This is a genomic window from Ruegeria sp. BJ3 (assembly GCF_056535665.1).
Genome location: NZ_JBQFIT010000001.1, coordinates 3364539 through 3420694 on the forward strand (window position 1 = coordinate 3364539; position 56156 = coordinate 3420694).

Annotated in this window: 54 protein-coding genes and 1 tRNA gene (2 of these 55 cut by a window edge); 20 read left to right on the top strand and 35 right to left on the bottom strand. The window is 62.8% G+C overall.

Translation table 11 applies throughout. The annotated features are described in order from the left end of the window. Positions 1-64, bottom strand: the beginning of a protein-coding gene (locus tag ACR3EL_RS17000; protein ID WP_170340565.1) for an acetate--CoA ligase family protein. 2000 nt of this gene lie to the left of the window's left edge; 64 of the gene's 2064 nt are visible here — the first part of the coding sequence; its start codon is at positions 62-64; its stop codon lies off the left edge, out of view. Between the two features lie 2 nt (positions 65-66). Then, a complete protein-coding gene (locus ACR3EL_RS17005; RefSeq protein ID WP_480722434.1) occupies positions 67-1227 on the bottom strand; it encodes an acyl-CoA dehydrogenase family protein in 1161 nt (386 codons plus the stop codon). Positions 1228-1305: 78 nt separating this feature from the next. On the opposite strand from ACR3EL_RS17005, the gene ACR3EL_RS17010 reads away from it, so the two are divergent. Continuing rightward, a complete protein-coding gene (locus tag ACR3EL_RS17010; RefSeq protein WP_170340569.1) occupies positions 1306-2253 on the top strand; it encodes a GlxA family transcriptional regulator in 948 nt (315 codons plus the stop codon). Here the strand turns inward: ACR3EL_RS17010 and ACR3EL_RS17015 are convergent. Further along, on the bottom strand, positions 2250-3239 hold the full coding sequence (locus ACR3EL_RS17015; RefSeq protein WP_170340570.1) for a sterol desaturase family protein: 990 nt from the start codon (positions 3237-3239) through the stop codon (positions 2250-2252). The genes ACR3EL_RS17010 and ACR3EL_RS17015 overlap by 4 nt on opposite strands. A gap of 11 nt (positions 3240-3250) precedes the next feature. Continuing rightward, the gene (locus ACR3EL_RS17020) at positions 3251-4006 is read right to left on the bottom strand and encodes a class II aldolase and adducin N-terminal domain-containing protein (protein ID WP_170340571.1); all 756 of its coding nucleotides are present in this window, start codon (positions 4004-4006) and stop codon (positions 3251-3253) included. 120 nt (positions 4007-4126) lie between these two features. Here ACR3EL_RS17020 and ACR3EL_RS17025 point away from each other — a divergent pair, with 120 nt between their 5' ends. Beyond that, the gene (locus ACR3EL_RS17025) at positions 4127-5005 is read left to right on the top strand and encodes a LysR family transcriptional regulator (RefSeq protein WP_170340572.1); all 879 of its coding nucleotides are present in this window, start codon (positions 4127-4129) and stop codon (positions 5003-5005) included. A 3-nt stretch (positions 5006-5008) separates the two neighbouring features. Here the strand turns inward: ACR3EL_RS17025 and ACR3EL_RS17030 are convergent, their stop codons facing one another. After that, positions 5009-5434, bottom strand: a complete 426-nt coding sequence (locus tag ACR3EL_RS17030; RefSeq protein WP_170341441.1) for a VOC family protein — start codon at positions 5432-5434, stop codon at positions 5009-5011. A 127-nt stretch (positions 5435-5561) separates the two neighbouring features. On the opposite strand from ACR3EL_RS17030, the gene ade reads away from it, so the two are divergent. The 3 genes from ade (at position 5562) to ACR3EL_RS17045 (ending at position 9242) form a co-directional block, all read left to right on the top strand. Then, positions 5562-7364, top strand: a complete 1803-nt coding sequence (gene ade, locus ACR3EL_RS17035) for an adenine deaminase (protein WP_170340574.1) — start codon at positions 5562-5564, stop codon at positions 7362-7364. Beyond that, positions 7361-8824 carry an AMP nucleosidase gene (locus ACR3EL_RS17040; protein WP_170340576.1) on the top strand — a complete coding sequence of 488 codons (1464 nt, stop codon included), beginning with the start codon at positions 7361-7363 and terminating at the stop codon, positions 8822-8824. Before ade ends, ACR3EL_RS17040 begins: the two co-directional genes overlap by 4 nt. Before the next feature lie 130 nt (positions 8825-8954). Then, complete coding sequence (locus ACR3EL_RS17045; protein ID WP_480722435.1) at positions 8955-9242, top strand: HU family DNA-binding protein; 288 nt, start codon at positions 8955-8957, stop codon at positions 9240-9242. A 108-nt stretch (positions 9243-9350) separates the two neighbouring features. Here the strand turns inward: ACR3EL_RS17045 and ACR3EL_RS17050 are convergent, their stop codons facing one another. Next, positions 9351-10547 carry a BCCT family transporter gene (locus ACR3EL_RS17050; protein ID WP_170369239.1) on the bottom strand — a complete coding sequence of 399 codons (1197 nt, stop codon included), beginning with the start codon at positions 10545-10547 and terminating at the stop codon, positions 9351-9353. A 184-nt stretch (positions 10548-10731) separates the two neighbouring features. On the opposite strand from ACR3EL_RS17050, the gene ACR3EL_RS17055 reads away from it, so the two are divergent. Beyond that, positions 10732-11619 carry a DMT family transporter gene (locus tag ACR3EL_RS17055; protein ID WP_170368948.1) on the top strand — a complete coding sequence of 296 codons (888 nt, stop codon included), beginning with the start codon at positions 10732-10734 and terminating at the stop codon, positions 11617-11619. On the opposite strand, the gene ACR3EL_RS17060 is transcribed toward ACR3EL_RS17055, so the two are convergent. Beyond that, positions 11595-12116 (bottom strand): glutathione peroxidase, encoded by a 522-nt coding sequence (locus ACR3EL_RS17060; RefSeq protein ID WP_170363901.1) that lies wholly within the window; start codon positions 12114-12116, stop codon positions 11595-11597. The genes ACR3EL_RS17055 and ACR3EL_RS17060 overlap by 25 nt on opposite strands. Before the next feature lie 145 nt (positions 12117-12261). On the opposite strand from ACR3EL_RS17060, the gene msrB reads away from it, so the two are divergent. Beyond that, on the top strand, positions 12262-12711 hold the full coding sequence (gene msrB / locus ACR3EL_RS17065; RefSeq protein ID WP_005979690.1) for a peptide-methionine (R)-S-oxide reductase MsrB: 450 nt from the start codon (positions 12262-12264) through the stop codon (positions 12709-12711). Continuing rightward, positions 12708-13220 (top strand): peptide-methionine (S)-S-oxide reductase MsrA, encoded by a 513-nt coding sequence (gene msrA, locus ACR3EL_RS17070; RefSeq protein ID WP_480722436.1) that lies wholly within the window; start codon positions 12708-12710, stop codon positions 13218-13220. Before msrB ends, msrA begins: the two co-directional genes overlap by 4 nt. 3 nt (positions 13221-13223) lie before the next feature. Here msrA and ACR3EL_RS17075 read toward each other — a convergent pair whose 3' ends face one another. From ACR3EL_RS17075 to ACR3EL_RS17110, 8 genes are all read right to left on the bottom strand, one after another. Continuing rightward, positions 13224-15227, bottom strand: a complete 2004-nt coding sequence (locus ACR3EL_RS17075; protein ID WP_480722437.1) for a hydantoinase/oxoprolinase N-terminal domain-containing protein — start codon at positions 15225-15227, stop codon at positions 13224-13226. A 71-nt stretch (positions 15228-15298) separates the two neighbouring features. Then, positions 15299-16336: a tRNA epoxyqueuosine(34) reductase QueG gene (queG, locus tag ACR3EL_RS17080; protein WP_170340586.1), complete on the bottom strand. Its 1038-nt coding sequence runs from the start codon at positions 16334-16336 to the stop codon at positions 15299-15301. 75 nt (positions 16337-16411) lie between these two features. After that, positions 16412-17077 (bottom strand): FtsZ-binding protein FzlA, encoded by a 666-nt coding sequence (fzlA, locus tag ACR3EL_RS17085; protein ID WP_170340588.1) that lies wholly within the window; start codon positions 17075-17077, stop codon positions 16412-16414. Between the two features lie 59 nt (positions 17078-17136). After that, entirely contained in the window at positions 17137-17877 is a 741-nt protein-coding gene (mtgA, locus tag ACR3EL_RS17090) for a monofunctional biosynthetic peptidoglycan transglycosylase (protein ID WP_170340590.1), read from the bottom strand. A 40-nt stretch (positions 17878-17917) separates the two neighbouring features. Further along, on the bottom strand, positions 17918-18835 hold the full coding sequence (locus tag ACR3EL_RS17095) for a Hint domain-containing protein (protein WP_170340591.1): 918 nt from the start codon (positions 18833-18835) through the stop codon (positions 17918-17920). Between the two features lie 176 nt (positions 18836-19011). After that, positions 19012-23544: a glutamate synthase large subunit gene (gene gltB / locus ACR3EL_RS17100; RefSeq protein ID WP_480722438.1), complete on the bottom strand. Its 4533-nt coding sequence runs from the start codon at positions 23542-23544 to the stop codon at positions 19012-19014. Next, positions 23541-23978, bottom strand: a complete 438-nt coding sequence (locus ACR3EL_RS17105; RefSeq protein ID WP_005979708.1) for a GFA family protein — start codon at positions 23976-23978, stop codon at positions 23541-23543. The genes gltB and ACR3EL_RS17105 overlap by 4 nt, the downstream gene beginning before the upstream one ends. A gap of 29 nt (positions 23979-24007) precedes the next feature. Continuing rightward, positions 24008-25441 carry an NAD(P)-dependent oxidoreductase gene (locus ACR3EL_RS17110; RefSeq protein WP_170340594.1) on the bottom strand — a complete coding sequence of 478 codons (1434 nt, stop codon included), beginning with the start codon at positions 25439-25441 and terminating at the stop codon, positions 24008-24010. 228 nt (positions 25442-25669) lie between these two features. On the opposite strand from ACR3EL_RS17110, the gene ACR3EL_RS17115 reads away from it, so the two are divergent. Beyond that, positions 25670-26473 (top strand): undecaprenyl-diphosphate phosphatase, encoded by an 804-nt coding sequence (locus ACR3EL_RS17115; RefSeq protein ID WP_170340596.1) that lies wholly within the window; start codon positions 25670-25672, stop codon positions 26471-26473. Here the strand turns inward: ACR3EL_RS17115 and ACR3EL_RS17120 are convergent, their stop codons facing one another. Further along, positions 26474-27457 carry a complex I NDUFA9 subunit family protein gene (locus ACR3EL_RS17120; RefSeq protein ID WP_170340598.1) on the bottom strand — a complete coding sequence of 328 codons (984 nt, stop codon included), beginning with the start codon at positions 27455-27457 and terminating at the stop codon, positions 26474-26476. A 211-nt stretch (positions 27458-27668) separates the two neighbouring features. On the opposite strand from ACR3EL_RS17120, the gene ACR3EL_RS17125 reads away from it, so the two are divergent. Further along, a tRNA-Leu gene (locus ACR3EL_RS17125) sits at positions 27669-27755 on the top strand. A 56-nt stretch (positions 27756-27811) separates the two neighbouring features. On the opposite strand, the gene ACR3EL_RS17130 is transcribed toward ACR3EL_RS17125, so the two are convergent. From ACR3EL_RS17130 to ACR3EL_RS17185, 12 genes are all read right to left on the bottom strand, one after another. Then, positions 27812-28792 carry a hypothetical protein gene (locus ACR3EL_RS17130; protein ID WP_170340600.1) on the bottom strand — a complete coding sequence of 327 codons (981 nt, stop codon included), beginning with the start codon at positions 28790-28792 and terminating at the stop codon, positions 27812-27814. A 91-nt stretch (positions 28793-28883) separates the two neighbouring features. Then, positions 28884-29336: an SRPBCC family protein gene (locus tag ACR3EL_RS17135; RefSeq protein ID WP_093963846.1), complete on the bottom strand. Its 453-nt coding sequence runs from the start codon at positions 29334-29336 to the stop codon at positions 28884-28886. 106 nt (positions 29337-29442) lie between these two features. Then, the gene (locus tag ACR3EL_RS17140; RefSeq protein ID WP_170340602.1) at positions 29443-30255 is read right to left on the bottom strand and encodes an XdhC family protein; all 813 of its coding nucleotides are present in this window, start codon (positions 30253-30255) and stop codon (positions 29443-29445) included. Between the two features lie 12 nt (positions 30256-30267). Beyond that, positions 30268-31410: a vWA domain-containing protein gene (locus ACR3EL_RS17145; RefSeq protein ID WP_480722439.1), complete on the bottom strand. Its 1143-nt coding sequence runs from the start codon at positions 31408-31410 to the stop codon at positions 30268-30270. Positions 31411-31457: 47 nt separating this feature from the next. Continuing rightward, entirely contained in the window at positions 31458-32258 is an 801-nt protein-coding gene (locus tag ACR3EL_RS17150) for an AAA family ATPase (RefSeq protein WP_254430801.1), read from the bottom strand. Positions 32259-32426: 168 nt separating this feature from the next. Then, positions 32427-34844 (bottom strand): aerobic carbon-monoxide dehydrogenase large subunit, encoded by a 2418-nt coding sequence (locus ACR3EL_RS17155; RefSeq protein WP_170340606.1) that lies wholly within the window; start codon positions 34842-34844, stop codon positions 32427-32429. Beyond that, complete coding sequence (locus ACR3EL_RS17160) at positions 34841-35335, bottom strand: (2Fe-2S)-binding protein (RefSeq protein WP_093963851.1); 495 nt, start codon at positions 35333-35335, stop codon at positions 34841-34843. The genes ACR3EL_RS17155 and ACR3EL_RS17160 overlap by 4 nt, the downstream gene beginning before the upstream one ends. Before the next feature lie 14 nt (positions 35336-35349). After that, positions 35350-36183 carry an FAD binding domain-containing protein gene (locus ACR3EL_RS17165; RefSeq protein ID WP_170340608.1) on the bottom strand — a complete coding sequence of 278 codons (834 nt, stop codon included), beginning with the start codon at positions 36181-36183 and terminating at the stop codon, positions 35350-35352. 133 nt (positions 36184-36316) lie between these two features. Next, positions 36317-37387, bottom strand: a complete 1071-nt coding sequence (locus ACR3EL_RS17170; protein WP_170341444.1) for an MHYT domain-containing protein — start codon at positions 37385-37387, stop codon at positions 36317-36319. 141 nt (positions 37388-37528) lie between these two features. After that, the gene (locus tag ACR3EL_RS17175; RefSeq protein ID WP_170361033.1) at positions 37529-39067 is read right to left on the bottom strand and encodes a tripartite tricarboxylate transporter permease; all 1539 of its coding nucleotides are present in this window, start codon (positions 39065-39067) and stop codon (positions 37529-37531) included. A gap of 9 nt (positions 39068-39076) precedes the next feature. Further along, positions 39077-39508 carry a tripartite tricarboxylate transporter TctB family protein gene (locus ACR3EL_RS17180; protein ID WP_170340610.1) on the bottom strand — a complete coding sequence of 144 codons (432 nt, stop codon included), beginning with the start codon at positions 39506-39508 and terminating at the stop codon, positions 39077-39079. Positions 39509-39586: 78 nt separating this feature from the next. Next, positions 39587-40555 carry a Bug family tripartite tricarboxylate transporter substrate binding protein gene (locus ACR3EL_RS17185; RefSeq protein ID WP_170361035.1) on the bottom strand — a complete coding sequence of 323 codons (969 nt, stop codon included), beginning with the start codon at positions 40553-40555 and terminating at the stop codon, positions 39587-39589. A gap of 157 nt (positions 40556-40712) precedes the next feature. Between ACR3EL_RS17185 and ACR3EL_RS17190 the strand changes: the two genes are divergently transcribed. From ACR3EL_RS17190 to ACR3EL_RS17200, 3 genes are read left to right on the top strand one after another with little or no spacing between them, the layout of a single operon-like run. Beyond that, positions 40713-41384 carry a response regulator transcription factor gene (locus ACR3EL_RS17190; RefSeq protein ID WP_170340612.1) on the top strand — a complete coding sequence of 224 codons (672 nt, stop codon included), beginning with the start codon at positions 40713-40715 and terminating at the stop codon, positions 41382-41384. After that, complete coding sequence (locus ACR3EL_RS17195) at positions 41377-42774, top strand: sensor histidine kinase N-terminal domain-containing protein (protein WP_480722440.1); 1398 nt, start codon at positions 41377-41379, stop codon at positions 42772-42774. Before ACR3EL_RS17190 ends, ACR3EL_RS17195 begins: the two co-directional genes overlap by 8 nt. Beyond that, the gene (locus tag ACR3EL_RS17200) at positions 42771-43811 is read left to right on the top strand and encodes an ABC transporter substrate-binding protein (RefSeq protein ID WP_170340617.1); all 1041 of its coding nucleotides are present in this window, start codon (positions 42771-42773) and stop codon (positions 43809-43811) included. Before ACR3EL_RS17195 ends, ACR3EL_RS17200 begins: the two co-directional genes overlap by 4 nt. On the opposite strand, the gene ACR3EL_RS17205 is transcribed toward ACR3EL_RS17200, so the two are convergent. Genes ACR3EL_RS17205 through ACR3EL_RS17215 form a run of 3 tightly spaced genes read right to left on the bottom strand, consistent with a single transcriptional unit; the run spans position 43808 to position 47437 of the window. After that, positions 43808-45316, bottom strand: a complete 1509-nt coding sequence (locus ACR3EL_RS17205; protein ID WP_480722441.1) for a heme biosynthesis HemY N-terminal domain-containing protein — start codon at positions 45314-45316, stop codon at positions 43808-43810. The genes ACR3EL_RS17200 and ACR3EL_RS17205 overlap by 4 nt on opposite strands. Positions 45317-45326: 10 nt before the next feature. After that, positions 45327-46670, bottom strand: a complete 1344-nt coding sequence (locus tag ACR3EL_RS17210; protein WP_480722442.1) for a COG4223 family protein — start codon at positions 46668-46670, stop codon at positions 45327-45329. Between the two features lie 53 nt (positions 46671-46723). Further along, positions 46724-47437 (bottom strand): uroporphyrinogen-III synthase, encoded by a 714-nt coding sequence (locus ACR3EL_RS17215; protein WP_217358625.1) that lies wholly within the window; start codon positions 47435-47437, stop codon positions 46724-46726. 97 nt (positions 47438-47534) lie between these two features. Between ACR3EL_RS17215 and tsaD the strand changes: the two genes are divergently transcribed. The 4 genes from tsaD to ACR3EL_RS17235 are packed head-to-tail and all read left to right on the top strand — an operon-like array spanning position 47535 to position 50284. Beyond that, positions 47535-48632 (top strand): tRNA (adenosine(37)-N6)-threonylcarbamoyltransferase complex transferase subunit TsaD, encoded by a 1098-nt coding sequence (gene tsaD, locus ACR3EL_RS17220; protein ID WP_480722443.1) that lies wholly within the window; start codon positions 47535-47537, stop codon positions 48630-48632. Further along, on the top strand, positions 48629-49591 hold the full coding sequence (locus tag ACR3EL_RS17225) for an NAD(P)H-dependent glycerol-3-phosphate dehydrogenase (RefSeq protein ID WP_170340626.1): 963 nt from the start codon (positions 48629-48631) through the stop codon (positions 49589-49591). The genes tsaD and ACR3EL_RS17225 overlap by 4 nt, the downstream gene beginning before the upstream one ends. A gap of 1 nt (position 49592) precedes the next feature. After that, positions 49593-49862 carry a YciI family protein gene (locus ACR3EL_RS17230; RefSeq protein ID WP_170340628.1) on the top strand — a complete coding sequence of 90 codons (270 nt, stop codon included), beginning with the start codon at positions 49593-49595 and terminating at the stop codon, positions 49860-49862. Continuing rightward, positions 49862-50284 carry an EVE domain-containing protein gene (locus tag ACR3EL_RS17235; protein WP_170340630.1) on the top strand — a complete coding sequence of 141 codons (423 nt, stop codon included), beginning with the start codon at positions 49862-49864 and terminating at the stop codon, positions 50282-50284. The genes ACR3EL_RS17230 and ACR3EL_RS17235 overlap by 1 nt, the downstream gene beginning before the upstream one ends. A gap of 218 nt (positions 50285-50502) precedes the next feature. Here ACR3EL_RS17235 and ACR3EL_RS17240 read toward each other — a convergent pair whose 3' ends face one another. Continuing rightward, a complete protein-coding gene (locus tag ACR3EL_RS17240) occupies positions 50503-50844 on the bottom strand; it encodes a DUF2853 family protein (protein ID WP_170340632.1) in 342 nt (113 codons plus the stop codon). A gap of 188 nt (positions 50845-51032) precedes the next feature. On the opposite strand from ACR3EL_RS17240, the gene ACR3EL_RS17245 reads away from it, so the two are divergent. Next, complete coding sequence (locus tag ACR3EL_RS17245; protein ID WP_170340633.1) at positions 51033-51680, top strand: DUF899 family protein; 648 nt, start codon at positions 51033-51035, stop codon at positions 51678-51680. 54 nt (positions 51681-51734) lie between these two features. Here the strand turns inward: ACR3EL_RS17245 and ahcY are convergent, their stop codons facing one another. Together ahcY and ACR3EL_RS17255 are read right to left on the bottom strand one after the other, a co-directional pair. Continuing rightward, positions 51735-53123, bottom strand: a complete 1389-nt coding sequence (gene ahcY / locus ACR3EL_RS17250; RefSeq protein ID WP_480722444.1) for an adenosylhomocysteinase — start codon at positions 53121-53123, stop codon at positions 51735-51737. A 99-nt stretch (positions 53124-53222) separates the two neighbouring features. Next, positions 53223-53537, bottom strand: a complete 315-nt coding sequence (locus tag ACR3EL_RS17255) for a hypothetical protein (protein ID WP_170340637.1) — start codon at positions 53535-53537, stop codon at positions 53223-53225. A 204-nt stretch (positions 53538-53741) separates the two neighbouring features. On the opposite strand from ACR3EL_RS17255, the gene ACR3EL_RS17260 reads away from it, so the two are divergent. Next, positions 53742-54335, top strand: coding sequence for an HD domain-containing protein (locus ACR3EL_RS17260; protein ID WP_170340639.1), 594 nt, complete (start codon positions 53742-53744; stop codon positions 54333-54335). Between the two features lie 228 nt (positions 54336-54563). Then, the gene (locus tag ACR3EL_RS17265) at positions 54564-55703 is read left to right on the top strand and encodes an alpha/beta hydrolase (protein ID WP_480722445.1); all 1140 of its coding nucleotides are present in this window, start codon (positions 54564-54566) and stop codon (positions 55701-55703) included. A 50-nt stretch (positions 55704-55753) separates the two neighbouring features. Here the strand turns inward: ACR3EL_RS17265 and ACR3EL_RS17270 are convergent, their stop codons facing one another. Next, positions 55754-56156, bottom strand: the 3' portion of a protein-coding gene (locus tag ACR3EL_RS17270) for an ActR/PrrA/RegA family redox response regulator transcription factor (RefSeq protein ID WP_093963867.1). The gene runs 152 nt beyond the window's last position; 403 of the gene's 555 nt are visible here — the last part of the coding sequence; its start codon lies beyond the right edge, outside the window; the stop codon is at positions 55754-55756.

Consider the following 56156-nt stretch of genomic DNA (forward strand, 5'->3'; position numbering starts at 1 on the left):
GCCTCAGCGCGGCGAGCTTTCCCGGCGCGAGCGCACCCGCCGCGCCGCTGAGGCCCGGCGTCATGTTCACGCCCCCAACGAGCGCAGCAGGTCGCGGCTGATGATGTGGCGCTGGATCTCGCTGGTGCCGTCCCAGATTCGCTCGACCCGGGCATCGCGCCAGAAGCGTTCCAGCGGATAGTCATCCATCAGACCCATTCCGCCATGCACCTGGATCGCCGCATCGGTCACCCGCGCCAGCATTTCCGAGGCATAGAGCTTGGCCGAGGCGATCTCGCGATTGGCGGGCAGGCCCTTGTCCAGCCGGTCGGCGGCGGCCAGGGTCAGCAGGTCGGCGGCGTCGATCTCGGTGATCATGTCGGCGATCTGAAAGCTGACGCCCTGAAACTTGCCGATCTTCTGGCCAAACTGTTCGCGGGTGGCGGCATAGTCCAGCGCATAGTCGAAGGCCCGGCGGGCGCGGCCCACGCACATGGCCGCCACGGTGATGCGAGTGGCATACAGCCAGGTGTTCATCACCTCGAACCCGCCATCGACCTCGCCCAGCACCTGCGCGTCGGGCAGGCGGCAGTCGTCGAAATCTAGCACCATGTTCTTGTAACCGCGATGACTGACCGATTTGTAGCCGTCGCGGATGGTGAAGCCCGGCGTGCCGCGATCGACCAGAAAGGCGGTGATGCGCTTCTTGGGACCTTTCGGCGTCTGATCCTCGCCCGTGGCAATGAAAACGATGATGAAATCGGCATGTTCCGCGCCCGAGATGAAATGCTTGGTGCCGTTCACCACCCAATCGCCGCCATCGCGCGCGGCCGAGCATTTCATGCCCCGCACGTCCGAACCCGCGCCCGGTTCTGTCATCGCCAGCGCGTCCATCTTTTCGCCACGCACGGCGGGCATCAGATAGCGTTCGATCTGATCCCCCTGACAGGCCATCAGGATGTTCTGCGGCCGCCCGAAGAAGTGGTTCAGTGCCATCGACCCGCGCCCCAACTCGCGCTCGACCAGCGCGAATTCCAAGTGGTTCAACCCGGCACAGCCGACGCTTTCGGGGAAGTTGCAGGCATAGAAGCCCAGCTCGATCGTCTTGCGCTTGATCTCGTCAGCGATCTCTTTCGGCACCTCGCCGGTGCGTTCAACCAGCTCTTCGTGGGGATAGATTTCCTTTTCCACAAAGCTGCGGACGGTCGAGACGATCATCTCCTGCTCGTCGGTCAGGCCATATTGCATCGCGGGTCTCCGGTTTCTGGGCGTGCGATAATCCTGACGCGGCTTGAGGTCTCAATAATGCAGAACTAGACTTCGATCATGCAGAAATGGAGCAAATCACCCGCCGCACCGCAGCGATTCGGGGTACTTCTGTTCGACGGGTTCTCGAACCATTGCCTGGCCAACACGGTCGAGCCGCTGCGCGCGGCCAACACGCTGTCGGGGCAGCGACTGTATGACTGGCAATTCCTGTCACTGGATCCGAGGCCGGTCACGTCATCCTCAGGGTTGCAGGTGGCGCCCCACGCGGCGCTTACGGATGCGGATGGGGATATGCTGTTGGTGATGCCCTCCTACGGGTTTCAGGCACATGGAGGTTGGCGCACCCAGGCGGGGTTGCGTGCGGCGACGCGGCGCTTTCGCACCCTCGCCGGGCTGGACACCGGCAGTTGGCTGCTGGCCCAGGCCGGATTGCTGAACGGCCACCGCGCCACGATCCATTGGGAGGAGCTGACCGCGTTCACCGAGCGATTCCCCGAAGTCGAGACCTGCCGCGAGCGATATGTCATCGACGGTGACCGCATCACCTGCTCGGGCGCGATGGCCGCCTTTGATCTGGTGATGCACCTGATCGGGCAGGATCACGGTCAGGCGCTGGCACTGGAAGTCGCGCAGCTGTTCATGACCCGCGACTCCGCCCGGTCACATTCCGGCGGCGCTGGCTCGGCCAGTTCGCATGTCAACAAAGCGCTGGCACTGATGCAGGAAAATCTCGAGACCCCTCTGCCGATCCCCGAGATTGCCCGACGCGTGGGACGGTCGCAAAAAGCGCTGGAATCCCGAATGCGGGCGGACCTGGGGGCCGGGCCGGCCAAGGTCTATCGTCGGATGCGTTTGAACCTTGCGCGCAAGCTGGCCGCGGAAACCGACCTGAGTGTTGCCGAAATCGCTCTGCGCGCGGGTTATGAGGACCCCAGCGCGCTGACCCGCGCCTTTCGGGCCGAGTTCGGTCTCAGTCCACGAGCCCTGCGCAGCCGGGCCCGCTAGGTATACATCTGTTTCTTGTAGGCCCGCGTCCGCGTCGTCGCCTCGGCCGATCCGTCATGGTAGGTGCCGAACCATTTGTCGAACGGAATCTCGGACGTGCCGTAGTTGCACTCGAAATACCGGTGGTGCAGCTGGTGAAAGAAATCGCCGGCCCGCGCGGCGTCCGTATCCCCCGCTTTCAGCTTCTCGAACCCCGAATGGGACAGGACCGGGCTGATCTGCTGGAAATAGACATGGAACAGCAGGTGCAGCGGGTTTGAGGGCACGATCAGGTGGATGAAATAGGTCGTGAAGTACAGCAGGTTCTCGTACCAGTGGTTCGAGATGCCCGACCACGGCCCAACATTGACGTTGCGGTGATGTACCGCGTGCACATGCTTGTACAGTTTCGGATGATGCTCCAGCCGGTGCACCCAATAGAAATGCAGACCCGACCACATCGGGATGAACAGCATCCAGATCACGCACCAGACCGGCGCGCTGGTCCAAGTGACTGTTGGCGCATACCCGTTGGCCATTGCCCAGTAGATCACCCATTGATAGACGGTCGCCACCGTCATGGCGCTGCCCAGCGTCCACCAGATGTTGTCCCAGACCTGATTGCGGAAGGTGAAGGTTCCGTTGTCGCGGGTCAGGTCGCGGCGATCGAACTTTTTGTACATACCCTGCCCCTTGCGCATGTACAGCCACCAGTGCAGCCCGCCCGCGACAAGGATCTGAGGCACCATGTTCAGCAGCCAGACGCGGAACATCCAGCCCGGCGCAAAGCTTTGCATCGCATCGAGCGGCGGCAGGAACAACACATAAGCCGCCAGCGCCAGCACCAGGCACAGGGTCAGCGCGGTGATCTGCAACCATGCACCGCCGTACCATTTCACAACCGCCATCGGTCTGGGCGGCCAGCTGAACAAAGGGTTCAACGCCACAGGGTCAGACGGCCGATAGTGCCAACGGGCGGCTTCGGGATCATGCGATGCATCGGTCATGACAAAACCCTCTAGGTGGCGTAGTCCGAGCCTTCGGAGTCCAGAACGGCCTTGATCTCGCGCAGATGCGCAGCGGCCTGATCGGGATAGTCGTCCAGTTCCTGCGCGGTCTTTTCCGCGATTTCATCCGACAGCACCCGCAATGGCAGGCCCGTCTGAAGGGCGCGGATATAGGTCTCGGCGGCGCGCTCGAAATAATAGAGTCTATTAAAGGCATCGGCCGCATCGCTGCCGATCACCAGCACCCCGTGGTTGCCCATGATCATGACCTTCTTTTTCGGGTCCTGCAGCATTCCAGCGCAACGCTCACCCTCGCTTTCAAAGGCCAAACCGCCGAATTCGTCATCAATGACATAGCGGTTGAAAAAGGTCGCAGTGTTCTGGTCGATCGGCGGCAAGTTGCTGTCGGCCAGCGAGGCCAGGACGGTGGCAAAGATCGAATGCACATGCATCACGCAACGCGCATTGGGGCATTTGCGGTGAATCGAGCCATGCAGACCCCATGCGGTGGGGTCCGGTGCGCCGGGCTTGCTCATTGTGTCGGGATCGTTGGCATCAAGCAGCAGCAGGTCCGAGGCACGGATGCGCGCGAAATGCATCTGGTTCGGGTTCATCAGGAACTGCGTGCCATCCTCGTTCACGGCAAGGCTGAAGTGATTGGCGACCGCTTCGTGCATGTTCAACCGCTCGGTCCAGCGGAAGGCGGCGGCCATGTCCACGCGCTCCTGCCAATGGTCGATATTCCGTTTCAGACTGGTGACGCTCATCCGGGGGGCTCCATTCGGCTTGGACAGGTGGCTGGTGAAAACCGTGCCGGGCCGGGGCGCAATTGACCAACGAAAAAATCGCCGCTTTGGCATAAGCCCAGCTTATGGCAGGGTTATGCGATGAGAAACCCGCTCCCCCCCCTCGGTTGGCTGCGCACGTTCGAGGCCGCGGCCCGCCACCTGTCGTTCACCGGCGCAGCGCGTGATCTGAACATGACGCAAAGCGCCGTCAGCCAGCAGATCAAATCGCTCGAAGGCTATCTGGGCCAACCTCTGTTTCACCGGCGCCCCCGCGCATTGGGGCTGACCGAGGCCGGAATCACCTATCTGCCCGTCGTACGCGAGGCGTTCCGGACGCTGGTGCGTGGCACCCAGGCCGTGACCGGGCAGCAGGAAAATACCGTTCAGGTGCAGTGCAACATCACCTTCTCGGTGAACTGGCTGGCCCCCCGCCTGCCCGCCTTCCGCGTGCTGCACCCCGATGTCCGCCTGAACATCTTCACCGAGTTGTGGGAGCCGCGCGAGATGGCCGAAGGCGCGGCGGTGGAAATCCGTTATTCCCTGCGCCCGGCCGACACGGTCCGAACCGAGCTTTTGCGCAGCGATCACTATTACCCGGTCTGCGCCCCCGGTTTCCCGGTCACGCTGGAGACCCTTCAGCGGCAACCGCTCTACGATTGCTCAAACCTGCTGTCGAACTGGGCCAGTTGGGCCGAAGATCAGGGTCTAAACTGGGAGAATCCGCCGATTACCTATGCCACGACCTATATGGTCGGCCTGTCCGTCGCGATGGCCGGAGGCGGGCTGTGTCTGGCCCATGACACGATCGCCAGACGCCTTCTGGACGATGGCCGCCTAATCGCGCCGTTCGAGCATCGCGCACCGATGCCCGAGGCCTATTACCTGCTGCTGTCGCCCCAGGCCGAGGAGACCCCGGGTGCCGTGGCCTTTGCCGAGTGGATCAGGGCGGAAATCGCGGCCGAGCAACACCGCGCCTGACTTTCAACCGTCCTTGGGGCGGCTGGCGACCCAGGCATAGCCGTTCTCGCACAGGATATAGGTCTCGCGCAGGCCATGGGGCTTGTCGGTCGGCTCCTGCAGGACGACTGCACCAGCGGACCTGGCGCGCTCCGCCGCCTCGTCCGGGTCGGTGTCGTACAGGTGGATCTCGATCCCGCCACCGCGTGGGGGCGTTTCGGGAACCAGCCCCAGCAGCGGGTTGGAATGATAGGTGCCGTCCGAATGCAACTGAAACACCTGAGCGCCATAGGTGACGATGGCGAAATCCGCCGTCACCTGATGGGATTTCAGGCCAAAAACAGTCTCTAAAAATGCGCATTCCGCCGGGACATCGCGCACCAGCAGGTTCAGCCCGATCCCGCGCAGGCTGCGGCCGAAACTGTCGGCATCCATGGTTTCGTAATCCATGTCCCTACCAGACCCCGCATCGCGGCGCGGATCAAGCATTTGCTGCCCCGCAATCGGTCGGATGACGGTTTCATGAAGGTGGCACGGCAGGGGTTGCACCTTCCGATGCATTCGGGAAAGTTGTGCCATGGAATACGCACCCTTCCCATCCTGGCCCGACGTCGCCCCCCGCCTGATCGCCGTTGCCGCCGGCCGCGAAGCCGCCGACATGGTCATTCGCGGCGGGATCTGGATCAACGTGCACAGCCGCGAGGCGCTGCCCGATCACTCCATCGCCATCGCCGAAGGTCGCATCGCCTATGTCGGCCCCGACGCTGGCCATTGCATCGGCCCCGACACGCAGATCATCGAAGCCAAGGGCCGCTACATGATCCCCGGCCTGTGCGACGCGCATATGCACATCGAATCCGGCATGCTGACCCCGGCCGAATTCGCCCGCGCGGTGATCCCGCATGGCACCACGTCGATGTTCACCGACCCGCATGAGATCGCCAACGTACTGGGGCTGGACGGCGTGCGGATGATGCATGACGAGGCGCTTATGCAGCCAGTCAACATCTTCACCCAGATGCCGTCCTGCGCGCCCTCGGCGCCGGGGCTGGAAACCACCGGCTATGAGATCACCGCCGAAGACGTGGCCGAGGCGATGACCTGGCCCGGCATCATCGGGCTGGGCGAGATGATGAACTTTCCCGGTGTGATCAACGCAGACCCCAAGATGCTGGCTGAGATCGCCGCCACCCAGCGCGCGGGCAAGACGGTGGGCGGACACTATGCATCCCCTGATTTAGGGCCTGATTTTGCAGCCTATGTCGCCGGCGGCCCGGCGGATGACCACGAAGGCACCTGCGAGGCCGACGCCATTGCCCGCGTGCGGCAGGGGATGCGGTCGATGATGCGGCTGGGCTCGGCCTGGTATGACGTGGAAAGCCAGATCACCGCCGTCACCGAAAAGGGGCTGGACCCGCGCAACTTCATCCTGTGCACCGATGACTGCCACTCGGGCACGCTGGTGAACGAGGGTCACATGAACCGCGTCGTGCGCCATGCCATCGCCTGTGGCTGCGACCCGCTGATCGCCCTGCAGATGGCCACGATCAACACCGCCACCCATTTCGGGCTTGAGCGCGAGATCGGCTCAATCACGCCGGGCCGCCGGGCGGACGTGATCCTCAGTTCGAACCTGACTGAACTGCCGATCGAGATGGTCGTAGCGCGCGGACAGGTGGTGGCCGAAAATGGCGCGATCACGGTGGATTGCCCGCATTACGACTGGCCCGACCGGGCACGCAACACGGTGCATCTGGGCCATGCCATGACCGCCGCCGATTTCGAGATCCCCGCGCCAAACGGCGCCAACCGCGTTTGCGCCAACGTGATCGGCGTGGTCGAGAACCAGGCCCCTACCCAGGCGCTGAAGGCCGAGCTGCCGATCATCGGCGGGCTGGTCGAGGGCGAAGGTGACGTCTGCCAGATCGCGCTGGTCGAACGGCACCGGGGCACGGGCGGCGTCACCAACGCATTCGTGTCGGGCTTTGGCTATCAGGGCCGAATGGCCATGGCCTCGACCGTGGCGCATGACAGCCACCACATGATCGTGGTCGGCACCGACCGCGAGCAAATGGCGCTGGCCGCCAATCGTCTGGCCGAAGTGGGCGGCGGCATCACCATCTTCCGTGATGGCGAAGAGCTGGCGCTGGTCGAACTGCCCATTGCGGGCCTGATGTCCGACAGCCCTGCCGCGGACGTCGCGGCCAAGGCGCAGAAAATGGTCGAGGCGATGCAGGCCTGCGGCTGTCAGTTGAACAACGCCTATATGCAGCACTCGCTGCTGGCCCTTGTCGTCATCCCCGAACTGCGGATATCCGATCTGGGACTGGTGGATGTCCGAACATTCGAAAAAATTGACCTTCTGGAACCCCTCGCATGACAAAAATAACAACTCCCGACCCACGGGACCCCGAGATTTTCACCGATGCCGCCGCAGCCGTTGCCCGGCTGGAAGAGCTGTATAACGAGGCCACCGCCTTTCTGTGCGAAAGCTTTGCCGAGGCGATGGAAAGCGGCGCGCCCAAGGTCCGGTACAGAGCCTATTACCCGGAAATCCGTATCCGTACGGCGTCTTACGCGCATGTGGACAGCCGCCTGAGCTTTGGTCACGTGTCCGAGCCGGGGGTTCACGCCACTACCGTGACCCGGCCGGATCTGTTCCGGTCCTACCTCACGCAGCAGATCGCGCTGCTGATCAAGAACCACAACCAGCCGGTGACCATCGGCCCTTCGACCACACCGATGCCGGTGCATTTCGCCGTGGCCGGCAACCCCGATCTGGTGGTGCCGCATCAGGGTGCGGCCGGGTTCACCCTGCGCGACGTGTTCGACGTGCCCGACCTGACCACCACCAATGACGACATCGTCAACGGTGTGCACGAACCGCAGGATGGCGTCGGCCCGCTGGCCTTGTTCACCGCGCAGCGCATCGACTATTCGCTGGCCCGGCTAGCCCACTATACCGCCACCGATCCGGACCATTTCCAGAACCACGTTCTGTTCACCAACTACCAGTTCTATGTCTCGGAATTCGAGAACTACGCCCGCGCGCAACTGGCCGACCCGAACAGCGGCTATACCAGTTTCGTCTCGACCGGGAATGTCGAGATCACCGACCCCGACGCGCCGCTGGAACAGCCGCTGAAACTGCCGCAAATGCCGACCTATCACCTGAAACGCGCCGACGGGTCGGGGATCACGCTGGTCAATATCGGCGTCGGCCCATCCAACGCCAAAACCGCCACCGATCACATCGCGGTGCTGCGACCACACGCCTGGCTGATGGTCGGCCACTGTGCGGGGCTGCGCAACACGCAGGCTCTGGGGGATTTCGTGCTGGCCCATGCCTATCTGCGCGAAGACAAGGTGCTGGACGACGATCTGCCCGTCTGGGTCCCGATCCCGCCGCTGGCCGAAGTTCAGGTCGCGCTGGAACGCGCCGTGGCAGAAGTGACCGAGCTGGAAGGCTATGAGCTGAAGCGGATCATGCGCACCGGCACGGTGGCTTCGGTCGACAACCGAAACTGGGAACTGCGCGACCAATCCGGCCCGGTGCAACGGTTGAGCCAGTCGCGCGCGATCGCGCTGGACATGGAAAGCGCCACGATCGCCGCAAACGGCTATCGCTTCCGCGTTCCCTACGGCACTTTGCTGTGCGTATCCGACAAGCCCCTGCATGGAGAATTGAAGTTGCCCGGCATGGCGTCCGAGTTCTATACAACCCAGGTCAGCCGCCATCTGGCGATCGGAATCCGCGCGATGGAACACCTGCGAGGCATGCCGCTGGAACGTTTGCACAGCCGGAAATTGCGCTCGTTCGACGAAACGGCCTTCCTCTGACGCAAAAAAGCAACGAAATCCCCATATTTTTTGGGGTTTCGGTGCTACTATTCGTTGTGTTCGCCCACAATATCCCGTTACAGTTACGCGGTGAGGCCCAATAGATCGGGCACGTTAAGGAGACCAAGAAATGGCAAAGCCTATGACGAAGACTCAGCTGGTTGCTGCTCTCGCTGAGGAAATGGGAACCGACAAGAAATCCGCGAACGCGGCGCTGGAGGCGATCACTGGCCTGATCACCCGCGAAGTTTCGGCCGGAGGCGCTGTGACCCTGCCGGGCGTCGGCAAGATCTACTGCCGCGAGCGCCCCGAGCGTCAGGTGCGCAACCCGGCCACTGGTGAGACCTTCACCAAAGATGCCGACAAGGTTGTGAAGATGACCATCGCCAAGGCCCTGAAGGACAGCGTCAACAGCTGATCCGCGCCTTAGGCAAAACGATCAAGGGCCGCGATTTCGCGGCCCTTTTTCTTTGGTATTTGTTTACCGGGTCCGTTGGACCAGACCCGGTGTTCTCGTGGGTCGAGGTCAGTGAACAGTCTCGACCTTGTGGAAATCCAAGTCCCGATCTTCGGGCATCGAGTCGATGCTCATCACCTCTTTGCGCTTGGCGATCAGGATATAGACCACGCAGGCGAGGTAGAGGCCAACCACCACGGCGCCAATCCACTGAATCTGCAGCCACTGGCTCTGGAACAGAAGCGTCAGCACAAACAGAAGCACCACATTGCCGGCAACATAGGCCGTCTTGCCGAAGCGTTCGACCGTCATGTTCAGGTTGTCGGTATAGAGCCTGATCAGCGAGTCCAGTGAGTTGATCACGAATGTCACGCCGACGATCACCATCGCGATGTTGGTGATGCCTGCGGTGCTGATGCCGTTCAGGTGATAGTAGTAAAGCACGCTGAACCAGATCGCCAAGGGGATCGACGGAAAGATCAGCAGCGCCGCCAGCAATTGCCAGGTGGTCAGCCCTCCGACAAAGCGCGAGGTGAACTGACCGATCATGATCGACCAGGCAAACCACCAGAACAGGTAGAAGGCGTGATAGTCGGTCAGAGGCAGTACGAACTTGTGGATATTGGCGAAATACGCCCCGATATTGCTGCTGGTTTCCACGAAACCCGCAAGGCCCATACCGGCCGCGGCCCACATGCCAAGGATCAGTGCCAGGAACAGAAACGTCGAGCCGACAGAAAGAATCCGCACGTATTTCAGGTCAGTCGAGGAATAGGCCGCGGCCAGAATGACGACAAACACGATGATGTAAAACGTGGTCACTACGGACTCGCCATCACCAACTTCGGGCAGGTATCCGGGCAGGTAGATCAGGAACAGGCTGGCGGTGAAAGCGCAGGTCCCGATGATCACCACATTGTTGATCAGCTTGACCACCGGGATTTCAAAGAACTGCACTCGGGGTTCGATGACGCAGAAATAGAAGGCCGTCAGGAAATAGAAGGCCCAGATCAGAAAACCCCAGAACCCGAACTCAATCGCCAGCGGGTTTGCGAAGGCATAGGCTGGATCTTCGGCATAGCCGCCGAATTCGGTCAGCGGGAACATGATCAGCCCGACATCCAGGCCGGATGTGAACAGGATCGCGATGAAAGTGAACAGATGAACAGGTGTTACGCCCACGCACCGCAGGTTCCACCATTTCACGACGAAGAACGCTACCAGCCCAAGAGCAAGCAGGACCCCGAATGACAGGATGTATTCCAGTAGCACCGACAAACCTCCCTTTAGATGTCAGATCACCGAGCGGATATCTTTAATTGGCTAGTCAATCAATAAAACCGACATCTAGGGAAAACTTGCGTGCACCATGTGTCTTTTTTGACGCTCGGGCGCTTGTGGCCTGCGGGAAAATCGGAAACAGTCGCCGCACGTTCAAACAGGAGCGGTCATGGATCTGCGCGCCATCGCCATGGGGCTGGCCTTTGCCTTCATCTGGTCGTCGGCCTTCACGTCGGCGCGGATCATCGTCGCGGATGCCTCGCCGCTGTTTTCACTGGCGGTTCGCTTCCTGATTTCCGGCATCCTGGGTGTCGCAATCGCCCGGGCCATGGGCCAGAGCTGGCGCCTGACGCGGTCGCAATGGTACGCGACCATCCTGTTCGGAATCTGCCAGAATGCCCTGTATTTGGGTCTGAATTTCTATGCAATGCAAACGGTCGAGGCCTCGGTCGCGGCGATCATCGCCTCGACCATGCCGCTCTTGGTGGCGCTGGCCGGTTGGCTGCTGTTCGGGGAACGGTTACGCCCGCTGGGTGTTCTGGGTCTGCTGGCCGGGTTCGCCGGCGTGGCCTTGATCATGAGCAGCCGGATCAGCGCCGGGATCGACCTGTTTGGAGTTGCTCTCTGCGGGTTGGGCGCGCTGGCGCTGACCTTCGCCACGCTGGCCGTGCGCGGCGCGACCTCGGGCGGGAATTTCATGATGGTCGTCGGTTTGCAGATGTTCGTCGGGTCGGCGGTTCTGTTCATCGCCGCCCCGTTGTTCGAGACGATCTATGTCCGTCCAACCTGGCCGCTGGCGTTGGCCTTCACCTACACGACCCTGTTCCCCGGCCTGCTGGCCACTCTGATCTGGTTCCTGCTGCTCAACCGGATCGGGCCGATCCGCGCGGCGACCTTCCATTTCCTCAACCCGGTGTTTGGGGTCACGATCGCCGCGATTCTGCTGGGTGAGCGGTTGGGCGCAATGGATGCCGTCGGCGTTGCGGTCACCACGCTGGGCATTCTGGCCGTGCAGTTGTCACGCCAGCCGGTTCAGCGCAGCAGCGCCTCGACCTGACTGCGCAGCTTGCGAGAGTCCGGCCGGGTCGTCGACCCAAAGGTCGCCACGACCTCGCCATCGGGACTCAGCAGGATCTTGTTGAAATTCCAGCCCGGCACAAACCCGGTTTCAGCCGCGACCGCCTTGTAGAACGGGTGGGCCTGCGGGCCGGTCACGGGGGTGATGTCGGTCATGGGCAAGGTCAGGTCATAGTTCAGCTCACAGAACTCCTTGACCTCGCTGGCGGTTTCCAATTCCTGGTTGAAGGAGTCCGACGGGACCGCCAGAACCACCAAACCTTCGGGTCCATAGGTGTCCTGCAGCTTTTGCAGCCCGGAATACTGCCCGGTAAACCCACATTGCGAGGCCGTGTTGACCACCAGAACCGGCTGGCCACGCCAGTCCGACAGCGACAGCGTGCCGCCATCGATCGACGGGAACTCTCCGGACACGGGCGCGGCCTGCACCGTTCGACCGATCAACAACAAGGCAGACAACAGCAACATTCTGAACATGGCGTGACCTCCTCTTTGGTAATGATACGCTCGAAGCACGGCGGCAGATCACCCGCACGATCGCGCGAGCCGGGTGAAACAGGGCTTTGCTTTTGTCGCGGCGCACCCCAAATATCTCGGCAACGTATGCAATGCCGGAGGACCCATGCCCAAATATACCAAAGATCCATCGGTTGTCGCGGCTCTGTCGCCCGAGGAATTCCACGTCACCCAGCGCAACGGGACCGAACGCCCCGGCACCGGAAAGCACCTGAACAACAAGGAACCCGGCATTTACGTGGATATCGTATCGGGCGAGCCGCTGTTCGCCTCGACCCACAAATACGAATCGGGCTGCGGCTGGCCCAGTTTCACCAAACCCATCGTGCATGACCACGTCACCGAGCTTGAGGACCGCTCGCTGGGGATGATCCGGACCGAGGTCCGCTCGAAACACGGCGACAGTCACCTGGGCCATGTGTTTCCCGATGGTCCGCTGGATCAGGGTGGGCTACGCTATTGCATCAACTCCGCCGCGCTGCGGTTCATCCATCGTGACGACATGGAGGCCGAGGGCTATGGCGAATACCTCGATCAAGTGGAGGACCCGAAATGACCGAACAACGCGCCGTTCTGGCCGGAGGCTGCTTCTGGGGCATGCAGGACCTGATCCGCAAGCTGCCCGGCGTTCTGCGCACCCGCGTCGGATATACCGGCGGCGACGTGCCCAACGCGACCTATCGCAACCACGGCACCCATGCCGAAGGGATCGAGATCTGGTTCGACCCCGCAAAGATCACCTATCGCGATCTGCTCGAGTTCTTTTTCCAGATCCACGACCCGACCACCGTGAACCGTCAGGGCAATGACATCGGGATGAGCTATCGCTCGGCCATCTATTACTGCGACGAAACGCAGAAACAGATCGCGCTGGACACGATCGCCGATGTGGATGCCAGCGGGCTGTGGCCCGGCAAGGTCGTGACCGAGGTCGAACCCGTCGGCGATTTCTGGGAGGCCGAGTCCGAGCATCAGGACTACCTTCAGCGTATCCCCAACGGCTATACCTGCCACTTTCCGCGCCCGGACTGGGTTCTGCCCAAACGCAGCAGCGCTGCCGAATAAAGTTCAGCCGACGGCCACCCGCGGGCGGCCGCTGGCTTCGACGGTAAGCATCGCCTCGACGAAGACATCCTTGCCTTCGATCCGGGCGGTGCGGATGTCGCGGTTGACGATCACGCGGATATCCTCGGCCCCGGCCTCGCGCACGGCGCTTTCGGTCTCGCGCCGCAGTTCGGCCTCCAGCAGGGCCAGCGCGGGTTCGGGTGTGGGGAAATCCTGCGGACCTTCATTCAGATGCACGCGGTACCGGCCTTCGGACGGAGCGGTCACCGTGCCCGCCCGCCGCATGGTCAACCGCCCCACGACGGCCCCGATCGCGTTGGCCACCCCGGCATGGTCGGGCAGCACCATCGCACAGCGCAGACGCTCACCGACCGCCGGGTAATAGCTCGGCGCCGAGGCACCCAGCCCGACCACATCCACGTTCAGCGTCGTATCCAACGCCAGCAGACCGCGATGCCCGCGCAAGCCCCGCCGGGTCAGCACATGGCGCGCCAGATCCTCGGGCGGCAGGCCGAACGCGTCGGCCTCTTCCGCAAAAGCAGTCTCTAACAAGGTCAAAACGGTCTGTTCGGTCAACTGATCCACGATCATACCGGCCAGTTCGTCGGCCGAGCCCGCCAGCCGGTCGCCCGACCCCACACGTCGGCGCGCAATCAGCTCCAGCGCCTTGCGCGCGGCACCCTTATCCCAATCGGACAGGCGCCCCAGAACGTGGCTGGCATCAGACGGCGTCACCCCCGAGACCTGAACGATCCCGCGATCCACCAACCGGGTCAGAGCGCCGTTTTCCATCCGCGTGCGCAGCAGGGCGCTCAGGGGCAGAACCCTGTCCCCCAGCCGCTCCAGCAGCCCCGCCTCGCGCGGTCCCAGACCCTCGGCGTGGATGCCGGGCACGCGGCGGGCGAAACGGGTGTCGTGCTCGCCCACCGTGGTCGCGCGCAACTGCTCGTCCAGCGCGGCATGGACCACTTCGGGCGCCTCAGACGCGATCAGCGACACCGGCAGCACCCGGCGCGGACCCAGGAAAACGCCGCCGCGCAGGCCTTCGGTCACCACATGCACCTGGCTGTCACCGCCCAGACCATGCGTGCGCATCGCCACCGCCTCGACCATGGTGCGGAACCCGCCGACCCGTGCGCCCGCCGGGTCGATCGCCGGCTTTCCGTCGCGGATCAGAGCCACATCGGTCGTCGTCCCTCCGATATCCGACACCAGTGCGTCCTGAACTCCGGTCAGCCAGCGCGCCCCCACGATCGAGGCCGCCGGACCGCTGAGAATCGTTTCGATCGGCCGCTCCCGCGCCTGCTCGGCGCTCATCAAGGCGCCATCCCCGCGCACCACCATCATCGGCGCGTCGATGCCCAGCTCGAGCAGAACATCCTGCGCCCGGCCGATCAGACGGTCGATCATTCCGATCAGACGTGCATTCAGCACCGCCGTCACCGCACGTTTCGGCCCATTCAGCTTGGCCGACAACTGATGCGAGCAGGTCACCGGCGCGCCGGTCTTTGCGGCGATGATCCGCGCGACCTCAAGCTCATGCACGGGGTTGCGCGTGGCGAACTGGGCCGCAACCGCAAACCCGGAAATCCCGGACTGCTGGTCCAGAAATTCGCGCAACGCCCCTGTATCCAAAGGCGCGGCCTCGGCCCCGGCATGGCTGTGCCCGCCCGCGATCACCAGCGCCGGGTCACCCTTCAGCGCATCGCGCAGCCCATGCCTGTCCAGATCGCCGTCCCGAAATCCGACATAGATCAGCGCGACGCGCCCGCCCTGCCCCTCGACCAGCGCGTTCGTGGCCAGCGTCGTCGACAGCGACGCCATCGAGATCTGAACGGGCGCGACCTGCGCCTGGTCCAGCACCGCCCGGATCGCCCGCCCGACGCCGATCGCCAGATCCTCGCGTGTGGTCAGTGACTTGGCCGAGGCGATCACCTCTTCCTCGTCCCGGATCAGCACCGCATCGGTGTAGGTTCCACCGGTATCCACGCCCAAAGCCAACGCCATCGGGATCTCCATCCTGTTCGCAGTCACGGGTGTAGCGGTTTGAACCGACGCGTCCAGCCTGTTTGCGGCATTCACGACAGTTGTTCGACCGCCCAGCGCGCCGCGTCCGCGACCGTGGGGTCGGGATCCTCGGTCAGCGCCTGCGCGACCGGGATCAACGCCGACGACCCGGAATTGCCGATGGCATACAGAACGTTGCGCACGAACCGGTCCCGCCCGATCCGCTTGATCGGTGAGCCCGAGAATCTGGCCCGGAACGCCGCATCGTCCAACCCGGCCAGTTCCGCCAGCGGCGGCGCCATCAGGTCTTGGCGCGCGGCATAGCGGATGTCGCTGGCCGCCACCGCGAACTTGTTCCACGGGCAGGCGGCAAGGCAATCATCACAACCGTAGATGCGGTTGCCCAGCTTGCCGCGCAACTCCTGATCCACCGGCCCCTTGTGCTCGATGGTCAGATAAGAAATGCAACGCCGTGCATCCAGCTGATAGGGCGCCGGGAAGGCATCCGTGGGGCAGGCATCCAGACAGGCCCGACACGACCCGCAATGATCCACTTCCGGCGGATCCGTCGGCAAGTCCAGGGTGGTGAAAACAGACCCTAAAAAGGCCCAATTGCCCCATTCCCGGCTGACCAGATTGGTGTGTTTGCCCTGCCAGCCCAACCCGGCCGCATGGCCCAAAGCCTTCTCGGGCACCGGCGCGGTATCGACGAACACCTTCACCTCGCCCCCGGCCTCGGCGATCAGCCACCGGGCCAGCCGCTTCAGCCGCTTCTTGACCAGATCGTGGTAATCCCTGTTCTGCGCATAGACCGAGATCGCCCCGCGATCGGGTCGCCCCAGAACCTCGGTCGGATCATGATCCGGCGTGTAACTCTCGGCCAGCATGATGACCGAGCGCGCCTCGGGCCACAGCTGCGCCGGATCGCCCCGCCAATGGGCCCGCTCGGCCATCCAACCCATCTGCCCGTGATAATCCGCCGCCAGAAAGGCGGCCAACCGCGCAGGCACCTCGGGCACGTCCCAGGGTCGGCAGATCCGGCACGACACGAACCCCTCGGCCCGGGCCTGCGCCACCAACCTGTCCTTCAATGCCGTCGCGCTGTTCATCTGGCCCAAAATATCCTCTGGGGTGAATTGGCCCAACGGGCCAAGAGGGGGCAGACAGCCCCCTGCCCCAACCTATCAGAAATCCAGGTCGGCGTAATGGGCGGGCGGGCGGAAGCCCGGCACCTGATCCGCCAGGATCGACCGGAAGGCCGGGCGCGACTTGATCTTGGCGTACCAGTCCTTGACCACCTGGCTGCGATTCCAGTCCACGTCCGAAATATAGTCCAGCGCCGACAGATGCGCGGCAGCCGCGAAATCGGCCAATGTCATCTGATCTCCGGCCAGCCAGCGCCGCTGATCCAGCAGCCAGGCCATGTAATCCAGGTGGAATTTGATCGCCCGCGCGCCTTCCTTGACGTTCTTGCTGTCGGGATAGCCCTGACCGGTCACTTTCTTGTTCACTCGCTCGTACAGCAGCTTGGATGTCACCTCGTGGTGGAATTTGTCATCAAACCAACTGACCAGTCGGCGCACCTCAAACCGGGCTTCCGGAGTTTTCGGCATCAATGCGGGTTCCGGCCGCGTCTCTTCGATGTATTCGCAGATCGCTGCGCTTTCTGACATCACCCGGCCATCCAGCCGCAGAACCGGGACCTTGGCCGCAGGGTTTCTGCGCAAGAAGTCCGGGGATTTTTCCCAGTACTTTTCCTCGACCAATTCGACTTCGATCTTCTTTTCCGCCAGTGACAGGCGGACTTTTCGACAAAAGGGGGACAGGGGAACGTGAAACAAACGCGCCATGTGGATCCATTCGAACCAATTGAGTACCGCTCAGCAATAGCCGCTGACGGGCAGAAGTTTCAATCCTCGAAGCAATCTGCGCGACCATCTGCGCGGATGGTGGCCGCTCCATCGCGGATCGCGGCGGCTCGTCTGCGGGTGTAAACCGACGGGTCCGTGACCGAACGGTTGCGCGGTGACGGAAGGATTGCCGCCAGACGCGCCGCCTGCACCGGGCTGAGTTGGGCGGAACTGACACCAAAATTCTTCCGGGCGGCCGCCTCGATCCCGAACAGGCCCTCACCGGTCTCAGCCACGTTCAGATACACCTCGAGTATGCGCTTCTTGCTCCAGAAGATTTCGACGACCGGGGTCATGGAGGTCTCAAGCGCCTTGCGCACCCAACTGCGCCCCTGCCACAGAAAGACATTCTTGACCACCTGCTGAGAAATGGTCGACGCCCCGCGGTTGCCACCATCTTCAAGCGCATCGCGGATCGCGTTCACGTCAAAACCCCAATGCAGGCAGAAATTCGCATCCTCGGCCGCAACGACCGACCGGGCCATGTGCGGAGACATATCCTCGATCGCGACCCATTCCCGGTCCACCTTGCCCAGGCGGCGCCACTCGGACCAGATCGTATGGGTGATCGGCGGGTTGACCACGGTGTAAAGCAATACAAGCGCCACGAACGCCGCGGCCAGGGCACCGATGACACGCAGTACCCACCGCCGAATCCGAACGATGAGCGTTTCCGTTTTCCGAGACCGGGTTGCCTTTTTGGACTTACCGCGGGATTTGCGCGCTGCTTTCTTCGCCATGTTCCTGCTATACGCCGCAGCACCGGTATTTGGAACGGAATTATGACGCGATCAGCCGCCCTTCGCGCGGGCGCACCACCGGACGAGCGGTTTTCGGACCACCATCTTCCACCACTCCCAATTGCGGGAACAGGCGCAACAGCTCGGCTTGGGTTTCCCGGTCAGACCGCGTAGCGGCGTGACCGGGATAGTAGCTTTCGCTTTTGGCGCCGTTGGCGATGACGATCTCGTGCTGGTCGAACAACAGGTGGAAATACTCGATCTCGCCGCCTTCGACCGGGGTCACCGTCGTGCCATTGACCAGGGAATGTGCGGCAATCAAAACCTCGGGGTGGCCGTAGAAATAAGCCGCGCGCCAATCGTCGATCAGCATCCGGTGCTGCGGCGAGAACAGAGTGTCACGGTCCAGTCCCAGAACCCCTGCGGCAAAGCGGATGGGTGCGGCGTTGCCCTCGGCCGCAACGGTGGTTCTGCCGACCCAGATCAGAGCCTGCGCGCCTTTGTCGACCGTCGTGACCAGGTCACCGGGCTGCAGATCCTCGACGCGGCGCAACCCATCCGGAGTCTTTATCATCGTTCCGGCGGTAAAACACGGCGGCCCAAGCTCACCCGGAACCACAAGGGGACCCTCGGTATTGACGAAAGTCGTCGAGACAAGCGTCCCCTCTTGCAGCACCTGACCGTCCGTCGGGGTGAATACCCTACTGCCATCAGCCAGATAGAATGTGATTCCCGTGTAGGTGACGTTGCCCACACCGGACACGTTGATCGTCACCGTATCGCCCGGCCAGGATCGGGTAACATCGATGCCGTTGACAGAGTCATTGTCGGAACTGTCGATATCGCCATCGTCGTTCTGGTCGACCAGATTGTACTTCTCAACCGTCAGAAGGGTCCCCGTTGCCGGCGGGCTGGCCGGATCCATGGCAAAGAACTGGTCAAGATAGGTCGTGGGCATGCGACGACTCCCAGGCGTAATTGGTGGCAAGCGGAAGCATTGGCGAAATTTCCAAACTTTCCGTGTACAGGCCTAGCGACACACAATGTTTTTTCAAGAAATCCGGAAACGGGGGGACACAAAACGAAAACCCCGCGTGTCTTTTCAAACACGCGGGGCAGGTTTCACAGGCAGTCTTACTCGGCCGGAACCGCCGCTGCCTCGTGGCTCAGCGGGTGGCTGAGCTTGTTCAGCATTTCCTTCGGACAGACCTGCAGGAAGTTCGACAGCTCGACATCCCAGTGCTGCAGGATGTCGGCGGCCTTGCGGCTGCCGGTTTCCGCTGCGTGACGTTCTATCAGCGATTTCAGCTGGGTCTCCCAATGCTCGACCGTTACGGGGCAGGTCACCAGGGTTTCCATGTTCATCAGCAGCTGCGCCTTGCCTTCGGGGTCGTACAGATAGGCCATGCCGCCCGTCATCCCCGCGCCAAAGTTCGCGCCGATGTCACCCAGGATCACCGCAACGCCGCCGGTCATGTACTCACACCCGTTCGAGCCGCAGCCCTCGACCACCACGGTGGCACCCGAGTTGCGCACGGCGAACCGCTCACCCGCACGGCCGGCCGCGAACAGGTACCCGTCGGTCGCGCCGTACAGGACCGTGTTGCCGATGATTGTATTCCGGTCGGCCTGCAGCGGGCTGACCTGCGGCGGGCGTACGACGATGGTGCCGCCCGACAGGCCCTTGCCCACATAGTCGTTGGCGTCACCCGACACTTCCAGTTTGAGCCCCGGCGCGGCGAAGGCGCCCAGCGACTGACCGGCCGAGCCCTGCAGCTTGACATGCAGGTGGTCCGGCTGGAACGTGTTGCGCATTCCGAAATTCTGCACGATGTGGCTGGACACGCGGGTGCCCACTGTCCGGTGCGTGTTCTGCACGGCATAAGACAACTGCATCTTCTCGCCATCTTTCAGGAACCGCGCCGCGTCGCGCACGATTTCAGAGTCCAGCGTATCGGGCACCGCATTGCGCGGCTTGTCACGGTCATAGACGATGTTCTGTGCGCCATCGACGGTGATCAGCAGCGGATTCAGGTCCAGATCGTCCAGATGCGCCGACCCGCGGCTGACCTGCGCCAGCAGATCGGCCCGGCCGATGATCTCGTCCAGCGACCGCGCGCCGATGCTGGCCAGAATCTCGCGCACTTCCTGCGCATAGAAAGTGATCAGGTTCACCACCTTGTCGGCATTGCCGGTGAACTTCGCGCGCAGGCTCTCGTCCTGCGTACACACGCCCACCGGGCAGGTGTTCGATTGGCACTGGCGCACCATGATGCAGCCCATCGCAATCAGGGCGGCGGTGCCGATGCCGTATTCCTCGGCCCCCATCATCGCCGCCATGACGATATCGCGCCCGGTGCGCAAACCGCCATCGGTGCGCAGGGTCACCCGCTCGCGCAGGTTGTTCATCGCCAGAACCTGGTGCGCCTCGGTCAGGCCCATCTCCCACGGCAGGCCGGCATATTTGATGCTGGTCGCGGGCGATGCCCCGGTGCCGCCATTGTGGCCCGAGATCAGGATGATGTCGGCCTTGGCCTTGGCCACCCCGGCGGCGATCGTGCCCACGCCCGAGGACGCCACCAGCTTGACCGTCACCTTGGCGCGCGGGTTGATCTGCTTGAGGTCATAGATCAGCTGCGCCAGATCCTCGATCGAGTAGATGTCGTGGTGCGGCGGCGGCGAGATCAGCGTCACGCCCTTGGTCGAGTGACGCAGGCGCGCGATCAGATCGGTGACCTTCATGCCGGGCAGCTGGCCGCCCTCGCCGGGCTTGGCACCTTGGGCCACCTTGATTTCCAGCTCTTCGCACTGGTTGAGGTATTCGGCGGTCACACCGAACCGGCCCGAGGCCACCTGCTTGATCTTGGCCGAGGGGTTGTCGCCATTCGGCTCGGGCACGAAGTGTGCGGGATCTTCCCCACCTTCACCCGAGTCGGATTTCGCGCCGATCCGGTTCATCGCCACGTTCAGCGTCTTGTGCGCCTCGGGGCTGAGCGCGCCCAGCGACATGCCCGGCGTGACGAACCGCTTGCGGATCGAGGTGATCGACTCGACCTCCTCGATCGGGATCGGCTTGCCAAGCGGTTTGAAATCCATCAGGTCGCGCAGATGGATCGGCGGGTTGGCCTGCATCTTGGCCGAATACTGCTTCCACAGCTCGTAAGAGGCGCGGTTGCAGGCCATCTGCATCATGTGCATCGAGGTCGCTTCCCACGCATGGGTCTCACCCGATTTGCGGGCCTTGTAGAAGCCACCGATGGGCAGAACGTCCAGGCCACTCTCCCAGCCTTTGGCATGGATTCCTTCGGCTTTGGACTGAATGCCGGTGACGCCGATGCCCGAGATCCGGCTGGTCATGCCGGGGAAATATTCGGCCACCATGGCGCGGCTCAGGCCCACGGCCTCGAAATTCAGGCCGCCGCGATAGGACGAGATCACCGAAATGCCCATCTTGGCCATGATCTTCAGCAGGCCCTGGTCGATCGCCTCGCGGTAGCGCGCGACGTTTTCGGTCAGGCTGCCTTCGAGCAAGCCGCGTTCGATCCGGTCGGCCAGCGAATCCTCGGCCAGATAGGCGTTGACCACGGTCGCGCCACAGCCGATCAGCACCGCGAAATAATGCGGGTCGATGCATTCCGCCGAACGCACGTTGAGCGAGCAGAAGGTCCGCAGACCCTGACGGATCAGGTGCGAATGCACCGCGCTGGTGGCCAGGATCATCGGCATCGCCACTTTGCCGGGGCCGGAATACTGGTCGGTCAACACCAGGTGACCCGCGCCAGAACGCACGGCCTCCTCCGCCTCCGAGCGGATGCGCGCCAGCGCGGCGCTCAGCGCGCCGGTGCCGGGTTCGAAGGTACAGTCGATCTCGGCCAGCGGCGCATCGAAATTCGCCACCAGTTCTTCCCACTGGGCGTTGCCGACAAAGGGGCTTTCCAGCACAACGATCTCGGTCTGGCTGCTGTCCTCGTCAAGCACGTTCTTGAGGTTGCCGAACCGCGTCTTCAGCGACATCACGCGGTATTCGCGCAGGCTGTCGATGGGCGGGTTGGTCACCTGGCTGAAGTTCTGGCGGAAGAAATGGCTGAGCGGCCGGTACTGTTTGGACAGAACCGCCGAAGGCGTGTCGTCGCCCATCGAAGCGATCGCCTCTTTGCCGTCCTCGGCCATCGGTGCAAGGATCTGCTCCAGCTCTTCGACCGTGTAGCCCGCCGCGATCTGGCGCTTGCGCAGCTCTTCACCCGAGAACAGCGGCTTTTCAGTCACCTTGGCCAGCTTTTCGTCCAGATCGTTGATCTTGCTGACCCAGTCCCCGAACGGCAGCGTCGCGGCCAGCTTGTCCTTGATCTGCTTGTCGCGATACAGCTTGCCCTTCTTCATGTCGACGGCCAGCATCTGGCCGGGGCCCAGCGCGCCTTTCTCGACAACGCTGGCCTCGTCGATCGGAACCATGCCCGCCTCGGACCCGGCGATCACCAGTCCGTCGCCGGTGACCACATAGCGCATCGGACGCAGGCCGTTGCGGTCCAGCCCGGCGCAGACCCAGCGCCCATCCGTCATGGCCAGCGCGGCAGGGCCGTCCCACGGCTCCATCACCGAGTTGCAGTAGGAATACATGTCGCGCCAGGCTTGCGGCAGTTCCACCGCCTGTTTCGACCAGCTTTCCGGCACCAGCATCGTCTTGGCCATCGGGGCCGAGCGGCCCGCGCGCACCAGAACCTCGAACACCGAATCCAGCGCCGCCGAATCCGACGATCCGCCCGCAATGATCGGCTTGATGTCTTCGGCATAGTCGCCAAAGGTCGCCGAGGCCATGCGGATCTCGTGGCTTTTCATCCAGTTGATGTTGCCCTTCAGCGTGTTGATCTCGCCATTGTGGGCCAGCATGCGGAACGGCTGCGCCAGCCACCATTGCGGGAAGGTGTTGGTGGAATAGCGCTGGTGATAGATCGCAAAGGCGGATTCGAAACGCTCGTCCATCAGGTCGGGGTAGAACACAGCGACCTGCTCGGCCAGCATCATGCCCTTGTAGATGATCGACCGGCAGCTGAGCGAGGCCAGGTACAGGCCCGAAATCCCCGCGGCGGCGGCGGCTTTCTCGATCCGGCGGCGGATGACGTACAGCTCGCGCTCGAACGTGTCCTCGTCGACGCCCTTGGAATTCGAGATCAGGATCTGCTCGATCTCGGGCCGGGTCGCGTTGGCCTTTTCACCCAAGCAGGTGACATCCACCGGCACGTGTCGCCAGCCATAGATGTAGTAACCCATCCGCAGAACTTCGGTTTCCACGATGGTCCGGCAGCGCTCTTGCGCGCCGAAATCGGTGCGCGGCAGGAACACCTGCCCCACGGCGATCAGCTCGTCCATCTTGGGCTCGTGCCCGGTGCGGCGGATCTGGTCATAGAAAAAGGGGGCCGGGATCTGCACATGGATGCCCGCGCCGTCGCCGGTCTTGCCGTCGGCATCCACCGCGCCGCGGTGCCAGATCGCCTTGAGCGCATTGATCCCGGCCTCGACCACCTTGCGGCTTTTCTTGCCGTCAACCGAAACCACCAGGCCGACCCCGCACGAGGAATGCTCTTCCTGCTCGGAATACAGGCCATTTTCGGCCATCCACTTGCGCTTGGCTTCCTCGGCCCGGACCCAATCGGCATCATATTTCGTCATTGGCTGTCTCCTTCTTCCGACGGGGCGTACATGGCCATGACCTCGGCTTCGGTCATCTGACGGCGTTCACCTGCGAACGCGTAACCCTCGGGCTTCTTGTCGATGTAAAGTTCAAGTTTCAGCGTGTTGCCGGCCGCGTTGTCGAACAGGCCGGCCGCGATCTGTGTCTGGCCGTGCATCTCGCCCGGCAGGGTGATCCGGTACCACAGGGCCGAGCCGCATTCTTCGCAGAAGGCGCGTTCGGCCCAGTCGGACGAGGTGAAGGTCTTGACTGGCCCCAGCGCCGCATAGCCCGGCTGGGCCGGAAAGGTGACCAGAGCGCTGCTGGTCCAGCGGCGGCACATGTCGCAATGGCAGGCGCCCAGCGCGTCGCGGGCGGGGGTCGCGGTCACAGTGACCGCGCCGCACATGCATTGGCCTTGCAATTCGGGCATCCTATCCCTCCTGTCGCTGGGCTGCGGGGTCACTCGGCCGCAAGCGCGGCCTTGCCGTTGAACCGGTCAATGATGGCCTGGGCGCAGTCACGGCCGTCGCGGATCGCCCAGACCACCAGCGAGGCACCGCGCACGATGTCACCGATGGCATAGACGCCGTCCATCTCGGTCTCGCCGGTTTCGAACGCGGCCTTGATGGTGCCCCAGCGGGTCACGGGCAGGTCGGGCTGGCCAAACAGGGTGGGCAGGTCCTCGGGCTCGAAGCCCAGCGCCTTGATGACCAGATCGGCCTCTTCGACGTAATCTGCGCCTTCAATCACTTCGGGGGCCTGGCGGCCGGTGGCATCGGGCTGGCCCAGGCGCATCTTCTGCACCATCACGCCGGTGACCCGCTCATCGCCGACAAACCCCTCGGGCGCGCTGAGCCATTCAAAGATCACGCCCTCTTCCTCGGCGTTCTGTGTTTCGCGCTGCGAGCCAGGCATGTTCGCCCGGTCGCGGCGATACAGGCATTTGACCGAGGTCGCGCCCTGGCGGATCGAGGTGCGGACGCAATCCATCGCCGTATCACCGCCACCGATCACGACCACCTTCTTGCCCTTGGCGTTCAGGCGGCCATCGTCAAACTCGGGAACCGCGTCACCAAAGCTTTTGCGGTTCGAGGCAGTCAGGAAATCGATCGCCTTTTCGATACCGGGCAGGCCACTGCCGGGCATGGACAGATCCCGCGACTTGTAGACGCCCGTCGCAATGATCACGGCGTCATGTTTGGCGCGGATATCGGCGAACTTGGCAGCGTCGACGTCACAGTTCAGTTCAAAAGTGACGCCGCCCTCGGCCAGCAGGTCGTTGCGGCGTTGAACCACGTCCTTTTCCAGCTTGAAGCCCGGAATGCCGTACATCAGCAGGCCGCCCGCGCGGTCATAGCGGTCATAGACCGTGACCTGGATCCCGGCCCGGCGCAGCATGTCCGCCGCCGCCAGACCACCGGGTCCGCCCCCGATGATGCCGACGCTTTCGGGGCGTTCGGCGGTTGGAGCGACAGGTTTGACCCAGCCTTCCTCCCACGCGGTGTCGGTGATGTATTTCTCGACCGCACCGATGGTGACAGTGCCATGGCCCGATTGCTCGATCACGCAGTTGCCTTCGCACAGTCGGTCCTGCGGGCATATACGTCCGCAGATCTCGGGGAAGGTATTGGTGGCCTGGCTGGTCTGATAGGCTTCTTCAAGCCGTCCGGTGGCGGTCAGGCGCAGCCAGTCCGGGATGTTGTTGTGCAGCGGGCAGTGCGACTGACAATACGGCACACCGCATTGGCTGCAACGGCTGGCCTGCTCGGCGGCTTTTTCCGCGGCGTATTCGGCATAGATTTCATGAAAGTCCGCTCTGCGATCGGTTGCGGCGCGCTTTTCAGGCATGTCACGATCGATCTGCACAAATTTCAGCATCGGTTGCTTGGCCACGGTCAGACTCCATGAATTGGCTTGGTCGGATTTCTTTATGCGAAGCCAATTCGGATGAAAAGTCAATTATGCTGACCTAAATTGGAAAAAATCGGAAAGATCGATCTCTTTGGGCGACTTTCTGTTCATTTTTAGGACCACTTCGGACCTAAATCCTGACTTTCCTTTTGCTGATCGCGCTTATACGCCTTGAATGCAAAGAACACGGGCGCAAACACGGGCGGGCAGATGAGTTTTTTTCAGCTGATTCTGGTGGCGATCATCCAGGGGATCACCGAGTTTCTGCCGATTTCGTCATCAGGCCACCTGATCCTGCTGCCAAGCCTCACCGGAATGGAAGACCAGGGCCTGGCCATCGACGTCGCGGTGCATGTGGGCACATTGGGCGCGGTGGTTCTGTATTTCTGGAGCGACGTGAAACTGGCCCTTGCGGGCCTGCCACGTGCTTTGCGCGGGCGCATCGACACCCCACAGTCCCGACTGGCCCTGGCGTTGATCGTAGCCACCATCCCGACCGTCATCGTTGGTGCCATCCTGCACCTGACCGGCCTCAGCAGTGCGATGCGGTCCGTGGCGGTGATCGGGTGGACGATGCTGGGCTTCGGATTGCTGCTGTATTGGATGGACCAGAAAGGCCCCCAGACCAAAGAGGCCGCGGACTGGGGGCTGCGCGACGCGGCTATTTTGGGTCTGTGGCAGGTCCTGGCGCTGATTCCCGGCACCTCTCGGTCGGGGATCTGCATCACCGGCGCGCGGCACTTGGGATATACCCGCGAGGACGGCGCGCGCATCGCGATGCTGATGTCGATCCCCACAATCATCGCCTCGGGTGCGTTGCTGTCGCTGGACGTGATCGGGCAGGCCAACGCTCAGCTGGCCAAGGACAGCGCCATTGCAGCCGTATTCGCCTTTGTTTCGGCCCTGTTGGCGCTGAGCCTGATGATGCGTCTGCTACGCAGCGTCAGCTTCACGCCATATGTGATCTATCGCGTGATTCTGGGTACGATCCTGCTGATTGTCGCTTACAGCTGATCAGATGCGCAGGTTCCGGGCCGAGTTCTGGATGTCATCGTACTGACCCGACGGGCGGAATTTCCACAGGTATTCCGGCAGAACCGATTCCAGCGAAGCAGGCTCGATCCCCAGATCGGCGAAACCTTTCGCTCCTTCGGACACCACATTGTCTCGGCGCAGGTTCTTCAACTGGTCGCGGGTCAGGATGTTGTTCGGAAACAGCTGGAAGCTGACGAATTTCAGCATGTCCAGAACCCCGGCCATGATCCGCCCACCCCAGAACGGCAGACCGATGATGATGCGGCGGCGGTGGATCACCTCGAGCATCTGCTGCATCAGTTCGCGGAAGGTCTTGGCCTCGGGTCCACCCAATTCGTAGACACCCGGTGCGGCCTGACCCAACACGCCCTTGACCACGGCCTGCGCCACATCATCGACAAACACCGGCTGGAACGGGGTGTCGGCGCCAAAGATCGGAAGAAAGGGCGAGATACGGGTCATGCCGGCGAAACGGTTGAAGAACTGATCTTCGGTCCCGAAGATCACCGAGGGCCTCAGGATCACGGCATCGGGCATATGGGTCAGCACAGCAGCTTCGCCCGCAGCCTTGGTGCGTGCGTATTCGCTGTCGGAATTCGCGTCAGCACCGATGGCCGAAATATGGACCATACGGGAAATGCCTTGCTCGGCCGCCAGACGGGCGATGCGGCCCGCGCCTTCGTCTTGCACGGCGCCAAATCCATTCTTGCCCAGTTCGTTCAGAACGCCCACGCAGTTGACGACCGCATCGGCACCATGCATCGCACTGGCCACCGAGGCATCGTCGCGGATATTGCACAGAATCGGCTCGACCTGGCCGACGACGCCATAGGTCTTGACGAAGATCGCCTCGTTCGGACGGCGGACCGCCACCCGTACACGCCACCCTTCGTTGGCCATGCGTCGCGCGATATAGCGGCCGACGAATCCCGATCCACCGTAAATCGTGACCAGTTTGGACATGGTTGGGCTCCTGCTGTGTAGGTCTTGTTCCGATCTACCGCTCCAAAGCCCGGCAAACAAGGCGCAATAACGCCGCGCATCAGGCAAAAAACATTGCCGGAACCGGCGGGATCGCGCCGCGGGAAGGTGGCCGAAAAAAAACTTTCGAAATTCCGTTCGAATCCTGTTGACGCCCTCGGCGAGTAGGCTTAAACGCCCCTCCACGACACCTGCCCAGGTGGCGGAATTGGTAGACGCGCTAGCTTCAGGTGCTAGTGTCCGTATGGACGTGGAGGTTCGAGTCCTCTCCTGGGCACCATATCCCCGAACAGATATGACGACCGCGCAAACCACCCTCGAACGGGTGGTCGGCTCTCATTCCGTCTTCTGCAATTCCTCCATCTCGCGGCGACGGATCTTTGCCTGAGACCGCACCCGCTTGATGAATTGCTGGGGAAGGTCCGGTCCGCGCAGCGCCGCGTAGGCCTCGCTGGTCGGGTCGCCGATCAGGTCGGCGTATTTGACCCATGTGCAGAAGGCGAAGACATCGCGCAGGCTCACATGCCCACGGGTGTTGCTGTCCCGGGTCTGTGCCGGAAGCTTGATCGACCTGAAATAGGCCTTTTCGATAGCGGGCCATTGCGGATCGGGAACGAACTCGGGCGCGTCATCGGTTTCCGGAAATTTGAATGCTGGATACTTCTGCCCGTATTCCGAACATCCGTGCGAGATCTTGCTGCTGATTCCTTCAATCCCATGCTTGGCCTGAAGATCGCGGAACGCCTGCAGGCAGGCGCGCACGTCATCAACGGTGTCGCAATAGATATAGGCCTTGTACGGAAATTTGATCCCGTCGCGCAGCTCGATCATGCATTTGCGGGCGTTGTCATTGGGTAGATCCAGCTTAAGCAGCAGGGCATAGGTCTGGAACATTGCACGCAGGTCATGCGGCAAAATCTGCACCTTGTAGCAGTCATTGCACAGCGCCGGGATGGCGCCGGTCTCTTTGAAGAAGTCCAGAAAAACTCCGCAATAGGCGTTCTGCCCGCGTACCTTGATAACGCGCCCGGAAAAGACCTGCCCGATCGGCACCGCTTGCGAAACGCCGCGGCTTCGCAATGCAGCCAACCATGCGCGGTACTGTTTGACCATGTGCTCGGGCTCAAATAGATCCGCCTGCCAATCGGCGCCCAGCGAGGTAACGATGTCCGCTTGTGCGGCAGAAAATCGCCCGGCCGAACCCGGAGCCTTGGGCGCATGTTCCAGCCGTGTGACCAGCTGACGAATCGAATTGAGATCACCTGGCTTCATCACCAGCCAATTCTCAAGTTCGGCAATTTTCGAGGTGGGGGGCACCATTGTCTCCTGCTGCATCAGCACCAAACACTATGCAGGTGCATACCCCCCTCACGCAATTCGTCAACCGGAACGGCGCCGGGCGCCTGCGTCAGGCAGCGGTTTGCGCGGCAACGACTTCGCCGAACCGGGTGAAGAACTTGCCCGAGAGCTTCTTGGCCGTTCCGGCAATCAGACGACTGCCCAACTGGGCGATCTTGCCCCCGACATCGACCTTGGCGGTATAGGTCAGAACGGTCTCATCACCATCTTCGGTCAGCGTGACGTCCGCACCACCCTTGGCAAAACCTGCGGCTCCGCCCTTGCCCTCGCCCACCAGCGAAAACCCGTCGGGGGCGTTGGTCTGGTCCAGCGTCACCTCGCCAGCGAAACGCGCCTTCACCGGACCGATTTTCAGAACCACCTTGGCCTCAAGCTCGTTGGGGGCGGTCTGGGTCAGCTCTTCGCAGCCGGGGATGCATTCCCGCAGAACCTCGGGATCGTTCAGCGCGCGATAGACCGCGTCCCGGGGGGCCGCGATGCGAATTTCGTCAGTCAGTTCCATTGGGTATTCCTCTGCTCAGCAACATCTGGGAAAGACGCGTAGCGCCTGTTCCGCGGCATCCTCGGGGGTTTGAGCGGGCCGGGGCGGCCATAGCCGCGCCACCCAGCTACGCAAGTTTTTCATCATGAGTTGTCTCCTCGGCGGTGTTCGCATTTCGCCAGCGCACGATCTCGGCCAGAATCGACAAGGCGATTTCGTGCGGATCAATGGCCCCGATATCCAGCCCCGCGGGCGACTTCAGGCGCGCAACTTTTTCGGCGTCCATGCCCTGCGATACCAACCTGTCCGTCAGAACCTTCGCCTTGCGCTGGCTGGCCACCATCGACACCCGCCTTGCCGGCGTACCCAGCGCCGAGGCCAACGCTGCCCTGTCGTTCTGGCCTTGCGAGGCGACGACCACAAAATCGCGGGGCTCAACCCCCAACGCATCCACGTCGTCTGGGTCGAAACACGATTGCGCCGCTTCGTCGCTGGTCTCGAACGACACGAACACGCGCAACCCGGCCAATGCCGCATGAGCCGCCAACGCATGGGCAATCGGGGTATCGCCAAAAATCACCAGGCGGGGTGCGTGTTGATAGGGTTCGACCAGCAGATCGACCGTACCGCCGGATGGGCAGCCACTCTTGAAGGTCTGAACGCCATCCGGATCGGTCATTGCCACCACCTTGTCCGAGGGTTTCACGCGGATCATCCGCGACGCACCGCTGGCCAGCGCTTCCTGTGCCGAGGCGCGCACCGCACGCTGGACACAGGCTCCGCCCAAATGGCCGAGGATCCGCCCGTCCCGGGTGATCGCCGCCTTGGCGCCCGCCTTGGCCGAGGTCGCATCTGCCGTCCGCACCACCGTTGCGACGCAGAACGCCTCGCCGCTGCTGCGCAACTGGTCAATCGTGTCGAAAATGTCGAAACCAGGCATGATCGGTTCCTCTCACAACTTTTGAAACTCGGGCTCCAACGCGGCCAGCGCGTCGAGCGTGTTTGCCGGAAGGTGCGCATCAAGATGGGGCAAGGCGGCCTGCATGGCGGCGGCAACGGGCTGATAATTCTCCCAACCTTTCAGGGGGTTCAGCCAGACGATCCGGCGCGCCTTGCGCCGGATCCTCGCCAAAGCCGCGCCCAGCGCCTGCGGGTCAGAACTGCAATAGCCATCCGAAAGGATCAGCACGATGGTGCGCCCATTCAGCGCCCGTGCACCATATCCGTCCAGAAACCTTTCGAGACTGCCGGAGATGTCCGTGCCGCCGCCAAAACCTTCGGCCATCAGCGACAACCGCCCAGCGGCGCGCAAGGTGTCGTGGTCCCGCAATGCATCGGTGACCCGCATCAACCGCGTGTGAAACAGATAGGCATCCGCATCCGTTCCGCTGGCCACAAGGCCCTTGAGAAAGGCCAGAAATATACGCGAATAGACGGTCATGGACCCGCTGACATCGCACAGCGCGACGATCCGCATCGGGCGTGGCGGTCGGGCACGGCGAAACAGCTCCAAAGGCTCGCCTCCGCGCGCAAGGCTCGCCCGCTGGATGCGACGCATGTCCAGCGCCGGACCCCGCCGCGCCTGTTTGCGCCTGCGCGAACGTCGATCCCGGATCGCCCGCGCCAGGGCGAGGGCCGCGGCTTCGGCCCGGCGCAGGGATTGCTCATCCATCAACTCGCGCAGATCCCGGCGTGACAGGTTGTCGGTCCGTGTTGCGATCAGCTTCCCGTCCGTTCCTTCGGCCTGTCCATCCCCGGAATCCGGGGTGCTGGCATCCTGCGCGTCGGGGGAATCGTCAGCGGAATCTCCGCGATCTTCGGTCTGCCAGATCATCGGCTTGGCCGACTGGACCCTGACATGGGTGTTCTGTGCGACACCGCTCCGCTGCTTGCCCGCGTTGAACCAATAGGCATCGAACAAATCGTCAAAGCGCCGCCAATCCTCGGCATCCCCGGACATCAGGGCACACAAGGCATCCCGCGCCTGTCCGACATCGGTGGCCTCGACCGAGGCCAGTGCGGCCAGCGCATCTCCGGTCTCACGCGGTCCGACCCGCAAACCGTTCCCGCGCAGATGCGCCAAGAATCCCGCCATACGGTCGGCCAATCCGTGCGCTCGCGATGGAAACCGTGTTACCTGCATCACGCGACCTTTCCGATCAGGCGATCCATCACCTCGGGTGGAACGGCATCATAGTCCGCAGCGGTCTTCAGCAGACAGACCAGTGTGGCCTGTACGGCCTCGGGCGTTTGGGACAGATCATTCACGCCAAGACCCGACAGGGCCGCGGCCCAGTCGAGCATTTCGGCAATGCCGGGTGTCTTTTCCAGATCTTCCTTGCGCAGGTTCTGAACCACTCCGATGATCTGCCGCGCCAGCAGCCCTTCGACTTCGGGCATCCGGGCCCGCAGTATGGCCATTTCGGTCTCGCCGGACGGATAGTTCAAAAAGCTGTAAAGACACCGCCGCCGCAGCGCATCCGAAAGATCGCGCGTCCCGTTTGCGGTCAGAATGACGATGGGTCGCGTTTTGGCGGAAATCGTCCCCAGTTCCGGGATCGTGATCTGAAAGTCCGACAGGATTTCAAGCAGGTAGGCCTCAAATTCTTCATCGGCCCGGTCGATCTCATCGATCAGCAGAACGGGCGGATCATCGGCGCTGATCGCCTCCAGCAACGGCCGCTTCAGCAGATAGTCGTCGGAAAACAGTTGGGCCTCGCTGGTTCCGCCGCGCGCCTCGGAGGCTCGGATGGCCAGCAGCTGCCGCTGGTAGTTCCACTCATAAATCGCGTGACTGGCGTCCAACCCTTCGTAACACTGCAAGCGGATCAAACGGGCGTCGCGCCACGCCGCCAGCGCCTTGGCCACTTCGGTCTTGCCGACACCGGCCGGACCCTCCAGCAGCAGCGGTCGTCCTAGGGTCTGGGCCAAATGCAACGCCATCGCCAACCGGTCGTCGGCAACATAGCCCTGCTGGGCCAAACCGTTCTGAACGTCACTCAGTGTCACACCAGGGTCCAATCTTCGTTTGACCAAAATATCCCGAGGGGGTTGGAGGGGGTCAGCGCCCCCTCCGTTCGGTCGGACCGGGCCTCGCCGGTCCGAAACCGACTACCCGTGCATCCCCAAACCGTTGGCGATCTTCCAGATCCGCCAATGGTCATGCGGCATGTGGCTCTGAACCAGGCCAAACGGTCGGAACGCATCATGCACCGCATTCGAGAACGCCGGCACGCCACCCACATTCGGGCTTTCGCCGACACCCTTCGCGCCGATCGGATGATGCGGCGAGGGGGTCACCGTGTGATCGGTCGTATAGTTGGGCGTTTCCCAGGCGGTTGGCAGGAAGAAGTCCATCAGCGTGCCGGTCTTGACGTTGCCCATCTCATCATAGGCAATCTCTTGACCCATCGCGATGGCCAGCGCCTCAGTCACACCGCCATGAACCTGACCTTCGATGATCATCGGGTTGATCCGGGTTCCGCAATCGTCCAGCGCATAGAACTGCCGGACTTCCCATTCGCCGGTATCGACATCGATCTCCATGACACAGATATAGGCGCCGAACGGATAGGTCATGTTGGGCGGGTCATAGTAGCTGACGGCTTCCAGACCCGGCTCCAACCCCGGGATGGCCTGGTTGTAGGCGGCAAAGGCGATCTCTTTCATCGTCTTGAACCGCTCGGGGGCGCCTTTGACCGCGAACCGGTCCACGTCCCATTCGACATCGTCGTCGTGAACCTCAAGCAGATAGGCCGCGATCATCTGCGCCTTGGCGCGGATCTTGCGTGCAGCCATGGCTGTTGCAGCCCCCGCAACCGGCGTGGACCGAGAGCCATAGGTGCCCAAGCCATAGGGCGCGGTGTCGGTGTCCCCTTCCTCCAGCGTGATGTCGTCGGCTGGAAGACCGATCTCACTGGCGATGATCTGGGCAAAGGTCGTGGCGTGACCCTGGCCCTGAGAGATCGTGCCCAACCGCGCGATGGCTGACCCGGTCGGGTGGATGCGGATTTCGCAACTGTCGAACATCCCCAAGCCTAGAATATCGCAGTTCTTCACAGGCCCTGCCCCGACGATTTCGGTGAAATGCGTCAGACCAATCCCCAGAAGCTTGCGCGTCTTGCCGGCTTTGAAATCCTCGATCCGCTGGGCCTGCTCGGCGCGCAAGCCGTCATAGTCGACCGCTTTAAGCGCCTTGTCCCAGGCGGTGTGGTAATCGCCCGAGTCATATTCCCATCCCAGCGCCGACTGATAGGGGAACTGATCGGCCTTGATGAAGTTGATCCGGCGCAGCTCGGCCGCGTCCATGTTCAACTTGATGGCCAGAACCTCGATCATCCGCTCGATGAAATAGGCGGCCTCGGTCACGCGGAAGGAACAGCGATAGGCCACACCCCCCGGCGCCTTGTTGGTATAGACGCCGTCCACGGCCAGATAGGCGGTCGGGATGTCGTAAGACCCGGTGCAGATGTTCATGAACCCGGCCGGGAACTTGGTCGGGTCAGCGCAGGCGTCGAACCCCCCGTGGTCCGCGGTTGTATGACACCACAGGCCCGTGATCTTGCCGTCTTTGGTGGCGGCGATCTTGCCCTGCATCCAGTAGTCGCGGGCAAAGGCGGTGGACATCAGGTTTTCCATCCGGTTCTCGACCCATTTCACCGGCTGACCGGTGACGATCGAGGCCACGACCGAGCAGACATAACCCGCATAAGCGCCCACCTTGTTGCCAAAGCCGCCACCGATATCGGGGCTGATCACCCGGATATTGTGCTCGGCCAGGCCCGAAATCAGGGACACGACGGTGCGGATCGCATGCGGCGCCTGGAAGGTGCCGTACAGCGTCAGCTTGCCGGTCACCTTGTCCATGCTGGCCACGCAGCCGCAGGTCTCAAGCGGACAGGGGTGGGTGCGGTGGTAGTAGACCATTTCCTCGGCCACCACATCGGCTTCGGCCAGAACGGCTTCGGTCGCGTCCTTGTCGCCCTGTTCCCAGGTGAAGATGTGGTTGTGATGCTTGCGCGGCCCGTGGGCGCCTTCTGTCTGACCCTCGAGATCCTCACGCAGCACCACGTCGGACTTCAGCGCCTCGAACGGGTCGGTCAGAACCGGCAGTTCCTCGTATTCGACTTCGACCAGTTCGACAGCATCCGCGGCGACATAGCGGTCTTCGGCAACCACATAGGCCACCTCCTGGCCCTGGAACAGAACCTTGCCATCGGCCAGCACCATCTGCTTGTCGCCGGCGAGCGTGGGCATCCAGTGCAGACCCAGCGGCGCCAAGTCCTCGGCCGTCAGAACGGCCACGACACCTGGCACGGCCAGAGCGGCCTCTTTGTTGACGCTGACAACCCGGGCATGGGCATAGGGTGAACGGACAAAGGCGCCGAACAGCATTCCGTCCAGCTTGATGTCATCGACGTAGTTGCCCTTGCCTTGGGTAAAGCGCACGTCCTCGACGCGTTTGCGCGAGCTGCCCATCCCCTTGAGGTTGGCGGCGCGTTCTTCGGGGGTCATGGTCTGGTCGTTCATTCCGCGGCCTCCTTCTGCGCGTTCAGCATGTCAGCCGAGGCCGAGATCGCCTTGACGATGTTCTGGTACCCGGTGCAGCGGCAGAGATTGCCGGCCATGCCAAATCGGATTTCTTCTTCGGTCGGGTTGGGGTTTTCCTGCAGCAGGCGATGCGCACGGGTGATCATGCCCGGCGTGCAGAAACCGCACTGCAGCCCGTGATGCTCGCGGAACATTTCCTGCAGCACACCAAGGCTGCCGTCGTCATTGGTCAGCCCTTCGACGGTCGTGATATCGGCCCCGTTCACCTGCGCCACGAAGGTCGTGCAGGATTTGACGGATTTGCCATCGATATCCACGGTGCAGGCACCGCAGTGGCTGGTTTCGCAACCGATATGCGGGCCGGTGATCTTCAGATCCTCCCGCAGGAAGTGGATCAGCAACGTGCGCGGCTCGGCCAGGCCCTCGACCTGCTTGCCGTTCACGGTGAGTTTGACATGCATCTTCGACATCTGTGTTCCTCCCCTCAGCCCGCGCGGCTCTGCGCACGGTCGATGGCGCGGCGCAGCATCACGGCGGCCACGTGTTTCTTGAATTCGACGGGCCCGCGGTTGTCGGCCACCGGGTCAATCGCCTCGAGCATCGCGGCCACGCAGCCGTCGACATCGCCCGAAGCCAGTGCCGCGCTGGCCGCGTCAGACCAGACGGGCGTGTCGGACAGGTTGGTCATCGCCACCGATGCCTGACCGTTGCCAACCATCACTGCGGCGGCCGCGGTTGCGTAGTCGCCGATCTTGCGTTTCTGCTTTTCGTAGGCCTGCCCGATACCGGGGCCGGGAACAGGGATGGAAATCCGTGTCAGGATCTCCTCGTCCTCGCGGGCGGTAAAATAGGCCGCCTCGTAGAAATCGCGGGCCGGGACGCTGCGGGTGCCGTCAGGGCCGGACAGTTCGAACGACGCGTTCAGGCACTGCATCAGACCCGGCATGTCATTGCCCGGATCCCCGTTGGCTACGTTCCCGCCGACCGTTCCCATGTATCGCACCTGCGGATCCGCGATCTGCAGAGCCGCTTCGCGGATCAGCGGGATCGCGTCGGCCAGACCGTCATGGGTGATCAATTCGTGCTGCGTGACCATCGCGCCCAGGGTCACGGTATCGGACCCGACTTCGATGCCTTTGAGTTCCTCGATGGCCTGCAGGTCGACCAAATGGCCCATCTCGGCCATGCGCAGTTTCATCATCGGGATCAGACTGTGCCCGCCTGCGATCACGCGCGCCTCGTCCCCGTGTTCCTGCAGAATGCCGATGGCCGAGGCGACGTCGCCTGGCCGGTGATACTCGAAACCGGCTGGTATCATGTTTTCCTCCCTTGGCCCGTTCAAGTCGGGGCCTTGGGAATAAGGAAAGTCCTGAGGGCGTGCGCAGGCTATCGCGCAGGAACGGGGCGCGCGGGTTGTTTCACGAAATGCGAATGGGCTGCACGAGTTGCGATCAGAGGCCCAGCGCCTCGCGGATGTCCGTCAGGCGGGATCGGCTGACCGGCACCTTGCTGAGCGCATCGACCTGGTCGAAATAACAGGTGCCGTTGTCCTTGTGCCGCTCAAACCGGGAAACGTGTCTGGGGTTCACGAGGTAACTTCGGTGGGCCCGCAAAAAGCCGTCTGGTTTCAAGCGGGTTTCGGCCTCGGTGATCGACCATGGGCAGAACAGTTTCTCGGCGCCCATGTACAAAACGGTGTAGTGCCCCTCGGCCCGAATGGCGGCGATGCGCGCCGGTTCGGTGAAAAAGGTCTGGCCCTCGCGCTCAAACGGGACGCCGGCGCGCAGAGCCGGCTGCGGCGCTTCGGCCGCCGGCTCGGGCCCGATAAAGGTGATCCCGGTCAGCAGGAATGCCCCGCAAATCAGGAACACCGCAACGGTCACCCCCATCGCAAGAATCTGGTTGTTCAAAGCCGGGCCCGCGCCACCTGCATTGTCACTGGCGGTAAAATCGGTCAGGCCCGTGGCGACGAAGTGCATGGTGAACACAGCCAGGCCGAAACAGACGGTGCCCAGCAGGATATTGCGCTGGGTGCGATTGTCGTAGGCAACCCAGATCGCCAGCACTGACAGCACCACCGAAGCCACGGTCGCGATCGCAACGTCTGATGCGGTGTAGACGGGGCGGCACAGCTCCATCCCGGCCATGCCGATATAGTGCATGACCACGATACCAAGACCCACGATAATGCCCGCGCCGACAATCGTGCTCGGGCTACGCGCGCGGAAGTGCAACAGCAGCAACGCCAGCCCGACCATCAGAATGGCGACCAGGGCCGAGATCAGGGTGATCAACGCGTCATAATAAAAAAGGATCGGCAGTTGCAGGCCCAGCATGGCCACGAAATGCATCGACCAGATGCCGCCGCCCAGAATGACCGCGGCCAAGGCGACAACGAACTTCCGCCTCTGGTCATCCAGCTTTGAGGCGCCATGCGTCAGATACAGGCCCGTGAACCCGGCCATGAGTGCGACGGCCAACGAGGCCGCTACGAGCCAAGCGTTATGCGAGTAATCCAGCATTTCGGTTTGCACGCCCTCCCCGACGCGAGAGTGACGTTAGCAAAGCGAAGTGTCTGGGACAATCGGCAGGCGGACCCTGCAGGTCACGGGCCGGCAAACGATCCGCCGCCCGACCATTTCGGCGGGCGGCGGACAGGCAGATCAATCGCTGATCGCGCCTTCTTCGTCACGACGCTGGTGCATCTTGGCCTTGACCCGGGCGCCCACGATCAGGGGCAGGACAAAGCCGATGATCGCGATCGCCCACAACCCGATGGACAGCGGGCTGTCGATCAGGGTCCACCAGTTGCCATTGTCGATGGTCACGGCGCGACGCAGGTTGTTCTCCATCGCGTTGCCCAGCAGGGTACCCAGAATGATCGGCACCAGCGGCACGTCCAGCTTGCGCAGGACCCAGCCCATCACGCCGAACCCGATCATCACCAGCAGGTCAAAGCTGGACCCGGAAATGCCGTAGATGCCGACAAAGCTGACCATGGCCACGATCGGCATCAGGATGCGCGACGGGATCATCAGCACGCGGGTGAACAGGCCCACCATTGGGATGTTCATGGCCAGCAGCATGAAGTTGGCGATGAACAGCGCCGCGATCAGGCCCCAAACCACATCCGGATTCTGGGTGAACAACAGCGGCCCGGGCGTGATGTTCAGCGCCAGCAACACCGCCAGCAGTACCGCCGTGGTACCCGACCCCGGAACGCCCAGCGCCAGCATCGGTACCAATGCGCCTCCGGCGGCGGCGTTGTTGCCAGCCTCGGGCGCGGCCACGCCGCGCGGATCACCGGTGCCAAAGGTGTTTTTCTTGTCCACCAGCCGCTTTTCCATCGAGTACGAAATGAACGACCCCAGTGATGCCCCGGCCCCGGGAAGAACCCCGGCGATGAAGCCCAGGAACGAGGTGCGCAGCATCGTCGGCGTGCAGCTCTTGATCATCGACATCGGAGGGTAGAGCTTGCCGATTTTCAGCTTGCTGCCCTCGGCGTCAGACCCGCCATGCCGGTGTTCGAGGAAAATGAATACCTCGGACAGGGCAAACAGCCCGACGATGGCCACCAGGAAATCGATCCCGTCGTACAGATGCACTTCGCCATAGGTAAAGCGCGGCACGCCCGTTTGGGTATCAACGCCGATGGTCGCCAATCCAAGCCCCAGCGCGGCGGCAAAAGCCGATTTGGCCTGGTTGGTCGACGACACACCGCCCAGCGTCATGAACGCCAGCGCAAAAAGGGCAAAATATTCGGCCGGGCCGAACAGCAGTGCCACTTTGACCAGCTGAGGCGCCAGCAGGATCAGACCCCAGGTCGCCAGGAACGCGCCGACGAACGAGGCGATACCCGACAGCGAAAGAGCCTCACCCGCCAGGCCTTTTTTGGCCATGGGATGCCCATCCAGACAGGTCATCATCGCAGGCTCGTCGCCGGGGATGTTCAGCAGGATCGACGAGATCCGCCCCCCGTACATCGCCCCGTAATAGACACTGGTCAGCAGGATCAGCGACGGTGTCGCGCCCAGCCCCAGCGTGAAGGCCAGCGGGATCAGGATGGCCACGCCGTTCGACGGGCCAAGGCCCGGCAGCGCGCCCATGACCGTACCCAGAAAGCAGCCCAACAGGGCCAGCATCAGGTTCTGCCAAGTCAGCGCGATGGCGAACCCATCGGCCAAGGATGCAAAAGTTTCCATGATCGCCCCCTAGAAACCCAGCGGCCCTTTGGCCAGCGACAGGCCTAGAACCAGGTGGAAAATGACGTAGATGCCAACCGAGGTACCCACGCCGACCAGAACGCTTTCGATCGGGCCGGACCCCAATCGCCAGGCCAGGTAGGCCGCGGCAAAGGCCGTCGCGATGACGAAGCCCAGCTCGGGCAGCAATTCGGCATACAGGATCATGACCACCACCGCGGCGGCGATCTCAACCAGACGGCCAAGGGCCGGCCACTCCGGCTCGGCGTCCGGGCGCAGGGCGATCACCGCGCTGGACACGCCCAGAATGGCGGCGATGATCAAAGGAAAGGCCTTGGGCCCAACGGCATCGGACAGAAAGCTTTCTTCGATCGCCAGCGCGGATATCGCGAAACCAATGGCAAGAAGAAGTCCGACAACCCCGAAGATGCGGTCACTCATCGGTGTCTCCTGTTGTTCGGGAAAAAAGAGTGCGGGCGCCACGCTGTCGCGGCACCCGCCTGCACGTGAGTGGTGCGGTTACTTGATGATCCCGATCTCTTTCGAGATGGTCTGGATCTGACCGACGGACTCGGCAACGAAGTTCTGGAAGTCCTCGCCCTGCAGGTCCAGCGGAGCCAGACCGTTGGCGGCCATCACTTCTTTCCACTCGTCCGACGCATACAGGTCACCGATTTTTGCGACCCAGTCGTTGTAGGCCTCGTCCGACATGCCGCCCGGAGCGTAGAAACCGCGCCAGTTGGCGCCGATGGCATCCACACCCTGTTCCTTGGCGGTCGGGAAGTCAGCGAATTCACCGGGCAGACGCTCGGGCGCCAGAACCGCGATCACTTTGATGTCGCCGGAATCCACGAAACCCTTGGCTTCGGAAATGTCACCGGTAAAGGCCTGGACCGAGCCGGCCAGCAGCTGGGTCACCGCCTCGCCACCGCCGTCAAAGGCGATGTACTTGACCGAGCGGACATCGTCGATGCCATAGGCGTTGGCCGCGATCAGCACCTTCAGGTGGTCCCAGCCGCCCACGGCCGAACCGCCAGCAACCGAAACCGAAGCCGGGTCGGCTTTGATCTGGTCCAGCAGCTCGGGCAGGGTGTTGACGGGGCTATCGGCAGCCACGGCGATCACGCCATAATCGGCGCCGATCGCGGCCAGCCAGCGGACTTGATCCATGGTGTTGCCCGGATAGGCGCCCTGGGCCAGACGGGTTGCAGTTGCGGCACTTGCGGCGACAATCAGATTGTTGTCGTCATTGCGCTTGTTCACCACCTCGGCAAAGGCCACGCCACCGCCGCCACCGGCCAGGTTCACGACCTGCATGGTCTGGTCGATCAGGCCCAGATCCTGCAGCGACTTGCCCACCTGACGGCAGGTGAAATCCCAACCACCACCGGGGTTTGCCGGTGCAATACATTCCTGAGCGCTGGCGGCAAAGCCGGTCAGGGCGAATACGGCAGCGGCTACGACGCCGCCGGTTCCAAACAGTTTCATTTGGTTCTCCTCCTAGGGTCTTCTTTGCCTGCTGTTACGCAGACGAAACCGGTCCCTGCAGGGAGCCGGGCGCGCAGCCCTTCCTTGCAGGTTGATTTTCTTTAACGAATAATGCTGTCACGAACCTGTCATGTTGCGACGGGCGTTCGGGGGGACAATGCGCGTATTGATGATCGAGGATGCCGAGGATTTGGCCGAGGGCGTCGTGGCCCATCTGGGCCGGTCCGGTGTCGTCTGCGATCTGGCGACCTCGGTCGAGGCCGCGCGCGATTTCCGCGCGGTCCAGGGCTATGACGCGATCCTGCTGGACATCAACCTGCCCGACGGGTCGGGCCTGGGCTTTCTGGACGAAATCCGTGGCGGGGGTGACCGCATTCCGGTCTTGATGCTGACCGCGCTGACTGCGGTCGAGGACCGGGTCGCCGCGCTGGACAAAGGAGCCGACGATTATCTGGGCAAACCCTTCGACCAGCGCGAGCTCGAGGCGCGGCTGCGCGCGCTGGTGCGCCGAGATGCCGACCGTAAAAGCGAACAGATCACGCTGGGCCCGCTGGTCTATGCCCCCAAAGACCGCAGCGCCACGCTGGGCGGCAAACGCCTGAACCTGACCGCACGCGAGGCCGCCGTGCTGGACGCCCTGATCCGGCACGAGGGGCAGTTCCTGTCCAAGGCGCGGCTGTACGACTCGCTTTACGGGTTCGAGGATGCCGATGTGGGCGTGAACGCGATCGAGCTGTATATCGCCCGGCTGCGCAAGAAATTCTCGGGCAGCGGTGTGACCATCACAACCCAGCGCGGGGTCGGGTACCGGATCGGCCTGCATGGTTAGGCCGCCCCTGCCCCATAGCCTGACCGCCCGGGTGCTGAGCGCGGTGATGCTGATCCTTATTCTGGGCGGCGTGCTGGTCGGCCTGTCGATCTGGGCCAACGGCCGGTTGGCGGCCCGTCAGGCCTATGACCGGCTGCTGCTGGGCGCTGCCAGCGACATCGCCGAATCCGTGCGCATCCAGGACGGCCAGCCCATCGTCGACCTGCCGGTTTCGGCCTTTGAACTGCTGGCCCAGGCCCCGGATGACCGGATCTACTACGCGGTTCGCGGGCCCGACGGGCGCTTCATCACCGGGCTGGACCCGGACACGGTGATCGCGCCCCCGCAACCCTTCAGCCAGTCGGCCCAGTATTTCGCGGCAGACCTGAACGGGGAACCGGCCCGGTTCGTCCGACTGCCCCGCCTGTTCGCCGAGCGCGACTTCTCGGGCGAAGTTGAAATCGTTGTCGGGCAGACCTTGCTGGCACGACGCGCGATGACCGCCGGGCTGATGCTGGATGCCCTGCTGCCGATGGCGGCTGCCGGCGCGTTGCTGCTGATCATGTCCTGGTTCGTCACCCGTTCGGCGCTGCGCCCGCTCGAGGCGATGTCGGACGACCTGATCCGCCGCGACCCCTATGACCTGACGCCCGTGGCCAGCGACGGTCTGCCGCGCGAATTGCAGGTCATGATTGCGGCGATGAACCGGTTCATGGGACGGCTGGACCGGCAGGTACTGTCGATGCGCAACCTGATCGCCGACACCGCCCATCAGTTGCGCACCCCGGTCGCGGCGATCCGGGTGCAGGCCGAAATCGCGCAGGCGGATCCGGATGCCCCGGCTCGCCACCGCGCGTTGGACCGGCTGCTGAACCGTACGCGGTCGCTCGGGACACTTCTGGATCAGCTATTGTCGCGCGCGATGGTCATCCACCGCATCGACAGCGCCCCGCGCCTGCCGGTCGATCTGCGCGAAGTGGCGCTCGAGGCGCTGGAGCAGAGCGACCACGAGGTGATCGCCCCCGGTGTCGAGGTGCATCTGAAAATCGGGGAAGACCCGGTCTGGGTGCGGGGCGATGCATTCTCGCTGGGCGAGGCCACCAAGAACCTGCTGGGCAACGCGCTGCGCCACGGCAAGGCCCCGGTCAGCATCGGGGCCAGCCTGGACGGTGGCCGCGCCGTTCTGTGGGTGCGCGACAGCGGCCCTGGGCCGGACATGTCGGTCTCTGCCCGACTGGGCGACCGGTTCAACCGCAACGCAGGCTCGGGCGAGGACAGCAGCGGTCTGGGCCTGTCGATCGTCAAATCCACCGCCGAAGCCTTTGACGGCACCGTCGAGATGACCCGCACAGATAACGGGTTTCGCGTATCGCTCAGCTTTCCGGCGGCCACCGAAGGAACAGGCGCATGATACGGTTTCTGATCGCGCTGGCCCTGTGCGTGCTGATGCCGGGTACCCGCACCGCGGCGCAGGAGGCGGTGACCGAATTCGGCACCGGGCCCACCCCCCTGCTGGTGCGCTCGACCACGGATATCGGGATCATTCGCCCGGTGATGGAACAGTTCGCGGCGCAAAACCCCGACCTGACCATCACCTATGAACAATGGGGCTCGAACGCGCTGTTCCAGCACAGCAAGACGGCCTGCAAGACCGGCGACAGCCCGGCCGATGCGGTGTTCTCCTCGGCGGTCCAGCAGATGGTTTGGTTGGTGAATGCCGCCTGCGCCCACCGCTACAGCTCGGCCCTGACGCAGGCCCTGCCCCCAGCCCGGCGCTGGCGGGACGAGCTGTGGGGGATCACCACCGAACCCGCCGTCATCGTCTACAACAAGGATCGTCTGGACGATCTGGAGGTGCCGCGCAGCCGCTTTGCCCTGCTGGACGCGATGCGCACCCGCCCCGACCTGCTGCGCGGCCGCGTGGCGACCTACGACATCGCGGCCTCGGGGCTGGGGTATCTGTTTGCCTATGGAGACAGTCTCGAGGCCACCACCTTCGGGTCACTGATCGAAGGTTTCGCGCGCATAGATGCCATCGCCACCTGTTGTTCCGCCGAGATCATTCGCGACGTTGCCGAGGGCCGGTTCCTGATCGCCTACAACGTGCTTGGCTCTTATGTCGCGAATGCCCAGGACCCCGCGGTTGGGGTGATCCTGCCCGAGGACTACACCCTCGTCCTGTCCCGCGCCTTTCTGATCCCGAAGAATGCAGGCAACAGTGCCGCCGCAGCCCGTTTGCTGGATTTCCTGCTCTCTGCCCGGGCGCAGGACTTGCTCGCAACCTCGGGGCTTGTGTCCCGAATGGACTCGGTCGAGACCGGACTGACGCCCAGCGCACGACGGTTCATCCCTCTGTCGCCTGCCCTGCTGGTGGCCAGCGACCCGAACCGACGGGCGGAGTTGTTCAAACTGTGGAACGACGCGTTTGACGTCGAAACCGCCCGCTAGGCGAGTTTTGGTCCGGCGTCTTCGGTCTCAGGCTCTTCGGGTACCTGATCTGCCATGCTGGCGTCGACAATCTCAGGCTCGGGGATATCCTCGATCTCGGCGTCCTCGGCCATATCCGACCGGTCTTCCAGAGTCCCTACGATCAGAGGCAGCATGTGAACACCCGTCGCCGTGGCGATCTCGGGGGTTTTGGGAGTCTGCCAGCTGAGCGTGTCAAAGCTGTGACAGTTGGGGCAGACCGGCGCCCATTCAGCCTGGATGTCATGGCAGTTGTCGCAGACCCATTGCGGCCCGCGCGGCGCATTCAACGCTTTGGCCAGCCAGCCCTGAACCACCGCGTCCGAGGCCCCTTCGCCACGCTCGATGGCAGCCATCAGGGTATAGGCTCGGGCATCGGCACCTTTCTCGACCACATCTCCAAGCGCCCGGCGGGCCTCGGGAAAATCTTCGGCGACGATGTTCAGCTCGGCCAGGATCAGGCGGGTTTCCAGATGCTCGGGATGAATGCGCGTCAATGCCGTAAAGCGCTTGACCCGTTCCTCGGCGGTTTCGTCGGGCACGATCTCGGCAAAGGCATGGGCCAGATCCGGATGCGGCTGCGCCTCCCATGCCTTTTTGAGAATCTTTGTCGCGGCGCGCGGCTTACCCTTGGCGATGTAGGCCCGTGCGGCCATGGCTGCCGCCGGCACCAGGTCGGGTGAGAGGCGGTTCGCCTCGATAGCGCGCTCCTGCTGTTCGACACTGGCGGTTTCGTCCAGAATTCCCTTGGCCTCGGACAGGGCCAGAACTGCGTCGCGTCGCTTGTACACATCACGCGGCAGCGCGCCGGACTTCAACTTGGCGGTCAGGGTCGACCGTGCGCCGGCCCAGTCCTGCGCCTTGGTCTGCAGTTTCAGAAGCACATCCTGCGTTTCCTGATGCCGCGGCTTCAGCGCCAGTGCTTTTTCGGCGAGTTTGCGCGCGGTTTCGTCGTCGCCCTCGGCCAACTTCTGTTTCATGATTCCGCGCACGCCGACGAAACGTGTGGCCTGATCCGTCACCAGTTTCTTGTAGGTTTCCGAGGCCTTCTTGGTGTCACCGACCATTTCGGCCGCCTGGGCCACCAGAAGGTTGGTCAGCTCCGGCTTGTTCAGCAGTCGTTCTGCCTTGTGCGCCATCGTCATGGCCGTCCGCCCTTCGCCCGAGGCCAGCGCCATCAACCCGTCAGCCAGCGCCTGATAGCCCCGTTTCTCGCGGCTGCGGTCGAAATAGCGCGAAAGGGCAGTTTCATCACCGTTGAGGAATTTCAGGGTCGCAATCAGCAGGTTGAGCAGCTTGAAGAACAGCCAAACCGCCAGAACCAGCAGGCCCAGCGCGATCACCGACTGCAGCGGGCTGAGCGTGACTTCGGTTCCCATCGCGGTGATCTGGATGCCACCGCTGGTTTCCATCAGAACGCCTGCCCCCATGGCCAGAAGGCCGACGATCGCGACAAAAACCAGGATCTTCAACAATGACCAGAGCATGGCAGGCCCCTCAGTTCGAGTTCACGCTTGTCACAAGCGCATTGGCGGCTTCGACCGCGGATTGGCGGGTTTTGGCAGCCGCGATCCATTCGGCCATTGCTGGCTGCGCCGCTTCCGGAAGCGCGCCCAGCTCGGTCAAGGCCGTGCCAATGTCACCTTTGCCCAACGCGGCCTCTGCTCGTGACAGGATGGCGTCGGGATCATTGCCGTCTTTTGGCGAAACGGACCGGGCGCCGGTCTGTCGCTGAAGAAAGGCGACAAGGCCCGTTCCCTTGTCGGCCTCGCGCGCATCCGCCAGCGCAGTTCGGGCGGCAGGCGCAAAACTCTCGCGCAGATCCGTCAGTGTCGGCACACCTTCGCCGGCCGGAGCGGACAGGGCTTCCGGCACCTGCACGCCGCCGGTCTGCAACTGGGCCACCAGATCGGCATAGGGTGCGCCGGCATCCAATTGACCCTGAATCTTGGACAGCACGGCCAGGTTCTCTGCCGCCTGTGCCCGGGCCTGGGCCTGTGCGTCCAGGGTTTGCGCTTCGGCGACCATCTTTTCGACTTCGGCACGCTGGGCGGCCAGCGACTCCTGCAGCTTCTTCAGCTCGGCCTCGACGACCGCAACGGTTTCGGGCGAGGCGGCGTCGGTCAACGGACGTGCCTCAAGCTGTGCGACGCGTTGCGCCAAGGGGTCGAGCTTGCCGGACAGATCGTCGACATTGGATTTGAGCGCGGAAAGGTCGCTTTCGATCGGCGTCAGCTTGGCGCTCAGCGCCGCGATATCTGCGGACGGGTCGGGAACTTCAGACAATTGCTTGCTCAGGTCGGCGAGTCGCTGAGCCTGGTCGGACAGCTTGGTCTCAAGCGCCGCAATCGCCTCGGACGGATCGGACCCTGCCGGCCAAAGCAGATCGCTGCGTCCCGCGGCGAACCCCAGCGCCGCCGCGATAACGCCACCAATCAGCGCCGGCATGAACCCGCTTCGCTTGGCCTCAGATTGCTGATCGGTTGCCGTAGCCCGATCGGCTTCGGCTTCGGCTTCGGCTTCGGCTTCGGCTTCGGCTTCGGCTTCGGCTTCGGCTTCGGCTTCGGCTTCGGCTTCGGCTTCGGCTTCGGCTTCGGCTTCGGCTTCGGCTTCGGCTTCGGCTTCGGCTTCGGCTTCGGCTTCGGCTTCGGCTTCGGCTTCGGCTTCGGCTTCGGCTTCGGCTTCGGCTTCGGCTTCGGCTTCGGCTTCGGAAGGGCTTTGTTCAACCCGATCTTCCGGGTCAAGCGTGTAGGCGTCAGTCTTGGCGTCGACCGCTTCGGGCACCTCATCGACCTTGGGGTCGTCGGCCGGTTTCTGGTCTGTGTCTTTCTTGGCAGCCACCGTCACTTCCCCCTGTCGATTCCCATAAAACCTGACGCGCAGACGCGTCCAAGTTAATCCGCGCCCATCGCACCCTCAAGCCGGATCGCGTATTTAACGAGTTTTTTCACGGCTTTCCGCATTTTCTTGGGCGTCGGGCGTTTGGCAATCCGCAAACGGGCAATCGCCAAGTTTTCAAGGGGCTCGGCGGTCGGGCCGCTCATCGCGGCGACCAAAAGCGGTGCCGGTCCGGGCCAAAGGTCGGCAAATTGTCGCGCGGTTCGCGGCGAGAACAAGGGGGCAATCACAGGGGCCGAACCAGCCGCAGCCGCCCGGGCCTCGGGCGTCAAAGGCAGCAGCAGCTGGCGATAAACCGGCTGTTCCCGCACGGTCAGGCCCAGTTCGGTCAGCCGGGCCGCGATGTTTCCCCGGCTGTGTTCGCCGCGCAGATGCAGCAGCGGGCTGTCCGGGCGCTCTTTGAGCAGTTTGGCGACCAGTTCCTCGGCGGTTTCGCCGGCCATTCGGGCCTCCCACCCGGCCTGGCGGGCCATTTCGGTGGTGGCCGGCCCCACGCAATAGGCGGGTAGATCCCGGCGCACATCCTGCGCCGCGGCGGCCGCCACGCCATTGGCCGAGGTGAAGATCAGGCCCCGAATTCCAGTCGTGTCCACCGCCTGTTCCATCGGTCGGATATCCAGCAGCGGGGAATAGATCACCTGAACCCGCGACCGTATGCGTTCGGGCAGCTGCGCCACGAACCTTTCCGAGGCGGCGCGGGGGCGGGTCATCAACAGGTACACGGGCGGGCGATCGGGCCTTGAGGATTGTTTGCTGCGGCGCGGGGTGATACCCCGCGACCAGATCATGATGCAATGGTTCAGGCCGATGGTGCAAACACTTACCGTTCTGGGATTGGAAAGCAGCTGCGACGACACGGCGGCGGCCGTGGTGCGGCAGACCGAGGGCGAACCGGTGCAGGTTCTGTCTTCGGTCGTGCATGGCCAGACGGACCTGCACAGTGCCTTTGGCGGCGTAGTGCCCGAGATCGCGGCCCGCGCGCATGCCGAAAAGCTGGATGTCTGCGTGCAGCAGGCTTTGGAGCAGGCGGGCCTGACCCTGCAGGACATGGACGCTGTGGCCGTAACCGCCGGGCCAGGGCTGATCGGCGGGGTCATGTCCGGCGTGATGTGCGCCAAGGGGATCAGCGCGGCCACCGGTCTGCCGCTGATCGGCGTCAACCACCTGGCCGGCCATGCGCTGACCCCGCGCCTGACGGACGGGATCGCCTTTCCCTACCTGATGCTGCTGGTGTCCGGCGGGCACTGCCAATACCTGATCGCCCACGGCCCCGAGCGGTTCACCCGGCTGGGCGGCACCATCGACGACGCCCCCGGCGAGGCCTTCGACAAGACCGCGCGCCTGTTGGGCCTGCCCCAGCCCGGCGGCCCCTCGGTCGAGGCCGAGGCGCGCGATGGCGACCCCAAACGCTTTCGCTTCCCGCGGCCGCTGCTGGACCGGCCCGGATGCGATCTGTCCTTTTCCGGGCTCAAGACCGCCTTGATGCGGATGCGCGACCAGATCGTGGCCGACAAGGGCGGGCTGACGCGTCAGGACCGCGCCGATCTGTGCGCCGGGTTCCAGCAGGCGGTCGTGGATACACTGGCCGAAAAAACCCGCCGCGCCATCGCCCTGTATCTTGAAACCAACCCTGCCGAGCCGGTGATTGCCGTGGCCGGGGGCGTTGCCGCCAACACCGCAATTCGGACGTCGTTAGACTCTGTTTCGGCGGATGCCGGCGCGCGGTTTACCGCCCCGCCGCTACACCTTTGCACCGACAATGCGGCAATGATCGCCTATGCAGGGTTGGAACGGTTCCGGCTGGGCGCGCGCGACGGGCTGGACCTGACCGCCCGACCCCGCTGGCCGCTGGATCAAACCAGCCCGGCCATGCTGGGCGGTGGGCGCAAGGGGGCCAAGGCATGAGTGTCTCGGTCCTTGGGTCGGGCGCCTTCGGCACCGCGCTGGCGATTTCGCTGGCGGGCAAGGGTCCGGTCACCTTGTGGGCCCGGTCGGACGAACAGGCGCAGACGATGCAGGCGACCCGCCGCAATGACACCCGCCTGCTGGGGGTCGCCCTGCCCGACGCCATCACCGTGACCGCCGAAATCACCCTGGCCTGTCAGAGCGACGTGTTGCTGCTGGCGGTGCCCATGCAAAAGCTGCGCGATGTCCTGTCGGACCATGCGGCAGACTTGCAGGGTCGCAACCTTGTGGCCTGTTGCAAGGGCATCGAGCTATCCACCGGCCTGGGTCCGATTGCCGTGATCGAACAGGTGCTGCCCAGCGCCTGCACCGCCCTGCTGACCGGGCCCAGCTTTGCCGATGACATTGCCCGCGGGTTGCCGACGGCGCTGACACTGGCCTGCGCCGACGTGGATTTGGGCACCCGGCTGCAACAGGCCCTGACCACCGCCAACCTGCGGCTCTACCGAACCACCGACGTGACCGGGGCCGAACTGGGCGGCGCACTGAAGAACGTGATGGCTATCGCCTGCGGAGCCTGCATCGGCGCGGGTCTGGGGGACAGCGCCCGCGCGGCCCTGATGACCCGCGGCTTTGCCGAGATGCAGCGCTTTGCCGCGATGCGCGGCGCCCGGCCCGAGACCCTGATGGGCCTGTCGGGTCTGGGCGATCTGGTCCTGACCTGCTCGTCCGACCTGTCGCGCAACTTCCGGTTCGGCCTGTCGCTGGGCCGCAGCGAGTCCTTTGACGCCGCGACTACCGTCGAAGGCGTGGCCACGGCAAATGCAATGGCCGCCATCGCCGCGGCCGAGGGGCTGGACATGCCCATCTGCCAGACGGTGGCGCAGCTCAGCCGTGGCGCCTACAGTGTCGCCGAGGCCCTGCAATCCCTGCTCAATCGCCCACTCAAGGAGGAATGACATGCTTATCGCCCTGATCGCCCGCGACATGGACGGCGCCCTGCGGACCCGTCTGGACAACCGCGCCGCGCACCTGGCCTATATCGAAGAAACCGGCGTGGTCGCACAGGCCGGGCCGTTGCTGGACGGCGATGCCATGATCGGGTCGCTGGTCATCCTGGATGTCGAGGACTTGGCCGCCGCACAGGCCTGGGCCGACAACGACCCCTATGCCAAGGCCGGTCTGTTCGAATCGGTCGAGCTGATCCCGTGGAAGAAGGTCATCGGCTGATGGCGTATTGGCTGTTCAAATCCGAACCTTCGACCTGGAGTTGGGACCAGCAGGTCGCCAAGGGCGACGCGGGCGAGGAATGGGACGGGGTGCGCAACTATCAGGCCCGCAATTTCATGCGGCAGATGAAGCTGGGCGACCGGGGGTTTTTCTATCATTCGCAGAAGGACAAGGCGATCGTCGGCATCGTCGAGGTCTGCGCCGAGGCCCACCCCGACAGCACCACCGACGACGACCGGTGGGACTGCGTGGACATCAAGGCGGTGCGCCCCTTCGTCAAACCGGTCACGCTGGACCAGATCAAGGCCGATCCACGGCTGGCCGACATGGTGCTGGTGAAAAACTCGCGCCTGTCGGTGCAGCCCGTCTCGGATGCTGAATGGGCGGTGATCTGCGAACTGGGCCAGACCCGGCCGGATTGAGAAAAAAGGGAAGGCCCTGACGATGCAGAACCTTCCCTACCCCGCGTGCTCCCTACTCACCACACGCAAAGAAATCTCTGGTTCTGACCGTCCTGGTCACGGGTTGAACGTAGCCCAAGGCGCGGCGGTTTTTCAAACATGAAATCAATAGATTATGATTCAAATGCAAAACGCCCGCCGAACCAGTCGGGCGGGCGTTTCCGAATGTCGCGGCGGGATCAGCCGTAGACGGACTCCTTGCCGAAATGCTTGGTCAGCATGTAATAGACCACCGCACGGTATTTGTTGCGCTCGGACATGCCATAGGTCTCCATGACCTTGTTGATCGCGGCCATCAGCTCGGGGCCATCCGACAGGCCCAGTTTCTTGATCAGGAAGTTGTTCTTGACCGTTTCCAGCTCACCTTCCTGGCTGGCAGCCACGGTTGCGGCGTCCGCGTCATAGATGGCCGGGCCGCATCCAATGGTAACCTTGGTCAGCAGGTCCATGTCGGGGTCCATCCCGCACTTGTTCTTCAGATCATCCGCGTATTTGGCGATCAACTCGTCACGTTTTCCCATTGTCCTCTCCTGTGTGGGTTGGGTTCCGGCCTTTGCGGCGCTGGCTGAACGGTAACGGCTGACAGCTTTTCAACAAAGGGAAAAATCCGACGGTTTCCCCCCAAGGCAGGGATACGCGCGCCCGCGGGTTGATCATTGTTTCACTTTTATTTAACATTTTAGTTAATCTTTGAGTCGAGGAGACTGCCATGACCATCGCCCTACCGAACGAAAGCGCCGAATACCGAACCGCCCGAAATGCTCTGTTGGCCGCCGAAGCCGATCTGCGTGCGCGGGTCGAGGAAGTGGCCGCGCTGCGCCGGACCTTGCCCAAGGGCGGCCAAATCCCGCAGGATTACGCTTTTCGGGACCTCGGGGGCAAAATTGCCCCGATTTCAAGCCTGTTCGGTGATCATGACACTCTGGTCGTGTATTCGCTGATGTTTGGCCCCAAGGCGCAGGACCCCTGCCCCATGTGCTCGGCCTTTCTGGACGGGCTGACCGGGCAGGTCGCACATCTGACCCGAAAAACCGCCTTTGCGGTCGTGGCGCAGAATACACCGGATGCCTTGGCTGCGCTGAGCCGGCGCATGGGCTGGCAGGATCTGCCGCTGTATTCCGCGTTGGATACAACGTACCAGCAAGACTATCTGGCCGAGACCGAGGACGGAAACCAGTTGCCGATTCTGAACGTGTTTCAACGCGATGCGGATGGCATTCACCATTTCTGGAGCTCCGAGCTGTTCTTTCAGCCCAGCGACTGGCATCCACGCCATGTCGATGCTGCCTGGCCCCTATGGAACATTCTGGACCTGACGCCGCAGGGGCGCGGCGATTTCGTGCCGCCGCTCCGCTGAGCGCAACAAAAAAGGCGGCCCAAATGGCCGCCTTCTCCGCGTATTTCTGACGGATCAATACCGGTAATGCTCGGGCTTGAACGGGCCTTCGGGCGTAACGCCGATGTAATCCGCCTGTTCCTTGTCCAGCTTGGTCAGCTTGACGCCGATCCGGTCCAGATGCAGGCGTGCGACCTTCTCGTCCAGATGCTTGGGCAGGATATAGACCTTGTTCTCGTACTGGTCGCCTTTGGTGAACAGTTCGATCTGGGCCAGAACCTGGTTGGTGAACGAGGCCGACATCACGAAGGACGGATGACCGGTGGCATTGCCGAGGTTCAGCAGACGGCCTTCGGACAGCAGGATGATGCGGTTGCCCGAGGGCATCTCGATCATGTCCACCTGGTCCTTGATGTTGGTCCATTTGTGGTTTTTCAGGCTGGCCACCTGAATTTCGTTGTCGAAATGGCCGATATTACCGACGATGGCCATGTCCTTCATCTCGCGCATGTGCTCGATGCGGATCACGTCCTTGTTGCCGGTGGTGGTGATGAAGATGTCGGCGGTCGAAACCACGTCTTCCAGCAGAACCACCTCATATCCGTCCATGGCGGCCTGCAGGGCGCAAATCGGGTCAACCTCGGTCACTTTCACGCGGGCACCGGCGCCACGCAGGGACGCGGCCGAGCCTTTGCCCACGTCGCCATAACCGCAGACCACGGCAACCTTGCCGGCCATCATCGTGTCAGTGGCGCGGCGGATACCGTCGACCAGCGATTCCTTGCAGCCGTACTTGTTGTCGAACTTCGACTTGGTGACGCTGTCATTCACGTTGATCGCCGGGAACGGCAGTTGGCCGTCCTTGACCAGCTGATACAGGCGGTTGACGCCGGTGGTGGTTTCCTCGGACACGCCCTTGATCTGATCGCGCACCTTGGTGAACCAGCCCGGGCTTGCGGCCATCCGCTTTTTGATCTGCGCCTTGATGACCTCTTCCTCTTCCGAGGACGGGACGGGGATGATGTCCTCGCCCGCTTCGGCGCGCGCGCCCAGCAGGATGTACAGCGTGGCGTCGCCGCCATCATCCAGGATCATGTTCGGGCCATCTTCGAACAGGAAAGACTTGTCGAGATAGTCCCAGTGCTCTTCCAGAGTCTGACCCTTGATGGCAAAGACCGGAATGCCCGCCTCGGCGATGGCCGCCGCCGCGTGGTCCTGGGTCGAAAAGATGTTGCACGACGCCCAGCGCACATCCGCGCCCAGCGCGACCAGCGTTTCGATCAGCACGGCGGTCTGGATCGTCATGTGCAACGACCCGACGATGCGCGCCCCTTTCAGAGGCTTGCTGTCGCCGTATTCCGCACGCAAGGCCATCAGGCCCGGCATTTCGGTTTCAGCGATATCCAGTTCCTTGCGGCCGAACCCGGCCAGTGAAATGTCTTTGACGATGTAGTCGCCAGCCATCAGATGCTCCATTCCGATCAACAACGGTTTGGGCAGCCCCTAACACCGTTGGGGAAAAGTGGCAATGTGGGTGGCAGTGGACCGCGAGCGGCGCTCAGGTCAACTGGGCGTCCCCTCGGCTTGAATCTTTGGGATCGCTTCAAAGAAATCGGTGCCGGCGGCGACAATGCAGCTGATGCCGTTGGCGTGGGTCACCAGAACGGTATAGGTCCCGCTTTCGCGTGAGGCCCATACCTCCATGACCGTTTGTCCGCCTCGCGAGTTCTGCAAGCCGCCAAAGGCAAGCTCCTCTGAATAGGTTTGCTGCAGTTTGGCGATCACATCTCCGCGCAAGGCACAGTTCTGTGCCAATGCAGGCGGCGCGGCCGCAGCCATTCCAAAGACAAGTGCCAGTCCGAATACACGCTTGAACATGACAGGCTCCTTTCGGTTGGGTTTCAATCCGAGAGGGGCACACTGGGAGGAGCGCGTGCCCCCCTCAGTCTTCATGTCGTGATCACAAGGTGCCGGTTCAAAGCACGATTGCTCAAGAAATTGTTGGCAGCCAGTGATCAGGATGGCTTAAGCATAGCATAAAACCGGGTCGCGGGCACGGTGGACAAGATGGGGCATGGCAGAATGGCAACACAACCCAGGGCATGGCAACGGATGCTGTCGGGCCGCAGGCTGGACCTGCTGGACCCGACACCGGTGGATATCGAGATCGAGGATATCGCCCATGGGCTGGCTTTCGTGGCGCGCTGGAACGGCCAGACGGCGGGCGATTTCGCATATTCCGTGGCCGAGCATTCCCTTCTGGTCGAAGAGCTGTTCGGCCGGATCGCCCCCAAGGCGCCGGTGAAATGGCGGCTGGCGGCGCTGCTGCACGATGCGCCGGAATATGTGATCGGCGACATGATCTCGCCGGTGAAGGCGGCGGTCGGCCCGGGCTATGGCGCGCTGGACGACCGGCTGGCGGCAGCGATCCACATCCGCTTCGGCCTGCCCGCCGCGGTGCCGAAAACGGTGAAACGTCAGATCAAGAGAGCCGACCGGATCAGCGCGTGGATGGAGGCCACCCAGATCGCGGGGTTTTCCGAGGCCGAGGCAACCAAGTTCTTTGGCCAACCGGACGCGGCGGTGATGGAGGGGTTGCAGATCACCCTTAGGCCGCCAGTTGATGTGCGGCAGGCGTATACGGCGCGGCATGCGGAACTGTTGGCGGAGCTATGAAACTCGAATGGTAACGGAATCTTGCTGGCCCCCAGCCACATAATTGCCTTTGCGGCGCCCACGCAGTCCGTTTGTCTAAACTCCGAAGAACGGCCTCATTTACTCAATATCGTACCGCAGAGAAGACACTGCTTGATCCAAAAAGAGCGGCTCCAGCGTTCGTCGGTTGACAGAAGAACAGCACCGTCAGTCTAATGAGGCGCAACCGAGCCGAGTGACCGTCCTTGTATGAAACGCCTCAGAATTGGAACTTCGGATCTACCGCGCGCATTCCGGCTTCTGTGTTTATCCACGATGATGTTGCTGGGAGCGGCTTCATGCGGCCGCCCGCCGGAATTGGTAGGGATCGATAATCCAAGACTTCCTGCATCTGAGGTAAAAGAGGCCAAGCGCCAAACAGTCTTCATTGCCACGACGCGTCAAGCGTCCGGTGCAGAAGGGGTCTTCTTTTCCGGTGACCGCGGTGAGGGTTTGGGCTTGGCTTCAGTAGTCGTCACCATCCCGCCAATTCACAAAGCAGGGAAAATTGAAAGAGCCAGCTCTCTGCCACCTATTGCCTCAAAGCACTTCACCATAGTTGAACCAAAAGTCTATGTTTCGGAAGCCGCCTTTGTTTCTGAAATTGACAATCAATTACTGAACCTCAGCGTTTCCGACAGAAACGTTCTGGTCTTTGTGCACGGCTACAACACGACCCTGAGCGATGCCATCCTTAGATTGGCACAGTTTGTCGAGGATACCGAGTATGACGGGATCCCCGTATTGATGTCATGGGCGTCTGCTGCAGAGACTCTGAAATACGTCTACGATATCAACAGCGCCCTCGCTGCCAGATCAGACTTTTTGAAAGCCGGTGAGATCATTTCGCGATCACAGGCTCAACAATTTGACATACTCGCGTTTTCGATGGGAGCGTTCCTTACGATGGAAGCCATCTCGCAAGCCGAAATTGCTGGCGAGTTCAATCCCAACAAGAAAATTCGAAACATAATTCTGGCAGCACCCGATATCGATTTGGCCGTATTCGAAAGCCAGCTCTCAACTATCACCCACGACAATCAGAAAATCTTTGTTCTCGTATCCTCGGACGACGGAGCCTTGAGTTTTTCGAAGTTCATTTCTGGCGGAGTCGACCGTGTTGGCGCAGCCGATGCAGCCGAACTCGCAAGGTCAGGAGTCACCGTTATTGATCTCAGCCAAGTCCAGGACTCTCAAAGCACAAGTCACTCGAAATTTGCTTCGTCCCCTGAGGTTGTTCGAATTGCTGGGGAAGCAATCCGCACAAGCAGACGGACCGGCAAGCGTTCCACTACAGAACTTCAGGACCTTATTGGCGAAGGTTCAGTGGAAGTTGTAGGCGAACCTTAATTTCTTGATTTCCCAAGCCTGTCGCCAGAACAGTGCCGATCGGCAAAACGCTACCGCGGGCTGCGTTTCGCCAGAATCCGCTGCAAGGTCCGGCGGTGCATGTTCAGGCGACGCGCTGTTTCCGAGACGTTTCGGTCGCACAGCTCATAGACCCGCTGGATATGCTCCCACCGCACGCGATCGGCGCTCATGGGGTTTTCGGGGGGCGGGGGCAGTTCGTCGCCCTTGGCCAGCAGCGCGTTGGTGATGTCGGTGGCGTCGGCAGGTTTCGACAGATAGTCGGTGGCGCCGATTTTCACCGCCGCCACGGCAGTCGCAATTGCACCGTATCCGGTCAGAACCACGACCCGGCTGTCGGGGCGCTTTTCCCGCAGCACCTCAACCACGTCCAGCCCGTTGCCGTCCTCGAGCCGCAGGTCCACCACGGCAAAGGCGGGCGGGCGGGCGGTGGCG

Coding starts and splice junctions, on each gene's coding strand:
- ACR3EL_RS17205 (WP_480722441.1), bottom strand. CDS start 45,316: ATGCTCTGGTCATTGTTGAAGATCCTGGTTTTTGTCGCGATCGTCGGC.
- ACR3EL_RS17245 (WP_170340633.1), top strand. CDS start 51,033: ATGACCATCGCCCTACCGAACGAAAGCGCCGAATACCGAACCGCCCGA.
- ACR3EL_RS17105 (WP_005979708.1), bottom strand. CDS start 23,978: ATGCCCGAATTGCAAGGCCAATGCATGTGCGGCGCGGTCACTGTGACC.
- ACR3EL_RS17235 (WP_170340630.1), top strand. CDS start 49,862: ATGGCGTATTGGCTGTTCAAATCCGAACCTTCGACCTGGAGTTGGGAC.
- ACR3EL_RS17045 (WP_480722435.1), top strand. CDS start 8,955: ATGGCAAAGCCTATGACGAAGACTCAGCTGGTTGCTGCTCTCGCTGAG.
- ACR3EL_RS17155 (WP_170340606.1), bottom strand. CDS start 34,844: ATGAACGACCAGACCATGACCCCCGAAGAACGCGCCGCCAACCTCAAG.
- msrB (WP_005979690.1), top strand. CDS start 12,262: ATGCCCAAATATACCAAAGATCCATCGGTTGTCGCGGCTCTGTCGCCC.
- ACR3EL_RS17020 (WP_170340571.1), bottom strand. CDS start 4,006: ATGAGCGTCACCAGTCTGAAACGGAATATCGACCATTGGCAGGAGCGC.
- ACR3EL_RS17015 (WP_170340570.1), bottom strand. CDS start 3,239: ATGACCGATGCATCGCATGATCCCGAAGCCGCCCGTTGGCACTATCGG.
- ACR3EL_RS17180 (WP_170340610.1), bottom strand. CDS start 39,508: ATGAGTGACCGCATCTTCGGGGTTGTCGGACTTCTTCTTGCCATTGGT.
- mtgA (WP_170340590.1), bottom strand. CDS start 17,877: ATGGCGAAGAAAGCAGCGCGCAAATCCCGCGGTAAGTCCAAAAAGGCA.
- ACR3EL_RS17025 (WP_170340572.1), top strand. CDS start 4,127: ATGAGAAACCCGCTCCCCCCCCTCGGTTGGCTGCGCACGTTCGAGGCC.
- ACR3EL_RS17150 (WP_254430801.1), bottom strand. CDS start 32,258: ATGGCGTTGCATTTGGCCCAGACCCTAGGACGACCGCTGCTGCTGGAG.
- ACR3EL_RS17190 (WP_170340612.1), top strand. CDS start 40,713: ATGCGCGTATTGATGATCGAGGATGCCGAGGATTTGGCCGAGGGCGTC.
- ACR3EL_RS17075 (WP_480722437.1), bottom strand. CDS start 15,227: ATGGCGTTGGCTTTGGGCGTGGATACCGGTGGAACCTACACCGATGCG.
- ACR3EL_RS17200 (WP_170340617.1), top strand. CDS start 42,771: ATGATACGGTTTCTGATCGCGCTGGCCCTGTGCGTGCTGATGCCGGGT.
- ACR3EL_RS17030 (WP_170341441.1), bottom strand. CDS start 5,434: ATGGATTACGAAACCATGGATGCCGACAGTTTCGGCCGCAGCCTGCGC.
- ACR3EL_RS17160 (WP_093963851.1), bottom strand. CDS start 35,335: ATGTCGAAGATGCATGTCAAACTCACCGTGAACGGCAAGCAGGTCGAG.
- ACR3EL_RS17260 (WP_170340639.1), top strand. CDS start 53,742: ATGGCAACACAACCCAGGGCATGGCAACGGATGCTGTCGGGCCGCAGG.
- ACR3EL_RS17055 (WP_170368948.1), top strand. CDS start 10,732: ATGGATCTGCGCGCCATCGCCATGGGGCTGGCCTTTGCCTTCATCTGG.
- tsaD (WP_480722443.1), top strand. CDS start 47,535: ATGGTGCAAACACTTACCGTTCTGGGATTGGAAAGCAGCTGCGACGAC.
- ACR3EL_RS17095 (WP_170340591.1), bottom strand. CDS start 18,835: ATGCCCACGACCTATCTTGACCAGTTCTTTGCCATGGATCCGGCCAGC.
- ade (WP_170340574.1), top strand. CDS start 5,562: ATGGAATACGCACCCTTCCCATCCTGGCCCGACGTCGCCCCCCGCCTG.
- ACR3EL_RS17185 (WP_170361035.1), bottom strand. CDS start 40,555: ATGAAACTGTTTGGAACCGGCGGCGTCGTAGCCGCTGCCGTATTCGCC.
- ACR3EL_RS17115 (WP_170340596.1), top strand. CDS start 25,670: ATGAGTTTTTTTCAGCTGATTCTGGTGGCGATCATCCAGGGGATCACC.
- ACR3EL_RS17215 (WP_217358625.1), bottom strand. CDS start 47,437: ATGACCCGCCCCCGCGCCGCCTCGGAAAGGTTCGTGGCGCAGCTGCCC.
- ACR3EL_RS17005 (WP_480722434.1), bottom strand. CDS start 1,227: ATGCAATATGGCCTGACCGACGAGCAGGAGATGATCGTCTCGACCGTC.
- ACR3EL_RS17010 (WP_170340569.1), top strand. CDS start 1,306: ATGCAGAAATGGAGCAAATCACCCGCCGCACCGCAGCGATTCGGGGTA.
- ahcY (WP_480722444.1), bottom strand. CDS start 53,123: ATGGCTGGCGACTACATCGTCAAAGACATTTCACTGGCCGGGTTCGGC.
- gltB (WP_480722438.1), bottom strand. CDS start 23,544: ATGACGAAATATGATGCCGATTGGGTCCGGGCCGAGGAAGCCAAGCGC.
- queG (WP_170340586.1), bottom strand. CDS start 16,336: ATGAACAGCGCGACGGCATTGAAGGACAGGTTGGTGGCGCAGGCCCGG.
- ACR3EL_RS17140 (WP_170340602.1), bottom strand. CDS start 30,255: ATGCCTGGTTTCGACATTTTCGACACGATTGACCAGTTGCGCAGCAGC.
- ACR3EL_RS17165 (WP_170340608.1), bottom strand. CDS start 36,183: ATGATACCAGCCGGTTTCGAGTATCACCGGCCAGGCGACGTCGCCTCG.
- ACR3EL_RS17135 (WP_093963846.1), bottom strand. CDS start 29,336: ATGGAACTGACTGACGAAATTCGCATCGCGGCCCCCCGGGACGCGGTC.
- ACR3EL_RS17120 (WP_170340598.1), bottom strand. CDS start 27,457: ATGTCCAAACTGGTCACGATTTACGGTGGATCGGGATTCGTCGGCCGC.
- ACR3EL_RS17175 (WP_170361033.1), bottom strand. CDS start 39,067: ATGGAAACTTTTGCATCCTTGGCCGATGGGTTCGCCATCGCGCTGACT.
- ACR3EL_RS17195 (WP_480722440.1), top strand. CDS start 41,377: ATGGTTAGGCCGCCCCTGCCCCATAGCCTGACCGCCCGGGTGCTGAGC.
- fzlA (WP_170340588.1), bottom strand. CDS start 17,077: ATGGCGCGTTTGTTTCACGTTCCCCTGTCCCCCTTTTGTCGAAAAGTC.
- ACR3EL_RS17225 (WP_170340626.1), top strand. CDS start 48,629: ATGAGTGTCTCGGTCCTTGGGTCGGGCGCCTTCGGCACCGCGCTGGCG.
- ACR3EL_RS17240 (WP_170340632.1), bottom strand. CDS start 50,844: ATGGGAAAACGTGACGAGTTGATCGCCAAATACGCGGATGATCTGAAG.
- msrA (WP_480722436.1), top strand. CDS start 12,708: ATGACCGAACAACGCGCCGTTCTGGCCGGAGGCTGCTTCTGGGGCATG.
- ACR3EL_RS17230 (WP_170340628.1), top strand. CDS start 49,593: ATGCTTATCGCCCTGATCGCCCGCGACATGGACGGCGCCCTGCGGACC.
- ACR3EL_RS17145 (WP_480722439.1), bottom strand. CDS start 31,410: ATGGCGGGATTCTTGGCGCATCTGCGCGGGAACGGTTTGCGGGTCGGA.
- ACR3EL_RS17040 (WP_170340576.1), top strand. CDS start 7,361: ATGACAAAAATAACAACTCCCGACCCACGGGACCCCGAGATTTTCACC.
- ACR3EL_RS17265 (WP_480722445.1), top strand. CDS start 54,564: ATGAAACGCCTCAGAATTGGAACTTCGGATCTACCGCGCGCATTCCGG.
- ACR3EL_RS17255 (WP_170340637.1), bottom strand. CDS start 53,537: ATGTTCAAGCGTGTATTCGGACTGGCACTTGTCTTTGGAATGGCTGCG.
- ACR3EL_RS17170 (WP_170341444.1), bottom strand. CDS start 37,387: ATGCTGGATTACTCGCATAACGCTTGGCTCGTAGCGGCCTCGTTGGCC.
- ACR3EL_RS17060 (WP_170363901.1), bottom strand. CDS start 12,116: ATGTTCAGAATGTTGCTGTTGTCTGCCTTGTTGTTGATCGGTCGAACG.